Origin of the sequence: Corallococcus sp. AS-1-12, from assembly GCF_020036995.1 — a bacterium.
Lineage (GTDB): Bacteria > Myxococcota > Myxococcia > Myxococcales > Myxococcaceae > Corallococcus.
In genome coordinates this window covers 1-46,390 of record NZ_JAIQDD010000045.1, presented here as the reverse complement: position 1 = coordinate 46,390, position 46,390 = coordinate 1, and the positions used below count along the sequence as shown (strand labels likewise).

Below are 46,390 nucleotides of genomic sequence, written 5' to 3'. Positions count from 1 at the left end.
CTTCTTGCGATGTCACCCCACCTCTATGCGGCTCGTAGGACTGCTTATTCCGCGCAGACCTCCTGTCGGACAGGTTTCTCCAGCGCGCCTCCGGCAGGGCGGCCCGTCCGGGTTCTCGCCTTCTCAAGCCGTGGACAGGCTTCGGGCCTAGAGGAGGCGGCGCACCACCCAGGCGCCCAGGCTCAGCAGCACGGAGATGACGAACATGGACGCCAGCGGCGCGTAGATGCGCGTGTTGCCGCTCTCCACGCGGATGTCCCCGGGCAGCCGGCCGAACCAGGAGAAGGCGCCGGCCCACACCAGCAGGCCCACGACGGCGAGCCCCAGGCCCGCCACCACCAGCATCAACCCCACGGGCTTCATCCGGGACTCCCCTCCTCCAGCTCCGCGGCCTCGCCTCTCGCGCGGCGGAAGGCGTTCACCAGCCGGTGCGCGTGGCGCGTCGTCTCCGGCTCACGGTAGCGGGGGCTGGCCTTCAACACCCACTCCACGGCGGTGTCCAGGTCCATGCGGTGACCGGGGGAGACATACACGGGGCTGACGCCCGCGCGGGTGCGGACCGCCATGCCCACCACCTCGCCCTTGTGGGTGATGGGGGACGTGGCGCCCCGCCGCTCCGCGAGCTTTCCGGGCGTGCCGACCAGCAGCGACTTGGCGCAGCCGATGGAGGGGATGTCGAACAGCAGCCCCCCGTGACAGGCGATGCCCAGCCGCCGCGGGTGCGCGGTGCCCTGGCCGTCGAAGACGAGCACGTCCGGGCGGACGGTGAGCCGCTCCCAGACGGCGGCCAGCACCGGCAGCTCGCGGAAGGACAGCAGGCCGGGGACGTAGGGGAACGTCAGCGGCGCCGTGGCCACGGCGTGGGCCACCGGCTGGAGCGTCTGTGCGTCGAGCACCACCATGCCGCCATAGCCCGTGTCGTTGCCCTTCTCCGTGGAGATGTCCGCGCCCGCCAGGCGGGTGATGCGCAGGCCCGGAGGCGGCTCGAGGATGAGCTGCTCGCGCAGGCGCTTCTGCAGCGCCACGGCCTCCGTGGGCGTGACGTTCCAGGGGTGCGGTGCTCGCGGTGACTCCATGCGTCTCCTCCCGTGAGCCCAACACTGTGCATCCTCCGGTTGGAAGGTGACCCGCCGGGCCCGCCTGACTGGCCGGGTTGTCAGGAAGCACCTGGGGGCGTCGTCCCGGGCCAGGGTTCCCTTCCCTGGAGGCACGCGACCATGGCGACGCTCAACATCACCTATGACGGACACTCGGCGGACGTGCCGGTGGAGCTGGAGCGGCACATCAGCGACGCGGACGTGCGCCGCATCGCGGTGGAGCTGGTGCGCTCGGGCGGAGTGCCGGGCCTGCACCGCTTCCATTTGGGGGACGAGGCCTTCCAGCACTACGTCGTGGACCGCTTCCGGGGCGCGCACGGCGAGGAGCGCATCTACCTGCGTCCGAAGGTGCCCTTCGGGGCGTGCTGAGGGCGGCCACCATGCGCATCGTCTTCTGTGGCGTGGGGGCCATCGGGTCCACGGCGGCGCTGCTGTGCCGCAACCTGGACGCGACGCTGGTGTTCATCGACTTCGACCGCGTGGAGTCGAAGAACCTGCTGTCGCAGGCCTACGTGAAGCCGTCCGTCGGAAGAAACAAGGCGGAGGCGCTGAAGCTCCAGTTGCACAACCTGCACGGCGTGAAGGCGGAGTCCTTCGGCGTGCGCCTCACGCGCGACAACGTGGAGGCGCTCTGCAAGGGCGCGGACCTGCTGGTGGACGCCTTCGACAACCAGGACAGCCGCCAGTTGCTCAGCGACCACACCCGGAAGACGGGCACGCCGCTGGTGCACGGCGCGGTGTCCGCGGACGGCACGTTCGGGCTGGTGCGCTGGGATGAACGCTTCACGCCCGACGCCGAGGACACGCAGGGCCAGGCCACCTGCGAGGGCGGCGAGCACCTGCCCCTGCTGGGCCTGCTGGCCGCGACGCTCGCGCGGGCGGTGCAGGACTTCCTCGAGCACGGCGTGAAGCGGGACGCGTTCGTGAACCTGAACGCCGTCACCCCGGTCGCGGGTCAGGGCTGAGCCGTCGCGGTCAGCCCGCCCGCGCCAGGGCCTCGCGCTCATCGTCGAAGCGCACGAGCGCCTGGACGATGTCCTCCTGTGAGTCCGTGAGGAGCAGGTGGCGCGAGTACTCCTGCCCCCGGGCCAGGTGCTCCAGCAGCGGGTACACGGGCCGCGTCTTCGTCCAGAACTCGCGCCCCAGGAAGAGCATGGGGCTGATGACGCCCACGGTGTTGTAGTGGTTCTGGCAGGCGTCCTGGAAGATCTCCTGCACGGTGCCCGCGCTGCCGGGTGAGTAGACGACACCACCCCGCGCGATGGTGAGCAGACCCTCCTCGCGCACGCTGTTGGCGAAGTACTTCGCGATGCGCGTGGCGAAGGGGTTGGGCGGCTCGTGGCCGTAGAGCCAGGTGGGGATGCCCAGGCTGTCGCCCATCGCCGCCGCGTCGCGCAGGGGCCACGTGGCGCGCACCTCGAAGGCGCGCGAGAGCCAGTCGCGGTCCTTGTAGGACGGAGCCCGCGCCAGCACCGCGAGCGCCGCGTCCAGCTCTTCATCCGGCCGCGCGGCGAACCACGCGCCCAGGTGCGTGGCCTCCATGGCGCCCGGGCCGCCGCCGCTCACCAGGAAGAAGCCCAGGCGCGAAAGCGAGCGGGCCAGCTCCGCCACCGAGCGGTAGTCCTCCTGGCCCCGCAGCATGGAGTGGCCCCCCATGATGGCCACCACCCGGCGGGGCCTGCCCTGGTTCAGCAGCGCCTCCTCCAGCGCGTCGCTGATGGCGTGGTCGTGAAGCCGCTGCGCCAGGGTCTCCAGGATGGAGGGCGGGTGCGCCCCGCCGCGCGAGTTCCAGTGCGCGTAGATGCGCGCGTCCAGCGTGTCCGCGTAGGTGTCCGGGCGGGTCGGGTCGAAGCCCGCGTACAGCTCCTCCGGCGTGTAGAGGCTGCCGCGGTACGGGCAGTACGGCAGCCCGGAGAACGGCGGGAACACCATGGCGCCCCGCGCGAGGACCTGTTGCAGGGTCGCGGGCTCCAGGAGACAGCCCAGGAAGACGGTGCCGGTGAGGTCCGCCTTCAGCAGCGCGTCGCCCCACGCGCGCAGGTCCAGCCCCTGGAGGATGACGTTGGAGAGGCTGCGGCCTTCGCGAAGGTGCTGCTCGAAGGCAGCCAGGGTCTCGAGTTCCGTCATGGGCGTCTCCGCAGGGTGCGTGTCAGGAGCGGCATCATCGCCCCGTCATTCCTCCCCAGAAAGGAGGGATGCCCCATGCAGAGCCTGAATGAGCTGGACCCGCAGCGCCCCGCCACGAAGGTGACCGCTCTGGAGAACCTGGAGCTGGCCACCGCATCCTTCCGTGGCAGTGCGCCCGGGACCTGACGCTCGCACCCGCCCCCGGTGACCCGGGATGGCGTGACGAGGGCCGGGTTCCCGAGAGGGGACCCGGCCCTTGTCGTGTCCGGGTCGTCCCTCGAAGGTTTCCCCAGACATCGGGATGTAGCTCAGCCTGGTTGAGAGCGTGCGCCTCGGGCGCGCAAGGTCGCTGGTTCGAATCCAGTCATCCCGACTTCTAAGCCAATCCAAGACACACCCCGCCGGGGTAGCCCAATGGGTAGAGGCGCCGCGCTCAGAACGCGGAGGTTGCGGGTTCGAATCCCGCCTTCGGCACTTCAAGAAGGCTCGTAATCCTCAGGGGTTACGGGCCTTCTGCTTTTTTAGCTTCCGGTCATTGCCCCCCTATTGCCCCTCTCCAGCACGGGGCCGTCCAGGAGCTTCACCGCGTCCTGTTTCACCTCGGGGCTGAGATGCGCGTACCGCATCGTCATCTCGATGGTGGCGTGTCCCATCAACTCCTGGATGACCTTCAGCGGCACGCCCCTCATGGCAAGGTGGCTGCCATAGGTGTGGCGCAGATCGTGCCAACCAATTTGCCCCACCTCGCGGGTGATGCCGGCCGCCCGAAGGGCACGCCGAAGCGGCGCATTCATCTTGCCCGGGGTGAGGCGCTCACCGTTCTCCAGGCAGAAGACATAGGGGCCTCGGAGGTGCCGGTGGGCCTTGAGGGCGTCCACGACGGATTGTGGAAGGTCTACCGTCCGGGCACTACCGCCCTTGGGGGGGCCTTCGACGCCACGCCAGACGGTCCGCTTGACGTGGAGCTTGGCGCGGACGACGTCGATGTCCGGCCACTGGAGCCCGATGAGTTCACCCTGCCGAAGGCCGGTCTTTGGGGCCGTCGTCAGCAGGGCTACATCCTGGGGTGTGGCGGATTCGATGAACCGTTCCACTTCTTCGAAGGAGAGGAAGTCGAAGTCCGGCTTCTTCACCTTGAAGAGCTTCATGTCGGGAGCGTGTGCCAGGACGCCTTGCTCCTTCGCGAGATTGAGCAGCTTGCCGAGGACGGCCAGGGCGTTGTTGATGGTCTTCAGGCTGACGGTCTTCTGTTTTGAACCCGTGCGTCTGCGGAGTGCTCTCTTGGACGGATTGTCCGAGAGCCTTCCCCGCCCCGGGGACTTCTTCTTCATGGCGGCCTTGAAATCCTCGATCTTGGCGGGACCAATGGCATCCAATGCCATCTCCCCGAAGAACGGGAGGACATGGTCCCGGAGGATTTGCCGCTTACTGACGACAGTGGAGTGCTTGTTGTTGTTGTCCGAGTAGGTGAGGAAGCTCTGCGTGAAATCGTTCAGCGTCAGAGACTTTGCATCCTCCTTCGTCGCGACGGACTGCCGCTCCTTCCCGAAAGTTCCCATCAAGAGGGCCGCGCGGACGTCGCGTTCGTACTGCTCGGCACCACGGCGGGTGTTGAGCGGGCTGTCCTTGCGGACGCGCTCGACCTTCCCGTTCGCGTGCTTGAACTTGATGTCTACGAACCACACCTGCTGAGGCTTTCCATTCTTGTCGTTGTACTTCCTGAGTCTCACGCTCATGACTGCTTCTCCTTGAGCGCAGGACCGCCTTGACCCACGGACGACCCTACCAGGACGTCACGGCGGATGCGGAGGGCCTTTCCGAGGCGAACGACTCCGGGCACCTGCCCGAGGCGGATGGCCTCGTAGAGCGTCTTCCGGTTAACGCGCAGCAGCGTTGCGGCCTCGTCCACCGTGAGGAAGACGGGGATGGTTTCCGGGGCACAAGAAGTGGGCTCGGACATGATTACCTCGGGAGGACTCGACGGGGGGCGAGCCGGCCGAGGGCGTGCAGCCCGATGCCGATGGCGTCCCAGACGTTGTGGTGGAGATCGCGCGTGGCGGGCAGCTCCACGCGCAGGTGCTCGCCCGCGTCGAGGCGCTGCTTGATGCGCTCGATGAAGGCGTCCGCGTCGAGGGTGCCCTTCCAGTCGCGCGGGTAGACGCTGCGGCGGTCCGCGACTGGCGCCAGGGCCCCGCCCAGCGTGCCGACGACGCCGGCAAGCTGGATGAGGTCGTTCTGATCGCCCTTCTGGTGGGCGGCGGCGTAGACGCGCGGCAGCTCGATGACGAGGTGGAATGCCACGTCGCCGACGCGTGGCCGGAGCCACTCCTGGACTGCGCTGGCCATGGACGCCCAGGAGGCCAGGGACAGCTCGCCGGGGGCCGGCGCGGGGTTCCTCGGCAGCCCGGCGCAGAGAAGCGCGCCAGAGGGGACGTCGAAGAGGGCCACACCGCAATGGCGTAGCCCCGGGTCGATGGCAACGAGCTTCACGGCGTCACCTCGCGCCGTGCTTGCTCCAGGGCGTGCTCAATTCGTGCGCGCGCGAGCGCCAGGTACTCGGGCTCACGCTCGATGCCGATGAACTCGAAGCCGTCAGCGAGAGCAGCGATGCCGGTGGAGCCGCTGCCTGCGAAGAGATCGAGCACGACGCCGCCAGGAGGAGTCACCAGCCGACACAGCCAGCGCATGAGCGCGATGGACTTCACGGTGGGATGGAAGTTGTGGCCACCTCCGGAGTTCGCTCCCGCACGAGGTGACTTCAGGCCGGCACTGTCTTCCGTCCTGCCGCATGCCTCGGCGCCGGTTCGGCGGGGAAGATGCTGGCAACCGGCGTCCCTTTCAGCGCGCGAGGGCTTGGCGACATAGCAGACACGGGATGCGCTTCCAGGAAGCAGCGCCGCTGCATCCTCGTCGAGCGTGACGTTCGAGGGCCAACGGCCGAGGCCTCCGTCCGTGGTGCGGCTTGACGACGGGCGCTCCAACGTCCGGCAGCCATCGATGTTGAGGGCGCCCGTCCCGTGGTGAAGGACGTTCTTCGCGACGGTTCCTGCGAGAGGCTTGCGCGCGAGGATCCAGTGCTCGGCGGCCGGCTTCAACGCTGTACCCCAGCCTTGCCACTTCCGCGCGGCGTCCGTCGCAGGAACGTCACGGCGGCTGGAGGGTGTGGGGTTTGATTTGAATCCGTTGTTCGCGCGCCAGCGCGTGCCGGCGGCAGCAGCCGTGTGAGTTCCCGTTACGGGCCGACGAAACCAATCAGGGCCGGGCTTGCCCTTGTCGGAGATGAGCCTCTCCGCGAGGCTGCGAATCTCCTCGGGCACCTCGTTGACGCCGAGCAACTCCAGCAACGTTGGCCAGTAGTCCTCATGCGGCACATACGGCTGGGCGCCCTGGGTCGTCCAGTGCCCTGCCATGCCGTTGAGTCCGAAGACCGCATCAATTTGCGCGTTGGTGAGGCCCGCCCGGTCGCGTGCCTCCGCAATCCATCGGGTGACGGCGAGGATAGCCTGCCGGTCGTCCCGCTGCTTATCGATGGCCTGCGCGACGTCGAGGGACTTCGGGAAGCCCGTGCCGAAGAGGTGCATGATGATGTCGCGCACCTCGAAGCCGGCATCCTCCAGCGCCGTTGCCGTCCAGTGCGAAGTGCGCGGCAATGCCCAAACCAGGGCATGGCCCCCTGGCTTGAGGACGTAGAGCGCCTCGCGCATGACTCCCGCGAGCCATCCAATCCACTGTTCACGGCCTCCACGGTCGCTGTCCCACTCCCGTCCCATGAAGCCGATGCCGGCGGGCGGGTCAGTGACGATGGAGTCGATGCTGTCAGGCGCGAGCACCTGGGCGACATGCGCGGCGTCCCCAAGGAAGAGGGCGGCTCGTTCGGCGAGAAGTTCGTTCTTCACGCCATTTCAATGGGGGTACTTTCTGGGCGTGGCTTACGCGGCGGCCTTCTCCGCTGGCTCCCACACCCGCAACCGCCCCGAGGCGTCGCGCAGCGTTGCTGCTTCCTTCGACAGCACGCGCGAGAGGGCGGGCTCGGCCTCGATGGCGCCCGCGAGGTCCGGTGTCGTCTCCCTCATGGCTTGCCGCATGAGGTGCGCCATGCGCTCGGCCGCGTCGTGGAGGCGATTGGGGCAGTCCGCGCGCAGCTCCGCCACCAACTCGTCATGCACCATGAGGACAAGTCGCGAGCCCCAGAGGGGGGAGCGCCGGTCCGTATACATCTCCCGGGACACACGCCACGTCGCCAGCTTCGCGCCCACGGCGCCCAGGCCCTGGAAAGGGGTGTTGAGCCACTGCGTGTAGCCGCACCCGCCCCGGAGGATGTTGGCCCCGGGAATCATTACGTCCACCAGCCGCCCGCCGTAGGTGAGGCGGCTGGCGCGGTGGAACAGCTCCCGTTGCTCGGGCCATGCCTGCATCCACCTGTCTCCGTAGTACCGGGAGACGTCCACGCAAGCGGCGCACACCATCTTCACCTTGCCCTGGACGCGCACCGGCACGCGCTCCACTCCGCATGCCTCCGCAGCCTTCGCCAACTGGCAGAAGCGGACGCCGTCCTTCGCCCGCGCGTGGTAGGCCATGCCGCCCGCGCCCAGCCCGCCGCCCTTGCCGAAGTTGAAGATTTTCGCGAGGGAGCGGAAGGACGTGGCCGTGGCCTCCTTCGCCTTCACGCGAGGCAGCAGGGCCGCGTAGCTCTCGCCGAGGAAGGTGGCGGCGGCAGAGGTGTGGACGTCCTCCTTCGCCAGCAGGGCCTCGGCCATGCGAGACCAACCCACCTCCCAGAGGGCGCGCTGGGCCATGGTGCGCAGCTCCAGGCCGGCGTAGTCCACGGAGCAGAAGACGAAGCCAGGGCGGGCCTCGTGGCACTCGCGGACGCCGCCGCGCTGGGGCAGCTGCTGGTAGTCGCTGGAGACGCGCGTCGTGGACACGAGCACGTTGAAGCGCGGGTTGAGGGGGCGCGTGACGCCAGCCTCCAGCTTGCCCAGGTAGGTGGAGCGGTACTTGTCCACCTTGCCGGCCTTGCCCAGTTCCTCCAGCAGTGGGTCCCCTGAGTCGAGGAGCGTGTCCCTGTCGGTGGCCACCTGCCCGTCCGGGAAGCGCTCCGTGGGCGACGTGACGGGCGGCAGGCCGTTGTAGGCGGCGGACACGAGGGCGGAGAGGCGCTTCGAGTCCTTGGTGCCATCGGGCCGGAAGATGCCCGCCGCGAGGAAGCGGGCGCGGTTGGCACTCCACTCCGCCTCCACGCGCTGGCGCAGCTCGGCGACGCGCCCACCGTGGGTGCGCAGGCCCCAGAGGGAGGCGAAGTGCAGCGCCAGGGCTGCGCGGACCTGGTGCCCCTCGGCATGGAGGTTGCCGCCGTTGGGGATGTCGGTGGCGTCGCGCTCCTGGGCGTGGTGGACGTCGAGCGTGAAGCGGGCGTCGCGCTTCGGGTAGTCCACGGCGGCGGTGGGCCACTCCTCCAGGGGGACGCCGTCGAGCTGCGCGTACCGCAAGCGCCATGCGTCCGGGGCGTGCTTCTCCGCGCTGATGTCGAGGCCCAGGTGGCGCTTCACCAGGAGGGCCAGCTGGTAGCGGGCTCCCTCGTCGTCGTCCAGGGGGCGGCCCGTCTCCGGGTCCACGCCGTGGAGGCCTCGGGCAATGTCCATGAGGGCCTCGCGGATCGCGACGTCATGCAGGCGCCCGGCGTCGGCCGCGTCGAAGACGGAGTCCACGAGCCGCGCGTCGTCCGCGCACATGACGCCCAGGTCGTAGGCGAGGTTCGCGCCCGTGAGGTGGACGCCCGGGGATGCGATGGCCTCGCGGAACCACTCGCGTGCCTGGGCGGCGGAGAGGAGGCGCTCGCTCCCCGGGGCCGCGTCCGCGACGGAGGCGCAGACAAGTGGCGGGGCGAGGAGGCCGGGTTGAATCAGGTGCGTCTCGGTGTCGAAGCTGAAGAGGGTGGGCACAACACCGAAAGGCCCGTGACGTGGGCCAGCCGTGGCGCGTGGGGAGCGCGCCAAACATGTCAGCGATGGAGGGAAAGCGGCGGGCTACGCCAAGGCGTTCGCGAGGGGAGGCAGCTTCGCGGCGGCGCGCTTGTCGTCGAGCGCGGCCAGCTCCGCGTCGGTGGGCGTGACGGTGCTCCAGCGGTAGCCCTCGATGACCTTCCCGGGCTTGCCGTCCTTCTCGGGCAGCACCTTGGGGAAGACTTCGCAGTCGATGGGCAGGAAGGCGCCGGCCTGCAAGTCGCCCGTGAACTTGGCGAGCTGCTCCAGGGACAGCTCCGCCTCCTCGGCGCCGGCCAGGGCCATGACGAAGGCCTTGAAGCGCCCGCCGCCGTTCTTCTTCACGTCGGAGAGGTTCTCCACGTAGGAGACGACGGCCCCGATGCGGTTGGGCTCGGTGGCAGTCTGCGTCCGCTCGGCGGACACCACCTTCAGCTCGGCGATGGCCGACAGGCCCTTGAAGCCGTCCTTGGTGCGGATGGACTGCACCTCCAGGCGGTAGCGGCCAGCCTTGAGGTACTGCGCGCCGAGCTGCGCCTGGGCGCTGACGATGCGTGCGAGGGCTGCGTTGTTCATGTCCCTTTGCTCCCGTTGGGTGTGGGACGCCGGAAGGACGTCCTCACCTGCTTCAATGGGGGCAACTTCCGGGAGTGGCTTGGGATAGTCTTGGGAGAGCCGTTTGGCGCTGTGACGGTGTCTCGCACGACCTAGCCGCAAAGCAGCCTCCATTCTCATGGCAGTATCCGGGCATGACGTTGTTCTAAACGAGGAAAAAGAATGCAGGACTTGGTTGATGTGGGGCAGAACGTTTCGATCTTGCCGTACGTCTGGACCGACTCTCGATTCTTGTTTGGCGAGTATGAGATTTGGCCAAATACAGCTGAAATGTGGCTGGAGATTGTTGGCGCGGATCGCAGTGCATTTACCAACTCGTACAGAAATAGCGGCGGAAGCCCAGTGGGTGCGCGTGCGAGTTTGCTCAGCAGAAGAGATCGTGGCCATGCTTCATTTTCGCAGTTTAGAGATGTCGTAAATGCGCTTTCGACGATGCTCTGGCTGTCTGGCAGTCGTGCGTCGGATTCGTGGGCGTTCGAAACATGGCCTCTTCCTCAGAACAATGATTTGGATGAGCCGTTTGTGCGGGAGGGGAAGTTTAGCCGCAATCACACGTCGCCGCGCAGGGATAAATTCTATCCAACAGTATATATGCGCACTATCCGTCTCAATCAGAGGCAGATTGAGAGATACGTGCCCTGGTTCACCGAGGAACTCAAAAAGCCCAGGCGTGAATCAATTGTCGTGGCGATGTCCCACTTTCATCGTGCCAGATATGAAACCCATTACTTCTCATCTCCATTTGACGACGTTGAGACGATTTGGTCTGGCTTTGAGTCGATGTTTCACTTTCCATATCCATGGGGCTCGAGTCTACGTGGTCGTGATGACTATCTTTTGGCTTGCCTTAAGGGTGAGCTTGGTTCCCTTGATTTGAGTGGTGATTTTTGGGAGGGATTGGAGTGCTGGGTTCGTCGGGCATATGAGGTGCGATGCCTTCATACTCATGGCGACGATGTTCGCATGGAGTTACTGCGGCTTGAGCGCTATGGGATTGGATTAGTTGACTTCGGATTGTCTCTTGCCGAGGTGATTATTCGAGCGAGGTCGGTCCCATCTGAGCAGTCGAGGATTGTTAGGCTCGGGGTGGGGTTGGAGCTTGAGCAGTATTTTAGTTGGCGGATAGTGGTTGATGGAGTGGTTCGAATTTTGAGGGGGATGGATAGAAAGGAGATTTATCCGGGAGGAGGACAGTCGGAAGTTGAGGAAGTTGGTGAGCTTATTGGGCTTTTGAAACGTTTGGTTTCATTTCGTGAAGTCTATAATGATTATGAAGAAAATAGATCGGTTGCTAGCGCCAGGCAGAAGCTTGGACTGGCGCTGTCCGCCTGGGCGAACGACCTAGTGCGGTCTTCGCCGACAGGAGTGGACATTGGAGCTGTCGCCTACATGCGGGAAGTTATCAGCAGCGGCGTGAGAGACCAGCTTGGCGCAAACGAGATTGACTCGAATCTTGCTGGATATCTTTGTGATGGAATGATGTATAGTGAGACTGCGTATTGGACTGAGGAGGCGACTGGGGGTGACGTGGAGTGTCTGTGCGTTGGCGAGCTCTCGTTCTGGATGTTGGTGGATTCGTTTGTTCGACTTCATGAGATTTATGTCGGATACCGAATGCGCTAGCAGGCCGCTGGAGAGTCTTTCGGGGCCCCAGCGCTCCATTGTTGGGCGGGCATGCCTTTGGAGGCTCGCCCCACAGCTCGTAGGTCCAAAGATGCTTGGGTCCCTTTTCGCTCCTCTGGAATTGGCGGCTCATCGTGAGTTGAGGAGAGCAATTTCTGCGACTGCCCGTCCGTCTGCTGGATGAACAGCGCGCGCTCCCGGGCGGTTACGAAGGCCGCCGCGTAATCCTCGGTATGGAGGCACACCTCCACTTCGACGCACGCCGCCCGCTGTCCTGGGCGGTGCGTGCGTGCGAGGAGCTGCTCCCAGAGGGCCCCATCCGAGGGCGGCGTCACCACGAGGTTTCGGGAGAACTGCTGGAGGTTCTTCCCCGTCGCGTGGGCCTTGATGCTTGCGACGATGGAGCGCCGGCCGCTCTCCATGAGGATGGCCTCGGACGCGGCCAAGCCTCCGCCGTAGTACGGCACTCCAGCCGCGCGGGCAATGCGCTCCCCCAGCTCCGGGAACTCCACCCAGACGATGCCTACCCGCGAGCGCGCCCACTCCGCCGCATCCTGAATCAGGAAGTCCGACACCCAGACGGCCTCGGGCTCGGGCTGGACCTCATCGTGAATCTCCGCCCAGTCCCGCCACGTCTCCGCTTCCCAGACGGGCTTGTCGCCCTCGTAGGGCGGGGATAGGTGTGCGCGGATGGCGGCCTTCGTGAGCAACCCCGGTGAGTCCAGGTGCTCGCGTCGCTTGCCCTTCAGCTCCTCCCAAACTTCCTTGTTCCACGCCTTCCGCCGCGCGAACCACTTCTCCACCAGCTCCGGTGGCTCGCCCCTCGGGTAGCGCCAGCGGTGGAAGAAGCCGGCCGACAGCTGCCGCGCGCAGGCCATGGCCTGGAGCTGCTCCTGGAACTGCTCCCCGTCCGGACGCTCTCCCGCGTGCGCCAACTCGATGAAGGCCAGCACCTCGGCCGGCACCGGGCCCAGGTGGCGCGGGCGGATGACGAGGGGCTTGTCCAGGGCACTCTCCTCCGTCGCCACCACGCCGCGCGTGTCGTTGCGGCGGCGCCCGAAGCCTTCGCGGACGTGCTCCCCTGGCTCACACAGACGCTCCAGTGCGCCGGGTGGAGCCACCACCTTGCCCGGGTCCAGCGCCGTGCCCCACTCCTCCACGACGTGGTGCGCGAGCGGTAGGGGTGAGCCCTCGCGCAGCGCCAGCCGCGACAGGTGCGCGTAGTCCTTGATGCTCTTGGACGCGAAGGTGCCGGACAGCGCCACGAGCCTCGTCTCCGGACGCTTCTCGAAGTAGCGGAGGAAGCGCCCGGTGCGCGAAGCCTTGGGGTCCTTGAGGTTGTGCGCCTCGTTGAGAATGACGAGGTCCGGGCGGATGCGCTCCAGGAGGTTCGTGGCCTCCTGGCTGGAGAGCTTGTTGTAGGTGATGACGTGCAGCACCGGCCGGCCGGGCCAGAACCACCGTCCGCCCGCGAGGTTGGGAAGGCGCCAGTGCGCGCCGTAGTAGTCCCACTCCGCGTTGAACTGGGGCAGGAGGCTCGCGGGGATGAAGAGGCAGGCCACGCGGCAGCTCGGCATGACCATGGGCATGAGGAAGGTAGTCAGCTCCTTTCCGTGGCCAGTGCCGATGGGCCCCAGCAGTCCGCCCACGCGCGAGGCCTCCAGCAGTGCCAGGGCCTGGATGCGCCGGAGCCGCGAGGGGCATGGACGCGGCGCGCAACTGCACGGCCCCGGAGGCGCGCGCAGCTGGGACTCCAGTGCTTCGAGGTCCGCCGCCGCGTAGGACGTGGCGAGGTCGCGGCGCGGCAGCGCGAGAATGCGCGAGAGGTCCGACGACCAACCCACGGGCGAGCGGCCAGTGCGCGAGAAGTCCACCGCGACGGATGCACCGTCCTGGGGCGTGGACGGCCGTGGCGTGACGCCGAAGCGCTGGAGGAGGCCCACGGTTACCGCACGCCCCGGACGAAGTGTCCCGCGCCGCAGAGAGGCTCCAGGGCTTCCACGGCCACCTGCATCAACTCGCTGCCCGCCACGCCCAGCGCGGCGTAGGTGCCGGGCTCGGGAGGCTCGGCGCGGATGGTGGCGGCCAGGACGCCCTTCCACTTCCCGTAGGCAAGGGGCGAGTCATTGGGGGCGACGCGGATGTCCACGACGCCGCACTCCTGCTCAATCTTCGCCACCTTGCGGCCGACGTAGCTGGCGAGCGGCTCGGCGGGGCAGTTGGGCACGCAGTCCACGAACAGGGACAGGCCGTGCGCGGCCTCCATCTCCGCCTTCGTTCGGCGCTTGCGGCGCGGAGCCTCGTCGCTGGCCGGCGCGGACGCGAGCGCCGGATCGCTCTTGGGCGCATCGGGAGGCAGCACGGCGGCCAGCTCTTGCTCGGGGGCAGTCGGGGTCGGCGCGGTGGACGTGGCGGACTTCGTAAGGCGGTTGACGAGGGACATGGGCGGCTTTCCTTGGGACTGCGTGTTGAGACACTGCGTCTGGAAGGGGCACCCGCCGTACTTCTGGCAGGCACCCCAGTTGGGCTTCACCTGGTTGGGGGACGTGGCCCGAGCGACGTCGCGCATGTGGCGCGCCATCGGGTCGATTCGGGCGCGCCACTCCTCGCGGACGTGCTCGGCGCTGACGGTGGCGACGACGGAGCGGGACTCCCGCGCACCGCGCGTCTGGAAGTAGAGGTGCTCCAACTCCAGCCGCTTCAGCCCCGGGAAGCGCTCGGCGGCGAGGACAGCCCAGTAGCCGTAGCCCACCATCTGGATGCCGGCGTCATGGGCGGCGGAGGCGAGCTGCTCGGGCGTCGCGGCGTAGCGGGCGATGGATGACGTGGTCTTGTGGTCCGTGATGCGCAGCACGCCCTGGGCGAGGTGTCGCGGGTTGACGAGGTCGATGAATCCGGTGAGCGGAACGCCATCCGCGAAGAGGGGCGAGGGTTCGCCGAAGTGCTCCTCCACCAGCAAGTCCGGCCCCGGCTCGGGGAGCAGGTGCTTGCCGGCCGCAGCGACAGGCCCCAGCACATCCGCGCCCGTGCGCAGGTAGTGCTCCAACTGCGCGTGCGTCGCGGTGCCGACGTCCCGAGCCTTGGAGGGCCGCTCGGGAAGTCGGAGCACCTTGGCGAAGAACCACGCGCGCTCGCAGAGGGCGAACCTTCGCAGTTGCGAGGCGGACAGGTAGCGGAGGATGCCGTCTTCAACGGCGTGGGACTTCGGTGCTTCGCGGGCGAGACTCACCCCCATTCAATGGGGGCAACTTCCAGCCGTGGCTTCAATCGCGCTCGAATTGCGCTCCCGTGTTGACGAGCGCGGGCGCTCGCTCCTCGGGCGCGGTGCGCAGCGCCTCGGGCACCACCCAGACGCGCCGCCGCACGGTGGCCACACTCTGGATGCGCTTGCGGAAGCCGAGGTCCCGCAGGACGCTGGCGATCTCCCGGTCTGTCACCGCGTTGAGGTTGCCCTTGAGGACGCTCAGGGCCTCTTCCGCCACCGTCAGCAGGGGCACCTCCACCGGCCGGCGCGCGGGCGGCATGCGCAGCAGCCACTGGACGATGGCGTCGCGCTTCCCGTCATTCGGCGTCTCGCTGCGCTCCCTCGCCTGGGACTCGGCGCGGGCGGCCTCCTCCTCGGTGAGCCACCACTTCTCGCCCTTCTGGAAGCGCGCCACGGCCTCCGCCCATAGCTGCGCCCGGTCTGCCCTCAGTGCCTCGATGTCGATGGACGTGCACCGCACCGGCCACCAGCGCCGATAGCCGCTGGGGTCGTTACGCAGGTACTCCTCGCTGTTGGTGGTGCCGACGAAGACGCACCGCCGCGCCGTGCGCACCGTGACGCGCCCGTAGGGTGGCCGGTAGGTGTCCTCGCTGCGCGACACGTAGGCCTTGAGGGCTTGCACGTCCGACGCGCGCCGGACGGCGTCCAGCTCCGCCAGCTCAATCACCCAGAACTGCGACGCGAGCGCAGCGGAGTCCTTGTGGCCGATGTCCAGCGTCGCGTCGCTGTACCACGCGCCCGCCAGCACCCGGAACGCGGTGGACTTCCGCAGGCCTTGGGCGCCCTCCAAAATCAGCACCGTGTCCACCTTGCAGCCCGGCTTGAGGGCCCGCGCCACGGCGCTGATGAGCCACTTGGGGCCGATGGTGCGCAGGTGCTCCGTGTCGCCGCTGGCGCCCAGGTAACGCTCCAGGAAGGCGTCGATGCGCGGCGTCCCGTCCCAGACGAGACCCTCCAGGTAGTCCCGCAGCGGGTCGTAGGCATTGGCATGGGCGACTTGCCGGAGCACGTCTCGCACCTGGGCCGGGCGCGGCATGAGGCCGAGGCGTCCGTAGCTGCTTCCCTGGAGCCAGACGGCAATCTCCGCGTCGAGGCCGTCCTGGTGCACGTCCGCGCGCAAGGGGCTGCCCGCGTGCTCGATTTCCTTCGTCACCTCGTTGAAGCGCAGCGTGCCGCGCCACTCCGGGGAGTGGAGAAGGATGGCGTAGATGTTCGCCTCGCAGTTGCGAAGCCGCGTTTCCCCGTCGCGAGTCTCGTAGGTGAGCAGCGCCTTCCCCCAGGCCTCGGGGGCTGGCTGTCCCTCGTCCACGGGAAGCAGCGGCTGGGCGGGCGTTTCCAGCAGCGCGGCGAGGGCATGGTTCTCCGCGAGCCGCTTCTCGTCGCGCTCCACCTTCCGGGCGCGAGCGCGGTGCAGCTTCTTCAGCGCCTCGGCGACCAGGTGCTCGGTGCCCTCGCCCCAGTCCGTGGCCGCGAAGCAGGGGCGCAGCAACTCCACGATGGCGGCGTCCGCCGTGTTGTTGGGCAGGCAGAAGGCCACGGTGCTCATGAGCTGCTGGAGGGTGGTGTCCTGGCTGCCGATGGGCGCCAGGGCTTCGCCGCGAAGCACCCGGGCGATGAGGGCCTTGTTCTCCGGACGCGCGTGGCGGCGAAGCAACGTGGAGAGGTGCTGCATGTCCAGCGCGCCGGACTCCGAGTCCACGGGACTGGATGGCGCCACGGGCGGAGGGACGGCCAGCAACGGGCGCGTGCGCGCCGATGCCAGGAGGGCGTCGACGTCCAGCGGCTTGCCTTCCGCGCTCTCCGCGAAGCACTCGGCGCCCTCGGGGGCGTCGGGCAGGAAGTAGATGCGCGACAAGTCCTTCGTGGCGGGGTCCACCGGGACACGCAGCATGGCCTCGGCGGCGGCGCGCACCGTGGGCCACTCGCGCGGGAGCACGGGCCGACTCAACGGCATGATGAGCCGCAGCGAGAAAAGGGGTGGCCGGTAGCTGTGCGTGGTGTGCAGGGCGTAGGCGTAGCCGCTGCTCTCCAAGTCGTTGAGGGGGGCGAGCTGTTCGGCCTTCAGGTGGTCCAGGTCGAAGACGGCCAGCGTCACGGCGTTGACGAAGTCCTTGTTGCGGTGCTCGCCGATGTCCACGGGACTCCAGGCGAGGCCGTCCTTCGCGGGGCACTTCTTGTCGCAGGGCGTCTTGGGGCACTGGCTCCTGCGGTGGGTGGTGAGAAGGGCGCGCAGCTGCGTCCAGTCCAACTCCGCGTGACGGGGCTTGTTGTCCTTGGTGGACGTGTAGAAGGCGATTTTCATGCGGAAGGGGTGCTCCAGCCTCTCGGCAGCGGGCCGCGTCCGGCATGGACGGGGGCTCACCTGCTTCAATGGGGGCACTTTTCGCGGGTGGCTGACGAAAGCTGCCCGGCAGGGGCGGGGCGCGGAGGGCTGCACCTCAAGCACCACACACAAGGGTGTGTTTCCTCTCTCCTATAGACGCGCGTGTATGCGTATATGTATTTCTCTTTTTCTTTCTCTTCTCTACGGAAGATAGAGAACGAGAGTGGTGTGTGTGCAGGGGCTGCGCCTGGGCCGCCTCCCTGCCGCACTCTCCAGCGCCGACGCCGATTTTCTGAGCCACGCCGGAGAGTTGCCCCCATTGAAGGGGGGAATGGCGAAGACTGCTCAAGTCCCCGAGCCCGTGAAACATCCTGTCAGTGCGGTGGCCCGCGCTGCGCCCGGTGGCGCCCGCCCGCACCCGATGCGGAGGGGGACGAACCCCCAGACGCGAGCCGCGCGCCGCCTCGGCATGTCTCACGAAGCGGATGTTTCACTCTCTGCGGGCGGCATTCCTCCGAGGGTGACATGGCAGGCGGCTTGCTTTGGCGCCGCCCGCGCTGTCGCTGGGGCGACGGCGGCTTTCTCAACGCATGGGAGGCATGGGGGATGATGCGACGGCGGGTGTCGAAGGGTGAGTCGTATGTTTCACGGAGTGTATCGCCACGGCCCGCGACGCCCGATGAACTCGTTCGCGAGATTCACGCACGCCGTGCGGCGGGCGAGTCGGCGCGGGAGCGGAAGTTGACGGACGCACTGTTGCTCCTGCTGGAGCCCCGGCTGCGCCGACAGGCGCGTGGCTTCGCACCGCTGCGTGGCTCGCTGCTGGAGGATGACCTCGTCCAGGTCGCGCTTCTCGAAGCGCTGAAGGCCGTGGGGACATACCGCCCCGAGATGCGTGGCGGGCAGACCTTCGCGACGTGGGTGGCGTGGCGGGCTCGGCGAGCCATCCTGGAGCTGATCCGCTTGCATGGCTCGGACGTCCATCCCTCGGACAGGGCGCAACGTGGGCGCAAGGTGAAGGGGAAGAAGACGGCGAAGGCGCGGAGAACGGCGCTGCTCATGAGCCGCGATGAGCCCTCCGAAGCGCTGCCCGGCTCACTGACGGAGCAGCACGACGCGGCCCTGGCGCTGGAGGTGGGCACCATCGAGGAGCTGTGCACCCTGCGCCTGGAATGCGCCCGTCTCCGGCGCGAGGTGTTGGCGCTGGACCCGAAGCTGCGGGAGCTGCTGGCCCACGTCCACGGACTGGGACAGGAAGCGCGCAGCGTGCGTCAGCTGGCGCGCGAGTGGAACGAACCACGGAGCCGCCTCGACGCCATGCTGGCGCGGGCGCATGCGCAGCTCCGCGAGCGGCTGGCGGAGAAGGCGCGCTGATGCCCGTCGTCGTCGCCCATGGTGGCGGGCCTTGTGCCGCGTGCGGCGCGCTCGTGCTGAAGGGCGAGCGCATCGACTACACGCTTGGGACGGGGCCGCGTCACCTCGCGTGCGCGGACAAGTTACCCGAGCTGCGCCGCAACCAGCACGCCGCGCCTTGCGTCCTGTGCGGCGTCAGACTGTCGCGGGGCCAGGGAGCCCTGTCCGTGACGGAAACGTGCAGCGGTGAGGCGTATACGCGGCGCTGGGCGGTGTCCTGCGTGGACTTCCTGGCCTGCCACGAGCGCATCGCGGCGGGCCTGCCCGGATTGCAGTCACGTTGAACATGGCTTGAGGCCCCCCGGGTCCAGATTTGGGACGGTCGTCCCTTTCCTGCCTTGCTCGGCGGGCCCCCACGCCTGAAAAACTCCGAGAAAATCGCGCCGGGGCCTGGGTTTTGACGGGCGTGATGCATGAGTTGGAGAAAAACACCGCCAGAAATTGCCCCCATTGAAGAGGGGAATGGCACGTCCAACCAAGCTGACACCCGAGATTCAGGCCGCCATCTGCGCCCACCTGGAGCGCGGCCTCTTCCGTCGCGCAGTGGCCGCTCTCGTTGGCGTTGACGACCAGACCCTCTCCCGTTGGTTCCACCGGGGCGCGGGAGAGGAGCGCGGCCTTTACCGGGACTTCTTCCTGGCGGTGAGCGCGGCGGAAGCGCGCTTCATGCAGTCCTCCACGGAGATGTTGCTGGCGACAGCGGCCAACAACCCGCGACATGTCCAATGGCTGCTGTCGCGGCGCTTCCCGGAGCTGTACGGCCGGCGCGACAACGTCGAGGAGAAGGCGCCCGAGGATAGGGCCGCTGACGAAGTGGCCCTGCGTGAGCTGCTGATGGAGCGGCTGGGCCGCTTCCTGCCGGACGCCCCCGAGGCCATGCCGGATGCTAGCAGCGCTGGAGGCGACGATGCGTCGTGACGCCTTCGGCTTCTCGGGGATGCTGGAGAAGCTCTCTCCGGACGAGTCCCCCGCCGAGTACCTGGTGAGGCACGCGGGCACGCGCGAGGGCCTCGCGCGCCTCTTCGGGAAGCTCACCCATCCCGAGGTGGAGACCCTTGTCCATGACCTGGACTTCTGGGCGCGGCGCGAGCAGGTGCCGCCCACGTCGTTCTCTACCTGCTTCATCATGGCGGGACGGGGCTTCGGGAAGACGTGGAGCGGGGCCCGGTGGGTAATTCAGAAGGCCCGCGAGGCGAAGACGATCGGGGCGCTCATCGGCCCCACGGCGGCCGACGTGCGCGACACCATGATTCGAGGCTCCAGCGGCATCCTGGCCCTGTCCCCGCCCTGGTTCATGCCGGTGTACGAGCCCAGCAAGCGCCGGGTGACGTGGCCCAACGGCGTCTATGCCATCTGCTACTCGGCGGATAAGCCAGACCGGCTGCGCGGCCCCAACTGCGGTTGGGCCTGGGGCGATGAGCCGGCCTCCTGGAAGCACGAGATGGCGGCCCTCGACCAACTCCCCATGGTGCTGCGCATCGGCAGCGCCACTCACCCGCCCCAGCTGCTGCTCACTGGGACGCCCCGGCCGCTGAAGAAGCTGGAGGAGTTGCTGTTCTCCGACGCCGAGGCGAAGACGCTGCGGCCGGGCGTGGTGCTGCGGACGGGCTCCTCGCTGGCCAACCGCGCCAACCTCGCGCCCAGCGCCGTCGCCACGATGCGCGCCCTCATGAATACGCGTTGGGGCCAGCAGGAGGTGCTGGGCCGACTGCTGATGGACGTGCCCGGCGCCATCTTCGGCTCGGCGAAGTGGGGCCGCGTGGATGCGGATGTCCACGAGTACGCGCGCGGCCTGGACCGGCGGATTGTCTCTGTGGATCCAGCGCCCACCAGCGAGACGGGCTCGGACGAGACGGGCATCGTCGTCCAGGGCGTGAGATGCAGTCCGCTTGTTGGGACGGATGGAGCGCCCCTCAAGCGCGTGTCGGTGCTCAAGGACGCGAGCCTCCGGGGCTCGCCGCGTGAGTGGGCCGCCGCCGCGATTCGGGAGTACCTGGCCTTCGGCTGCGATGCCCTGGTGGCGGAGGTGAACTCGGGCGGGGAGATGGTGGAGACGACCATCCAGACCGTGGCCTCGGAGATGGGCGTCCAGGTCAACGTGAAGCCGGTGCGCGCCCGAGAAGCGAAGTCGAAGCGTGCCGAGCCGGTGAGCGCCCTGGCCGAGACGGGCCGCATCGAACTGGTGGGCACCTTCCCGAAGCTGGAGGCGCAGCTCGCCAAATTCAGCGGTGTCAACGGACGCCGCGATGACCGCGTCGATGCACTTCTCTGGGGGACCCACGAATTGGTCTTCGCGGATTCCTTCTTCTGCTTGTGAGGCCTGCGATGGGTTTGTGGGAGCGGATGAAGTCGGCGGTGGTGCGTCCACCGCGACAGGGGACGGGGCTGGAGCTGGCGCGCTGGCAGCAGGCGCCACCGCGCCGGGGCACCGCGCAACTGTTGGCGGCGTACCGCGAGATGCCCTGGCTCCGGGCCGTCGTTGACGTGGTCGCGGATTCAGTGGCCGGGGTGAACTGGCGCGTGTACCGCCGCGTCTCGCTGAAGGGCGAGCCGGTGAAGGACTACGCCCTGCGCAGCGCGACGCGCGAGGTCCGCGCCATGCGGTTGAAGTCCATGCTGGATGCGGGCGAGGTCCAGGAGGTGCCGGACCATCCGATTCTGCGGATGCTCGCGGACCCGAACGACTACCTGACGGGCCGCTCCGTGACGAAGCTGGTGCAGGTGTACCTGGACCTCGTCGGCGAGGCCTTCCTGGTGCTGGAGCGCGTGGCGGGCTTCCCCGTGGGCTTCTGGCCGGTGCCTCCGAACCTCGTCATCCGCCTACCCGCGATGGACGTGCCGCGCGAGCAGCGGACGTTCACCGTCTCCGTGGGCGGCGTCACGCGGGAGATTCCGGCGGCGGACGTGCTCCACTTGCGCAACCTCGACCCGGAGGATCCACTCGGTCGCGGTGTCGGCCCGGCCTTCGCGCTCGGAGACGAACTGGACACGGACGAGTTCGTGGCGCGGTTTCTCCGCGCGAGCTTCTGGAACAACATGCTGCCGCCCGCCATCGCGTCGATTGAGGGACTGACGGATGCAAACAGTGCGGGGGCGAAGGCCTTCAAGGAATCCCTGGCGCGCGAGCACCAGGGGCCGGACAAGGCGGGGAAGCTGCTCCTCACCAGCGGACGGGTGACGTTCGCGCGCCTCGACACCAGCTTTCGCGACATGCAGTTGGTGGAGTTGCGGAAGTTCCTGATGAACTTCGTGCGGATGACCTACCGGGTACCACCCGAAATCGTGGGCGACATCTCCAGCTCGAACAAGGCGACGGCCTTCGCCGCGCGGGAGAACCTCGCCGAGCAGGCGACCTTTCCGCGCATGGAGTTCCTCCGGACGGAGTACCAAATGCGGCTGATGCCCCTGTTCGGCGATGGGGAGGCCATCCTCGACTATGACAGCCCCGTGCCGGCGGACCGCGAGCACCAGCTGCGCGTCATGAGCACCATGCCGGAGGCCTTCAGCTACACGGAGTGGAGAGAGTTGGCGGGCTTCAAGCCGGACCCGAACCGTCAGGGCTATCCACTTCCAATGCCGGGGCAGGTGACAGAGGGGCATGCGCCTCTGTCACCTAATGACTGAAATCCAGTGCCCCTGTGGTGGGGAATGAATCTGAGCCTCTTCGCTTGCCTGGAGACGCTAGCTGCATGGCGTGCCTCACGACTTCTTCACTGGTTCTCGCCGAGGTAGTCTCCTCGGAATGGTCAAGAACTCAAGAGATGATTTTCCTCCTAGCGTGAAGGATAAGCTCGCCAAGCGAGTTGGCTATCTTTGCTCAATCTGCGAGGTATCAACTTCCGGGCCGAGCGACGAGACGAGTGGCTCAGTCAACAATATTGGTGTGGCCGCTCATATTGCTGCTGCGGCTGGAGGGCCTGGTGCTCGGCGCTACGATGCGTCAATGACGCCGGCAGAGCGAAGCTCAATTGAGAATGGAATCTGGCTGTGTCAGTCGTGTTCGAAAAAAATCGATGGCGACGCGGCAACATACACCGTCGCTGCTCTTCTTGAACTCAAAAAGAAGGCCGAATCCACTGCAAAGAAGCGACATGGCAGAAAGATGGCTAGTTCGGAGGGAAATGACTCCGAGATAAAGCCAGTCCTGCATGGTGCCTCGTTTGACGAAACGCATCGCGCCGTGATTGTTTGTGCGGATATTGAGAATGTCGGCAGGCGTTCGACAACCGTCGGACGGGTCAGTCTTGAGATTGCTGGTCGGATTCATCAGGCAAGCAGTCCTCCGCAAGGAATTGTCTTGCATGGGAGAGATTGGTTTAAGTTGCCTGTGCATCGACTAAGGGGAAACGATTTCTTTCTTGGGGCATGGCACTTCGGATTCAGTTTCCCCTCGGGCGGTGAGCGTATTGAGCTGCCTATTGGAACGACTGAGGCGGTTCTACGGTTGTCCGCAGCGGGCGGTAACGATCAGTCTATTCATCTGAGAATTGAACGAGCATACGTCCAGCAGCAGGATTCCGTGGTTGCGTGGCGCAGGGTTTTCGGCTTTCCCGATTCTGGCGACGAATAGGCCCCATGTTCGAAGGAAGAAGCGTCACTCGGCTTCTACCTGTGGCGCCACTCTCAGAAATTGCCCCCATTGAAGAGGTGAATGCACAAGCCTCTTCAGAGAACCCGCCGCCTCGTCGCCCAGAAGGACGCCCCGTCCCCTGTTGAGGGGCGGCCGAAGGTCTTTACCTTCCGCGCGAATGACGGGGACTACGACAGGTATTCCGACCGCCTGTCCGTCCAGGGCTGGCGGTTGGACTCCTACGCGGCGAACCCTGTCGTCCTCTACATGCACGACGACGGCTCTGGCGGCCTGTTCGGCGCGGGCCGCACCGACGTCCTCCCCATTGGCAAGGGCCGCGCCTACGTCCAGGGCGACGCCCTCCTGGTGGATATCGAGTTCGACCAGGACGACGAGTTTGCCCGGCGCGTCGAGCGCAAGGTGGAGAAGGGCATCCTCAACGCGGTGAGCGTGCGCTACCGCATGCTGCGCTACCACGAGAACGAGCGCGGCGGCTTCGACTGCGACGAGCAGGAGCTACTCGAAATCTCCGTCGTCACGATTCCGGGCAACCAGCGCGCGGTGCGGCTGAAGAAGCATGCCGACGAGCGCGCCGCTCTCATCCGCGACATTGCCCAGGCGGTGGTGAAGGCCCTGGGCCGCAAGGCCCGAAAGAAGCGCAAGGCCGCGCCGCCCGCTGCACCTCCCTCCCTGTCCGAGTCCGACACCCACGCCCTCGCCGCGCACACGGCGCGGGCCCTCTTGCAGCACCTCCAGGAGAAAGCATGACCCCCGAAGAGATGAAGGAGATGGCGAAGACGCTGGGCCCGCTGGTGGCCTCGCAGCTGGTGGAGCAGTCAAAGGGACACCGGGACGGCTACGCCGGCCTGCTGGGGCCCAAGGCGGCCGACACCGTGCCCGAGGAGCCCCGCCGCGCGCCGATCACCGGCAAGCACATGACGGAAGGCACGGGCCTGAACCTCATCCGCTTCGTGAAGGCGAAGGCCGTGGCGCGCATGGAGGGGCGCAACGTGGTGGACGTGCTGAAGGGCTGGGGCGACGAGGTGGTGAGCAAGGCCCTCTCCCAGGGCAACTACTCGGGGATGGGCTCCCTGGTGCATCCCCAGTTCGCCTCCGAGTTCATCGAGCTTTTGCGCAACAAGGCGGTGGTGCGGCAGGCCGGCGCCCGCGTCATCCCCATCGGCGCGTCGCTCACCTTCGACAGGCAGTCCAGCACGGGCACCGCCTTCTACGGCGGGGAGACGTCCGCGATTCAGGAGTCGGAGCCGGGCACGGACTCCGTCTCCCTCTCGGAGAAGAAGCTCACGGCGCTGACGGCCGTCCCCAACGACCTCATCCGCAACGCCTCCATCAACGCGGAGGAGTTCATTCGCAACGACTTGCTCAACGTCATGGCGCTGCGGGAGGACGCGGCCTTCCTCCGGGGTAGCGGCACGCAGCTGGAGCCCCGAGGCATCCGCAACCAACTGGACGCGGCCCACGTCTACGCGGAGACGGTGGCCGCGGCGGGCGCGCCCACACTGCTGGAGATGAAGAAGGAGCTGAACAAGGCGAAGCGGAAGCTGAAGAAGGCCAACGTGCCCATGGTGCAGCCCGTATGGCTGATGGCCCCGGGCGCGGAGACGGCCATCCTGGATGCGGTGGGCCCTGGCGGTGAGGGCTACAACGCCCTGGAGCGGGAGATGGTGGAGCGCGGGACGCTGCGCGGCCTGCCCTTCTTCGTCTCCAACCAGATTCCCGAGACGCTCGGCGCGGGCAATGCCCGCTCGGAGCTCTACCTCGTGGACATGTCCGAGGTGCTCATCGGCGAGTCCATGGCGCTGGAAATCGAAGTCTTCCCCAACGGGGCCTTCACGCGTGGCGGCCAGCTGGTGTCCGGCATTTCCACGGACCAGACGGTTCTGCGCGCGATTACCAAGCACGACCTGGCCATGCGGCACCGACAGGCCGGCGTGGTGGTGAAGGACTTGAGCTGGGGCAGCAACTGACCGGGGCCGCGCCCCACGAAAGGAAGGACACCATGAGCGCTCCACACATCAGCCAGATTGGCGCCTACGTCGCCGCGCGCCTGGGGACGGCCCCCGCCGCGCTGCCTGCCGGGACGCGGCAGGGGCCGGGCCACGACAGGCTTCTCCTTGGCGAGAGCTGCGTCCTCGTCGCCGCGACGGGCGCGGTGACGGGCGGCCCCACCGCGCAGGGCTACGAGGTGCGGCTTCAGCACTCCAGCGACAACGGGGCCTCCGACGCATGGGCGGACTACGTGCCGGCCGGGCCGGGCTCGGCCTCCGTGCAGCTGACGGCGGCCAACGCCTTCGCCGAGAAGGACGTGGACCTGGGCGCGGCGAAGCAATTCGTGCGCGTGGCGGAAGCCACGACGCTGACGGGCGGGACGTCGCCCAGTCTCCAGGCGTGCGCCTTCGTCGTCTTCGGCGGCGCCCTGACGCTGCCGGTGTGAGGCCATGGCGAACCCTGCGGACCTCTGCATTGCCGCCGCCGTGGCGGAGGACTTGGGCGTAGCGGTGACACCGCGCCTGGAGTCCCTCGTCACGGCGGCGAGCCGGGCCGTTGCTGGCTACTGCGGCCGAGTCTTCGAGTACGGCCAGGGCCTCGTGGAGTACCCGGCCGGCTACGGGCGCCCGCTGCTTCTCCTGGAGCGCCCGCCTGTCGTCCTGGTGGTGGGTGTCTGGGAGGCCGGCGCCTTCGTGCCGGCCGAGGAGTACGAGAGCCACGGGAAGCTGGCGGACGCCGGCATGCTGTACCGCAAGCGCGGCGTGTGGCGGATGACGGCGCGCATGGGCGGGCTGGTGGTGGAGACGGTGGACAGCTTCCAGGGCAGCGCGGACGGCCTCCGCGTCGTCTACGACGGAGGCTTCGTGACGCCCGGACAGCGGGCCTTGGACGCCGCGCGAGTGGTGACGCTGCCGGAGGACGTGCAGGAGGCCGCCATCCTCACGGCGGTGCAGCTGTACCGCTCGCGCGGCGTGGACGCGATGGTGGCCAGTGAGTCCATCGGCGATTGGTCCGTCAGCTACTTCGCCGCGAAGGCCGAGGGGAAGAGTCCCATCCCTGGCGCGGCGCAGGCGTTGCTCGCGCCCTACGTGATTCACCGGGTGAGCTGATGGCCACGCCTTCGGACACCTTCCGGCAGTCCGTTGCCTTCGCGGTGCTGACGGGCCGCGACGCGCACGGCAAGCCAGCGCTCGGGCCCGTGGCAACGGCGCGGGCGCGCGTGCAGCCCTCGCGGCGCCTCATCCGCGACGCCAACGGCAACGAGCAGCTGGCCACGCACGTCGTCTACACGGACGCGCCCCTGACGTTGCAACACCGCGTCTGGCTGCCGGGCGAAGACGTGGCGGACTTCAACCGCGCGCGGCGTCCTGTGGCGGTGGACGAGTTTGTGGACGGCTCCGGGGCCGTGCGCTTCCGGAAGGTGTGGTTTTGATGCGGGACATCGCTTCGGAGTTGGCGGTGCTGCTGGAGGGCGCGGGCCTTGGACTGGTGCGCCCGCCCTCTCCAGGAGCCAACCTTTTCACGGCCCCCATGCCCGAGGAGGACGGCGACGTGCCGGACCAGGCCGTGGCGCTGGTGGCAACTGGCGGCGCCGGGCCCCAGCCGTACGTGGGCCAGGGGCGCGCGGCATACCTCACGCCGGGCTGTCAGCTGAGAGTCCGCTCGGCGCGCGAGGACTTCGAGGGCGGGCAGCGGCTCGCCCATGCCGTCTTCGCGGCCCTCAACCAGTCGGCCCTCGTCCCTTACTCCGTGGTGCGCGCGGAGGAAAGCGCACCGGCATACCTGGGGACGGACGGGGCGGACAGACACCGCTGGGCGCTCAATCTCGTGGTCGGACTGTTGAGCGTGCCAGTTGGCATACTCCGCTGAACCGCATCTCGTACGCATGGAGAGGGTAAGCCAATGGAGCCGAAAGGAAGCTACCGCTTCATGAACCAAACGGAACTTGATGAGTTGGTCGAGATGCTGGAGGAAAAGGCGGTCCCCAGGGCTCTTGCCGCTCTTGAGTCGGATGAACTCTTTTGGACGGACGAGTTCATTCGGCCGGCCTACGACGTCCTGCATGATCTGCTGGAATCGCGTGGGGTTTCCGTCCTCTGCCTCAACCCGCTGCCAGCCGAGGGGGTGTTCGTCTACCTCACGGCGGCCACGTATCAAGCCGTTGGCAAGCATCTAGAGATGATGGCGGTCACGTTGTACGGCCAGCCCGAAAGCTGAGCCACACGCGGAAGTTGCCCCCATTGAAGAGGTGAATGCCTCTTCGCGTCCGAATCGATGTCTTGAAGCTGGAGCGCCTGCGCCGCTCACCCAGCGAGGTGCTGCGCGCACTGGACGGCCCGTGCCGGGACATCGCCCGCCTCGCCCTGGACTACTCCCTCTTCCTCGTGCCGGTGGAGGAAGGCGGACTGCGCGACTCCGCCTTCCTGAGCGGCCCCCTCCACAACCTGGAGCGCCTCTCCACGACGTGGACGGCGGGCTATGCGCACCCGGCCGCTGGCCCCATTCATGAGGGCTGGCACTGGGGCTCGCAAGTCTTCCAGTCGCCCCCGCATTTCCTCCGCAAGTCCTTCCGCCGCGCCCGAGGCACGGGCCGCCGCCGCGTGGCCTCCGTGCTGAAGGACTTCCTGGCGCAGCGCTTCCCCTCCCAATGACAGGAGTCGCACCCATGCCGGAACCCCGAGAGGCCTTCTTCGACAAGCTCTACATCCACGCCACAGACACCGCGCCCGTGGAGGCGGACGCGCTGGACGGCGTGCTGGAGGCGCCCGTCAACCGCGCGAAGGACACCGTGGATGCCAACTACTTCGGCGGTGACGGCTACAAGCGCACCAAGGGCACCTGGAAGTCCTTCTCCATTCCCCTGTCGGGACACGTCTTCAAGGGGAGCGCTCCCCAGCAGGTGCTGCGCGCCGCCTTCGAGAGCGACGCCACGGTGTTCTTCACCATCATCGAGGACGAGACGGCGCCCACTGGTGAGCAGGGCTTCCGCTACCCGGTGAAGGTGACGTCCTACGAGGAGGGCCGCAGCGCCTCCGACGTCGTCACCTTCTCCGCCACCCTCTCCGGCCAGGGCGCGCCCGTCCCTGTGTAGCCGGGCCCCTTCTTTCCCTTCACACCCGAGGCACCACCATGTCTGCACCCACTTCGCACCGAAAGCCCCTGGGCACCCGCCGCACCCTCCAGCAGCGCGTCACCCTGGACGGCGCGGACTTCGACGTCTGCCGTCCCACCCTGGGCGAGAAGCTGGACGTCCTCTCTGCCGCGCGCGCCGCTGGCGAACTGGGCCCGGACAGGCAGCCCGTCAACGAGTCCGCCGGGATGATGATGATTGCCCGCATCGCCGTGGCCTGCCTCTACCACCCGGGCACGGCCACGCGCGTCTTCTCCGAGGGCGACGTGGCCGAGGTGAAGAACGAGCCCTGGCTGGAGGAGATTCAGGGGGCGCTCGCCCAGGCCTTCGCGGGCCCGACGCTGGAGGACGCGAAGGGAAACTCCGAGGCCACCCCGAGCTGAGGGCGTTGCACGGGGTGGTGAAGCTGACGGGTCAGTCGCCCGAGGCGGTGCGCGGCTGGGACTGGGAGGACGTCGTCCACCTCCTGGCCCACTGCGCGCTGGAGGCCGAGGAGGTGCGCGCCGCGCGCGCTCCCGGCCCTGCCTCCCATGCCGGCCCAACGACGACGACAACCATTTTCAGGAAGCGGAAGAGGTGACGCATGTCCGGAGGACTCCGCGTTGGCGACTTGTACGTGGCGGTGACGGCCACCGTGGGGCCCGCGCTGGCGAACCTCGGCAAGCTGGTGGAGGGCGTGGAGAAGGCTGCCAAGCAGGTGAAGGCCGCCGCGAAGGACATGGGCGAAATCGGCATGGTGGTGGCTGCGGGGATTGCCGGCGCCGTCGCGGCGGCGGCCACCTCCAACGCGGCCATGGCGAAAGAGACGGAGCGAATCAAGGCCCTCCTCTACACGCTGGCGGCGGACATTGGAGACGCCTTCCTCCCCGTGGTGAAGCAGGTGGCGGATGGGGTGGAGCGCGTGGTGGCCCACTTCCAGTCCCTCGCCCCGGACGTGAAGGCCTCCGCCGCCAACATGCTGGTGTGGGCGGCGAGTGCGGGCGTGGCGGGCATGGCGTTGAGCAAGGCCGCTGGCATCGTCGCCTCCTTCTCGGGGGGCGTGGGGCTGGTGCTGAAGGTGCTGGGCGCCCTCGACAAGTCCGTGGCCCTCACCTCCCTGGCGGCCTCCGTGGACAAGGTGACGGCCTCGCTTGGCGGGCTGACGGCGAAGGCCCCCGCCACCATGGGCAGCCTGGGGCGCCTGGCCCTCTCCTTCGGCGGCCTCCTGGTGCCGCTCTCTGCGGTGGCCGCCGCCGTGGCCGCCCTGGTGCTGCTGGCGGGCAGCGTCTACGCGGCCTGGGAGGACAGCAGCACGGGCGTGGCAGACCTCTTCCGGGGCATGGGTGAGCAGCTGAGCAAATGGGCCGGCAAGGTGGCGGACGGCTTCACCCGCGCTTTCGTGGCCCTGGGGGACTTCGTGAAGCGGGCGTCCCTCGCGGTGCTGGACGTCGTCGCGGCCCACGTTCGCGCCGTCTCCCGACTGCTGGAGCCGGTGGTGCGGCATGCGGGCTTCCCGGAGTTGGCCGCTACCTTCCGCGAGGTGTCCACCGTCACGGGCCGCGAGCTGCTGGACACGTTGGGCCAGTCCGCCCAGGTGCTTTGGGACGGCGCGAAGCAGACGGCGGAGGCCGTGGGCGAGTCCGTGGCCGACGCGGGGGCCGCGCTGAAGGAGAGCGTGGCCTACGGCCTGCGCACGAGCACGGCGGGGGCGAAGAAGCTCGGCACTGACATGGCCCGCGCCCTCAACCTGGAAGGCCTTACCGGGCAGATTCAAGCCCTGCTGACGAAGCTCGCGGGCGGCAGCGGCGACGCCTCGGGCAAGGCGCGCATCCGCAAGCCCACGGACAAGGCCGCTCTGGAGGCAGCCCGGAAGAAGGAGGCGGCGGAGCAGGCCGCCATGGCGAAGCTCCAGGCCCAGGCCAACGAGGAGTCCCGGAAGGAGTATCTGGCCAGCGTGCGCGCGGACGAATCCGCCGGGGCTGCCGCCTTCCATGAGATGCGCCTGGAGGCGGAGCGCCTCGCCGCTGAAGCGGAAGCCGCCATGGAAGCTGCCAGGGAGTCGCTGGTGGATCGCTTCATTGGCGGGCTGGGCCAGCTGGGCGACCTCATCAACGCGGGCGTCCAGGGCATGGAAGCGGGCGGGGCTTATGGCGCCATCATCGCCGTGGTGGGCGAGCTGCTCATGCAGTCCGAGGGCTTCAAGGGCGTCATCGAGTCCGTCAACACGCTCATCCAGAAGGTGGCTGACTCGCTGGGCACGTTGCTGGAGCCGCTCCAGCCTCTCCTCAACGCCGTGACGATGGTGGTGGATGGCTTCCTCTCCGCGCTGACGCCCGTCTTCGAGATGCTGGGGGAGGCCATCGAGCCACTGGTTCCGCCGCTGGTGGTGCTGGGCGACATCGTGAAGGGCCTGGCGCCCCTCTTCGCGGTGTTGGGACGCACCTTCCTACTGATTCAGCAGCCGCTCAGCATCCTGGGCGGGCCCGTCATGAAGGCCCTTTTCACGGCGCTGAAGTTCGTCGGCAGCATCGTCCTCACCATCGCGAAGGCCATCAGCGAAGTCTGGAATGCCGTCATCGGCGCAGTGCAGAACGTCATCCGCGCCATCTCCAGCCTCATCGACTGGACGGGCTTCGACGGGTTGAAGAAGTTCGCGCGCTCGCTCAACAGGCTGAAGGTGGACACCGACAGCATGGATGACTCCCTCCGCGTGCTGGAGGACACGACGTGGGACTCGGCGAAGGCGCGTGCCGAGGAAACCGCCCAGGTGGAGGAGCACACGAAAGCGGTGGCCCGCGCGACGGCGGCACTCACCAACGTGCCGGCTGCGTGGAGGGTGGCGCTGCGCCGCTTCGAGTCCGAGGACACGCAGGACGGCCCCACGGTGCTGCCCAAGCCGAAGCCCTCGCCCACGCCAAATGGCGAGGCGGAAGTGCCTGACGGCCCAGCTTCGTCCAGCGGGCAGGTGCCGGGATGGCTCCTCGGCATGTTGCCGCCCGCCATTCAGCAAATCCTCTTGGGGCAGGTGCCCGCTACGCCTGCGGTGCCGGGATGGCTCGGCAGCTACCTGCCCCCTGGCTTCAGCGGGGGAGGTCAGGTGCGCGCGCCGGAGACGGGCAACGTCTCCGCCATGGCCGCGCCCGTCACCTACAACATCACCGGCTACGACATCGACGCCGCCATGGAAGCCACGCGGCGGGATGAGTCTCTGCGCCAGCAGCGCGCGAGCATCCGCGTTGCTGGCAGCCGCGTGCGCCTCACGTCGCGATTCTCTGTCTCTTGAGGAACCCCACCATGCCGGCTGCCCTGGCCCTTTCTGGAATCCCCTTGCCCGTTTCAGCGGAGCGGGGACTCACGTACACGCCGACGCTGCTGGGCGAGCACCGCCGCACCTTCTCCGGGTGGCTGCGCAGCAGTGAGCGGCGCGAAGTCTTCACCCTGGCGGGCAACACGGGCCCGCTGACTCAGGAGGAGGCTCGCGCGTACCGGGGACTCCTCAAAGGCGAGGGCCAGGTGTGGAGCTTCGAGGACGGGCTGCGAAGCCATGCCTTCCTCTCGCCGAGCGCCATGGTGGGCAACGTGTGGGCGGTCGAGTCCTCGGGCCGTTTCGGTGGGTGCATGCTCATGGAGGCAGGAGCGAGCGTCACCTTTCCCACGGGCCTTGGAACGAAATGGACGGTGGCCTACTGGTGGAAGCGCCAGGGGACAAAGGACAGGTGGCGCCACCATGTCCACCGCGCGGGCGTGGGCCTCCACGTCAACGGCGCCGCAGTCGCAGTTCCCCACGCGGATGGCTTCCTCGTCGTGGACGGCACGGGCCAGTTGCCCCTGGGCGCGGTGACGCTCAGCAACGCAGCGGCTGGGGGCGAGCTGCTGGTGGACGAGCTGGTGGTGCTGCCGTGGGTGGCGCCCGCGTCATGGGTGGCCCCCTGGTTCGCTGCCGGTGAGTCCTTCGGCGCGCCGTACCCGTACCACCGGGCCTCGGGCGCTGCCCTCTACGAGCCGCTGCCGGTGCTGGGCCGAGTGGGCACGGGACGCGCGGTGCAGTGGTGGGAGGGCGGTGTCCTCGTCCTCGGGCAGGAGTTCGACTTCGAGTTGCAGGAGCGCTGACGCATGCGGCCCCTCTCTTCCTTCCAGGCGGCCCTCCTGGGCAGCCCTTCCGGCTACTCCACCCACCCGCGCGTCTGGGTACGCGACGCGGGCGGCGAGTGGCGCGGCCTGCATACCCTTCTGGGCTTCGACTGGGTGCTGGGCGTGCGCGTCAACGACAAGGTGGACGCACCCGTGGCCGAAGCGGAGGTGTCGCTGTTGCGCAGCGGCGCCGCTGGTGCGCGCCTCTCCCTCTCACCTCTCGTGGTGCAGTCCCTCGCGAACACGACCAATGCGGGAGCCTTCGCGCCGCTGCTCGTGGAGGGCGCCTACTTCCGCGTGGAGTTGGGCATTGCGCCTCTCTCCACCGCGCCGAAAGAGGAGGACTACTTCGAGGTCTTCCGAGGACGCATCGATGAGGTGGACGCCGGGCCCGATGAACTGCGCATCGTGGGCCGGGACTTGGGAGGCTTGCTCCAGGACACCTTCATCGAGGTGGAGCGCGAATACGGCAATGACACGGTGGGTGTGGCGGTGCAGTCCATCATCCAGGCGCTACTCGACGACAACGGCCTTGCCACCTTCGCACTCTTCACGCCCGTGGACCCCATGTCCCAGCGCGGCCGGTACGTGCAGCAGGTGGAGCCGGTGCTGGACGCGGCGCGCACCCTCGCGCAGCGGATTGGCTGGGACTGTCGAATGCGCTGGCAGCCTGCCGCGAGCGCCTACGCGCTGACGCTCTCCGCTCCGGACCGCCTCCAGGTGGAGGAGGACTGGGCCTATGGCCCGGACGAGTACGGCAACCTCGACGCGGTGACGCGGCAGTTGGCGGACATCCGCACGGACGTGGAGGTCGTCTACCGCGACAAGTTTGACTTGGACGCCTCGGGCACGCCGAAGCGCAAGACAGTGACGGCCAGCAACCCCACGGCTCGTGCCCAGGTGGGCCGCCGCTGGATGCAGGTGGCGAACGACGACCTCGACAACATCGACACGAAGGCCGAAGCGCAACGGCTGGCGGACGCGGCCATCGCGGACCTCTCCGTCTCACCCCTCACCGTCACCATGACGGTGGACCCTCACCCGGGCCTGGAGCTGGCGGACCTGGTTCTGGTGCTGCCGGACGGCATACGACTGGACACGGCGCAGCGGCTTGCCGTGCAGGAGTTGGAGCACCAGTGCGCCACGGACGGCACGGCGCGCATGAAGCTGGTGCTGCGCGGCCAGCCCTCCACGTCGCTGCGTGAGTGGCTGGAGCGCGACAGCCGGCCGGGCATTGCCCCCAGCGCTGCCTTCACTGGCCCGGCCGCGCCGCAAGAAGTGAGGGCGACGCCGACCGTCAACGGGTGCGTGGTGACGTGGACCCCCGCCACTACCGGCCCGGCCTGGGACGAGTACGAGGTGCACGCGTCGCGCACGCCGGGCTTCCAGCCCTCGGAGGCCACCTTCCAGGGGCGGGCGTCGGCGACGCGCTTCCCGCTCCCCGACTTGCGTCCTGGCGCCACCTACTACTGCCGGGTGGTAGGCCGCGACGTCTCGGGCAACCTGGGCGCGCCCTCTGCCGAGGTGTCCGTCACCACGGCCTACGTGACGCCAGCCACGTTGCAGCCCAGCGTGGCCTTCGGCGAGTCACCGCCCAACCCGGACTTCGAGGCGCACTCCTTCGAGGAGCTGCCACCGGACGCGTGGACGATGGGCGTCGGCCTCTGGGGGGCGCATGCCCAGGTGACGACGGACGCGTACACAGGGGCGCGTGCTGTCCGGCTGGTGGCGAACGGCACGCGGCTCGACTCCCAGGCGATGATTGCCCGGCCGGGCGACAGGTACAGCGTGGATGCCCTCGCGAGGGCGTCACAGACAGGGACGGCCTTCTCCATCCAACTTGTCTGGTACGGCGGCGCCTTCAACGTGCTGGGGACGGTGAGCACGACGAAGGTGCTGCCGACGAGTGGATGGGAGCGGATGACGGGCTTCCACAACGCGCCCGCCGGGACGCGCTACGTCCAGGTGCGCCTGCTGACCCAGGCGACGCAAGGCGCGCCGTGGGTGTACGTCGATTCGGTGCGCCTGGAGCGCATCGGCAGCCTTGTCGAGCCGTGGGCGGCCATCCGCACCGGGCAGATTAGCGACCTGGAGAATGGCTGGCTGGCGTGGGATGCCACCAACTGGCCCCTGGGCTACTACCGCAACAGCGACAACGAGGTGTCCGCACGCGGCCTCATCCGCCCTGGGACGGTGGGCTACGTGAACGCGTACCGCTTCCCGGTGGGCTACCGGGCCAGTTCCAACCGCATCCTGGCACTGCCGACGAGCCACGGCTTCGCCATGGGGCAGCTCAACGTGGACGGTGGCCTCCAAGTCTTCAGCCTGCCCACGGGCGCGGCATGGGTGAGCCTGGACGCGGTGCGCTTCCGGGCGGAGGGGTAGCGCGCGCCACGGCGGGAAGGTGCCCCCATTGAAAGGGGGAATGACGACTCCCTGCCCTGAACTCTTCTCCCGCGTCGCCCTGGCGTCCCTCTACCCGCCCTTCCGCGAGGTGATGGCCGAAGTCATCTCCCGCTGCCGGGAGCGCGGCGCGGACTACGTGGCCACGCGCGGCTTCGCCACCTTCGCCGAGCAGGAGGCGCTCCACGCCCGGCACCTTCGAGGCGAGGGCGGACGCGCGGCCCCAGCAGGCCTCTCTGCGCACAACTACGGCCTCGCCGTGGACTTCTGCCGCGACGCGGACGTGAGTCGTCCGGGCCTTCAGCCGCGCTGGGACGCGCCCGCGTATGCCGTCCTGGGCGAGGAGACACGCAAGGCGGGCTTCGTGTGGGGCGGCTCCTTCGGCGATGCGCCGCACTGCCAGTGGCCCGGCCTCATGAGCGGTACGCAGCTTCAGCCCGTGCGCGGCCTCTTCCTCTCGGAGCCGGCGGGCGCCACGGACGCGCAGCGGCTCGCCTCTGTCTGGCGCTTCCTCGACACGACGCGAGCGCGGCCTGACTGGCGCGCTGGAAACCCCACCCTGGCCGCGTCCCTGGCGCGGCTCGGCTTCTAACTCTCCCTCGCCCAACGAAAGGCCATGCCCATGCTGCGACGTCTCGCTGTCCTCCTCTCGCTGTCCCTCGTCCTCCCCGCCGTCGCTTTCGCCCAGGAGGCCGGCGCCCCGGACCCCTCCAACGTGGAGTCCTTCGCGCGCCTCGTCCTCGACGCGGTGACGGCTCGTAACTGGGCCCTCGTCGCCTCCCTCGGCGTCGTGGCCCTCGTCTACGTGCTGCGCCGGTACATGGGGGCCTGGTGGCCGGTGTTGCGCACGGCGCGGGCGGGCGCGGCGCTGGCGGTGCTGCTGTCCGTGGCGGGCGCGGTCGCCAATGCGTTGCTCGCGGGCGAGTCCTTCACCGTGGCGCTGCTGCTGAAGGCGGTGGCCATCGGCCTCGGTGCGGCCGGTGGCTTCTCCGTGGTGAAGGCGCTCCTCTTCGGCGACGCGGACGCGGAGGCGGTGCAGAAGGCCGGAGAGGTAGCGGCCGGGGAGATTGCCGGCAAGGCGGCGGCGGTGGCCGCGCTGGAGTCCCTCAAGCCGGGCGACAAGGCGTGAAAGCCTGGGTGCTCGCGCTGGCCCTCGTCCTCGCGGGGCCGGCGCACGCCGAGGGCGAGGTGTTGGACGTGGCGCGCGCCACCGTGACGCTTCAGGACGGGCGCACGGTGGCGGTATCCGAGGGCTGCTGGCTGTCCACGGAGCGCTGCGTCCTCACGGCCCGCGAGCTGCGGCGCCTGGAGGCGGAGAACGCGGAGCTGCGTCGGCAGTCCTCCAGGGTGCCCGTGGCGGCGGTGCTGCTGGCTGTGGCCGTGGGCCTGGGGGCTGGTTTCGCGGCGGCCCGACTCGCGAGGTGAAGTGGCAACGCCCCACCTGCAATGGAGGCCTCCACGGCCATTCCTGACGATGGAGGTTTCCGCGTCTGGTAGGGTTTCGCGTCGGAGAGCCTCCGTTGCCGCGACTTGCTGCCCTTCTCGTCCTGCTGCTGGGGACCGCCGTCCCTGCCCAACCTGCCCCCGCTTCCCGCGAGCGCCAGGAGCGCCGCATCTCCCTTCCGGATAGTGCCTCGGAGCCCGTGCCGGAGCTGCACGTCGCGACCGGCGCCGTCACCTTGCTTCTCTTCGACGCGCCGTTGGATCGGGCCTCGGTGGAACTGGAGGGCCGCGAGCGGTTCCGGCTCGTGGACATCGGCGAGCGCATCCTCGCGCTGGAGCCTGCGGCGGACCTGGGCCCTGGTGAGCGCCTAGGGCTGCGAGTGCGGTACTCAGATGGCGCGCGGCCCGAGCAGGCTGTCTTTGTGCTGGTAACGCATCAGTCCGAGGTTGATGTGCGGATCCAGGTCTTCCGTCGCGCGCAGTCGATTCCCGCGCTTCAGGCGGAGCTGGCGGCGGTACGTGCCGAGCTTGCCGCACTTCGTGCGCACACCGAGGCGAGCAGCCCGGCGGTTATCACCCTGTTGGGAGTCCTGGATGAAAACGGGGTAGCTGCCAGGAAAGTTGAGCTTCAACCCATGAAGGAGATGCAGTTCTCACTGCACGTCGTGGACGGCTTCAGTCTCCGTGCACCCACTTGGGGAGTGGTGTCCGTGGAGGTGAAGAACCACGGCAAGACACCGTGGACGCCCACGGAAGCGCGCCTCACCCGTTCAACGGGGGGGGCGCGAGTGCCGGTGCGCGGCGTGCGCATGAAGCAACCCCAGATTGGTCCCGGAGAGGTTGGCACCGTTGTGGTGGAGACGGAGATGCCTGTCGAGGATGCAGTTACGCTGTTCCGCTTGGAAGTGGTGGATGCCACGGGCGCGCGTCCTCTTCTCGTTCCGCGTGTTGCGCTGTAGAGGTCGGCCATGTTGACGGTCATTCACCACCCCGCGCAGCTCCCGCCCGGGTACATGATTCACGGCTGGCGCGTGGTGAAGCTGCTGGGTGCGGGCACCTACGGTGCTGTCTATCGTGTCGAGATGAACGGCCACCACTTTGCGATGAAGATCGCGATGCACCGGCCAGGGAGCGGCGACGCGGAGCAGGCGGACGCACGGTTGAAGCGTGAGCTGGGCTGCCTCGTTCACCTGACTCACCCGAACATCGTTGGGGTCCATGGTCATGGCCGCTTCCCCGACTTCCGCACCGGGTGGCTCTACGTCGTCTTGGACTTCATAGAGGGCCACACCTTGGCCGAGTGGGTGGAGCGGATGCACCCCACGGCGCAGGAGGTGGTCCGCGTCTTCGAGAAGCTCGCGGGCGCCATGGACTACATGCACGGGCGCGGCGTCTTCCACCGCGACCTGAAGCTCGCCAACATCATGGTGCGCGCCAAGGACGGCGAGCCCGCCATCCTCGACTTCAGCGCAGGCGACTACACGCACGCCGAGGACTTGACGGATGCGCCCCTGCCGCCCGGCACCCGCCGCTATCGCTCGCCCGAGGCATCACGCTTCCTGAAGGAGCATGGAGACGAGCGGGGCGCGCGGTACGAGTTCAAGGTGACGGATGACGTCTACGCGCTGGGCGTCTGCCTCTATGACGTGCTGACGACAGCGGAGCCCGCGAGCGGGTCCCCGAAGGCGACCGTCGAAGGACGTTGGGTGCCCAAGTCCGCCCGGGAGTTGAACGCGCGGGTGCCAGCGGGGCTCAGTGACGTGGCGATGCGCTTCATTGCGCGGAAGCCGGAGGAGCGGCCCCCCACGGCCGAGGTGATGCGCCGCGAGTTGGCGGCCCTCGCGGGCGAAGCGGGACCGGAGTGGACCGTTCCCGTCCACGTCCCCTCGTTGAAGCCCCCGACCGCTCCCGCTTCCAACACGGATGAGGAAACGCCCCCTGCCCGCCGCGTGAGGAGGGCCCGCGCCGTGGACGCCGGAGTGGCGCTCCTGGTCGTGGCGGCCGTGGCGGGGGCCTTCATGTGGCTGCGTCCCGCGTTGCATCCTGTCTCCAGTGAGGACGTTGAGCGTCCGCCCGCGCCCACTTCGCCTGGGGATGCGGGAGTCGCCTCCCTCGTTCCTCCCCCCGTGCCCACCCCTTCGGGAGATGCGGGCCCCTCACCTGACGCGGGCGACGTGCTGGCCGGGTCGTCCCCTGGGGTAGCTTTGCCCCCTCTTGATCCTGTTCGGAAGGAAAGCTCCGCCGTGAAGCGTGCTCCCATCGTCGCAAGCCCGTCCAACGCCCCGGCCAAGACGGCCTCCACTACTAGCGCCAGGACGGAGTTCCTCGCGAAGTGTGCTGCGGCGAGCGCCGCCGTAGCCTTGCAACTCGGCTGCCCCAGCAGCTCCCAGGTGCGTCCTGAATCAGGGGCGTGCCCAGAGGAAGCGCGCAACGCCATGTTCGGAAGACTAAGCAACGGAGGGCTCGGTTGGTCGACGCGCACTTCCGTGATGCTCACCATCGATAGGAGCCAACCGGGCGATCCTGGTGAGGAAGGGGTGTTCAGGGATGGCCCCGTGACAGGGGTTGTCTACAAGGGCACGGCCTACATCCCCAAGGGAACGGTGTTCTACGGCCGGTTGTGGACGGGAGATGGGACGTTCCTTCTGGCCCGCTACACCGAAGCACACCTCCCGGACGGCCGCACGTTGCCGGTGTGCGTTGCCATTGGGCAGAACGGCCCCCAGAAGGCGTGGGAGGGCTCCAAGCCGGGGGCAGTTGTCTACTCTGTTGGAGACTACGCTTATGTCGTGGACCGCTGGCCCTGAGTCAGGAACGTAAAGACTCGTTGCATTTCTGCCGCTGCGGGGGACATTCCGGGGATAGCAGGAAAATTTGAAGTAGATGACCCGTGGCGTCGTTCACGCGTGGAGGCAGCCGGAGGTAGCTTTCCGTCTGCCTTTGCGCGGCTCCCTCGCGCGGGCATTCAGGAGCCCCCTTCATGTCCAGTGGTGCTGACTCCCGGCTCGCCGGGGGCACGGTCCTCTTTTGCCAGGGTGATACCACCTACGAGTTCTTCCAGGAGCTAGGCATTGGTCGCAATGGAGAGCGCGTCCTGTTCGCCCGGCCCCGGACGCCCTCAGGCTACAAGGGGAAGGTCATCGTGAAGTGCGTGCCTCTGCCGGAAGGGGCCGTGCCGGAGAAGTTCCAGCGGGCGCGTGCACGGCTGGAAGAGGAGGTGCGGCTGGCCCAATTCCTCCAGCACCCCAACATCGCCCGCGTCCATGGCCTCTTCGAGATGAAGTTCGGAGAGGCACTGGGCTTGGGCGCCGTGATGGAGTGCGTGGAAGGCTTCAGTCTGAACACCCTCCTCACCATCGCCCAGATGCGTGGGCGCTACTTCTCCGAGGCCTTCGTCCTCTATGTGGGCGCGGAGGTGGCGGCGGCCCTGGCGCATGCGCACACTCGCACGGACGACGCGGGCAACTCGCTGGGCATCGTCAACCGTGACATCAACCCCGGCTGCATCCGCCTGCGCCCCAACGGGGGCGTGGTGCTGACGGACTTCGGCGTCGCTTGCTCCCAGCTGCAAGGGCGCCTTGCCACGACGCTGCCGCGCCCTCCAGGGGAAGTCATCTACGCCTCACCGGAGGCACTGGCAGGAGAGGTGGCGGACGCGAGAAGCGACCTCTTCTCCCTGGGGCTGGTGCTGCTGGAGTTCGCCACGGGGCGACACCTCTACTATCCGGGGAATCTCAAGGAGGAGGACGAGGCTCCACACCTCTCGCGGGAGCAGAGTCACCGCGTGCTCGCGGCGCTGGCCACGACGATGGACATGCACTTGCCGCCCTTCGTGGAGGACGCCGTCCAGCATGCCATGACGTACCGGGTGAAGGACGTGAAGGAAGCCGCGTTCGGGCTGTCCACCCCGCTGCGCTCCGTCTTCCTCCGGCTGCTGTGCCGGGAGCCCGCGTCTCGCTACCCGACAGCGGGGGCGCTGGAGCTGGAGTTGCGCGGGCAGCTCGCGCGGCTGGGGCCGTACAGCGCGGCGTATGCAGTGAAGGAAGTAGAGACAGCCCTCTTTGAAGGCGGCGAGGCCCTGGAGGAGCTGAATCTGCTGGAAGACGAGGGTGGCATCGTCCCGGCCTTTCCGTCGCGGAGTCAGGACGCCATCCGCACGGAGCCGCACCCGCTGCGCAGCGCGGACGAGACGACGACAGAGCCGGGACCGGGCGCCTTGCGTCTGTCACGGCATTAACAGTCGCCGGCGCGACGCAGCCGACCTTCACCCCTGGGTAGCAGCGCGGGGCCTGCGGGTGCCGGGCTGAATGTCAGACGTGTGTCCTTTGCTCTCCTGGGAGGTGTCACTCCCAGGGGGCGTGGATGCGAATGACGCGAAGCGGGGCTGTCTGGCTGTGGCTGCTGTTGCCGGTGGCCGCATGGGCCGACGACGTCCCGGAGGTGCCGCCCGTAGAGGAGGAACGGCGCCCCCTGGACGAGGCCTGGCGCAACCTGCTGCGCGTGGAGGCGACGACGTTGTCCTTCCTTCCGCGCGCTGGCGCCGGCATGGACGAGGGCTTCCTCCAGGTGGAGCCCACCCTTGTCTTCGAGCGAGGCGAGGACTTCGGCCTCAACCTGGGCACGCCCGTGAGGCTGCGCCTCTGGGGCGGTGGAGGGGACGCGGGCTTCGTGCGGAAGGAGGACTGGGACAGCGTCTCGGACTTCGGGCAGGTGGTGCGCGCCCTCAAGCTGGGCTCGGACAACGCGCCCGTGGGCGTCTGGTTTGGCGCGCTGGAGGGCTACAGCCTGCTGTCCGCGCACCTCGTGCGGCGCTACGGCGGGCGACTCAACCCCGACTACCACCCGGCGGGCGGCTTCCTCACTGGCACCCTGGGGCCCCTCTACACGGAGGCCTTCGTCTCGGATGTGCTGGGCGCGCGCCTCATGGGGGCGGAGTTCTCCCTCGACGTGGAGCACGTCCTCTTCGGCCCGCCCCGAGAGAAGGCGCGCTACACGCTGGCGCTGTCGGCGGTGCACGACTGGGGCCGGGCCGGGGGCCGGACGCCCTCGGTGACGCTGGCGCACCTGGACGCCATGGCCGTGGTGGTGGTGCGGCCCACCTACGAAGTGCACGTCCAGGCGGGCTGGGGTGGACGGACTGGTGAAGGCGGTGCCTGGGGCGCGGTGGTGGGCGCGGGCGTGGACGCGAGGACGCCCACGCTGCGATTGCTGCTGCGCTTGGAAGGGCGTCGGCAGCACGGCGGCTTCCGTCAGGGTTTCTTCGGCCCGGACTACGAGCTGGCGCGATTCAAGGCAGCGGGGCCGGAAGGCGTGCCGCTGGCGGAGGCGTCCTTCCCGGATGGGTATTCAGCCTATGGCGAGGCGGAGGTGGGCTGGGACGCGGTCCGCTACTGGGGCGTCCACAAACACCTGAAGCTGTCGCTGGGGGTGGAGGCCTTCAACTGGGGGCGCTTCGATGTGGACGGGCGCGTGGCGGTGCAGTTCTTCGAGCGCTCCGTGGAAGTCGCCTTGAAGGGGCTCGCGGTGGGGGCGGGACAGCCTGGGGCGCGCTACCTGGGCGGGGCGGAGCTGCGCTGGCGTTTGCTGGGCGGGAAGCTCTACGCCATGGGCACGGCGGGCACACTGATGTTCCCCGAGGGCGTGGGCACGCTGCGGCCGGGCGCCTTCGCCTCGCTGGGCCTGGGGGTGGACAATGCGCGCTGACGCCCTGCTGCTGGCCCTCGCCATGCTGGCGACGGGTTGCGTTTCGGTGTCGCCCACGCCTCGCCAAAACCTGAGCCTGAGCTACACGCAGCGCCCAGCTCCCGCGCCAGAGGGGGCACAGTCGCCGCGCGAGGAGGTGCCTGCCTCTCGGGCCTCGTCGCGGCCGACCATCGCGACTTCTGGGGAGCAGGGGCGGATGACGCGCCACCGGAAGCTCCGGGAGGACACGGCGGGCATGGCTGGGGCCGTGGGCGGCGGCCTCGCTCACCGTGACGCGAGGGAAGACGCCTGGGAGAAGCTCCTCACGGACGCGGGGTTGGAGACTCAGGACGCGCGCCCCCTGGCGGGCGGCTCGCTGACTCCCACGCAGGCGGCGCGGCTGCTGGAGCAGCTCATGCAAAAGCCTGTGACGCTGGGCACCTTCCCGCCCCGCATGGCGGCGGGCTTCCTGCTGCGCGAGGTGCTGGAGGGCGGCGAAGTCTCGCGCGAGGAGTTGCTGCGCAAGGTGGAGCGCTTCTCCCGGGAGCGGGTGGCCGTCCTCCGGCCGGATGGATACCTCGCGTGGGCCCTCAACGGGAACACGCAGCAGAAGGTGGCGCCCGTCGAGTGGAAGGACGGCGCCTTCCGCGCGGGCAACTTCGAGTTGGGCCGCTTCTACAGCGGCAAGGGCGGCGTCTTCCGTGCCGTGGACGCGCAGCTCCAGGCTTCGGACTGGCGGCCCCTGGCCGAGGTGTACAGCGACGCGGACGTCATCAGCCGCTCGTTGGACGGGGCGCAGGATGCCTTCGTGGAGCTGTACCACGCGCTGGGGCAGACCCTCTCTCGCCCCATGGACAGCATCGCGGCGCTGGGCAACCTGCCGGCGGGAGTCGCGGCCCTCATCGAGTCGTCGCCCGCGTACTGGGAGCGCTTCAAGTTCATGACGGAGGGCGAGCAGATCCGTGAGGTGGCGCGGCTGACGACGAGCGTGTTCGCCACCTGGGGCGCTGCCTCGGCGACGACGCGGTCCCTGAAGGGACTGGCGGTGGGAGCGGAGGCCACGGTGCCGGTGCTCTCACTGTCGGCGGAGGGCGTGCTGGCGCTGGAGCGCGTCGCGGTGCCGGCAGAGCGCGCGGCGGTGGTGTTGAGCGGAGGGCCCGGGGCGGCCATCATCCTTCAGCGCGCCAGCACCGCCTCGAAGGGAGGCGCGCCTTCCCAGGGGCCTGGGCAGTGGGGGCCCGCGAAGGAGTCGATGTCCGCGCGTGCCCGGCGCTACCAGGAGCAGATCACGGGGCATTCCGCCGACGAGGCATACTGGGTCGGCGGCGTGGGCCAGAACAGCGGAGGCGTGAAGTTCGATGGGTTCAAGGATGAGGTGCTGCTGGAGGCCAAGGGGCCAGGCTATGCGAACAAGTTCCTCGACAATCTTGCCCCCAGAGTGTGGTTCGAGAAGTCAGGGGCCCAAGCGCTCGTTGATCAAGCCCAGCGCCAGTTGGCCAAAGCCCCTCACAGCACGCACATCCGGTGGCATATCGCCGAGCAAAAGACTGCCGAGGCCATAAGGGAGCTATTTCGAGCCAACCAGATTGAAGGAATCGAAATTGTCTTCACGCCTCCACTTCCGTGAACAACCCATGAATATGAACGAGAAATATTATGCCGGGGCCTATTGGGGCCCAAGGAAGGAGTCTCCAGAGGAATGTGCAACGAGGCTAGAGGCTCTACTTAGGGGCCTGTACGAGGTAGAGCCTTCATTCACTCGCTGGTTTCAGACGGGCAAGTCTCGCAAGGATGCCAAGTTGCGTCCCATGGAGCCCATTCGCTCTGAGCTTGAGTCACTCGTTCGTCGAGGCAAGGATCGCATCGTCGAAGAGATTGGCTATCGCGTCGGCGGTTGGAATGGCGTGGACGATGACTATGACGCAACTGGTTTCCTCGTCACTTGCGGCAGTTACGCCACAAGGGTGAGCAACGCCTGTGCGTTCACGCTCCCCAGCCGAGGGCCGCATGCCGAGCAGATCCTGACCGCCCCAGTACAGGCAGGCCTCCTGCGCGCAGCAGTTGTAGCGTGGGAGCCTAACTGGGGCGTTGCCACCTCACACGCGCTAAGCAGCCTGATGGATTCGCGCACGGGAAGGGGCGCACCTCGTATCGGGTGGGTGATGTACCTTGCTCACCACTTGGGCGCGATGCCACCCTTGCCTACTCCGGTCCGCATCGAGCCCGTGGAGGACAAGGGCACCCTCATCGTCCTGACCCCCGAACGCTTCACGGTCAGCAACCCGGAGCATGTGGCGCTAGCCGAACGAGTGGGAGAGTTGTTGGACCGAGCGGGGTTGTTGAAACCTCTCCAGCCCCAAAAGTAGGCGCATGGGGGGCCGAGCAGTGAACGACTCGGCCCTCCGTCGCACGGCTTCGAGCCTCGCCGAGGGGCGGCGCCCATTGCCCCCATATAGCCCCTCCCCAGGGGAATCTGGCGGGAGGGGACGGGACAGGGCGGGATGACGGAGGGCCAACCTCCAGAGGGAAATCGCGGGTCAAGGCGATCCTGCCTCGGGAATGGGTTGTCTCGTGCTGCGGGTTCGAATCCCGCCTTCGGCACTGTTTCGCCCTGTATTTACGAGTGGTTGGCGGCGTCCTCCCCGCGTGTCGCACGTATGTCGCACGCTGGAGCGAGCGGACGGTCCAGGACGTTGACCGCCGTCCTGCGGCTGTCTGGGCTTGGCCCGGTTCGGTGGCTCTCCCGCAGTTTGTGTGACGCGCAAGCTCAGGCGGCAAGCAGCGCGCGACGGCGCAGCAGGTCGAAGCTGGCTCGCCCATACATCTGTCGCTTCAGAAGTTTGAGCTTCGTGATTTGGCCTTCGGACTGCGCGTTGCTCCAGGGGGTCGTCAGCGCGGCCCGGACGGCATCGCCGTCCTGTTCAAGCCCCTGTGCGAAGGATTCCACCGCGCGCACGCCGCACGTGCGTGCCTCGCCCAGCCACTGCTCGAATGCGGCGCAGGACGAGACAGGCTCAGCACCGTGTGAGACACCCCGCTCGCGCACCAGGTCACCGAAGCGACGTGTCAGTGCAGCGACGCGTGCAGCCTCTTCATCCTGCTCGATGCGGGTCAGCGTGGCTGCCTCCGTGGAGGTGAGCGCGGAGCGCGACTGGACGCAGAGCCATGCCAGTTGCTTGGGCGAGGGGAGGCTTTCAACGCGGCGCGGGGCCTTCGGGATTGAGTCGTGGCCGCGACGTGTGCGGGGCGTCGAGCGCGCCGGTGCCGTACGCCGCGTCTGGAGCCAGCGATGGACCTGCCGCGAGGTGCCGCCAAAGCCCTTGACGCGAATCTCACGCCAGAGGGCGAGCGCATTCTCGCAGCCAGCGGACTGCCTCTGTGCGAGGTACGCCACGAAGGGGTCGAGGATACTTGGACCGGGGAGTCGAACCGCACGTTCTGGAAAGGTTTCCGCGTGGGCGTACTTGCGCACCGTTGCTCGCGCAAGCCCGAGGGTGCGGCTGATTTTCAGCAGGGGCTCTCCAGCCAGGTGCAGGCGCCGCACCGCCTCGTAGGCGGCAGTTCGGCGGGCCCTGCTTTCCTCCCCGGCGCGCGATTCAGCACGCGTGCGCGGGAAACTGACGTGACGACGCACGGGAGAGTCCTCCGCGCTCGTCACTTCGGGCAGAGCCCGCAGGCGCGCATGGTTGCCAGTCAGCCAGCGCTCCACCATCTGCCGACCATTGAGTAGCAGGTGCCAGCGGTCCGCGACCTGCTGGGCGCCGGGCGCTCCGAGACTCGCCGCACGTGCGTACTCGGTGGAGCGGTCCCTGGCGATGAGTTCGACGCCTGGGTGCTCGCGCAGCCATGCAGCAACAGTCGGTGCCGAGCGGTCAGACAATAGGTCGACGACGCGGTGTGCTTCCAAGTCGACAAGGATGGTGCCGTAGGTGCGGCCTTTTCGCAGGGCCCAGTCATCCACTCCGAGGACCCGAGGCTGTATCCGCGGAGGGAGGGGAGCGCTGTGCATCAACCGAAGCAGCGTGTCGGGACTCGTCGACATGGCGAGTGGCGCGAGAAGCCTGGCCCCGGCTTCTGCTCCCGCCGTCATGCCCACCGCGCGCTGCGCCGTGGCGAGCCGATGCGTGCGCCGGGCACGGGGGGCGAGCAGACGAGGCAGGTGCTCCGCGAAGGTGCGGCGCGTGCACGTCTTGTTTCGACAGGAGAAACGGCGCACATGCAGATGAAGCTGAACAGCGTGCCCAGCAGAAGGCAGAGCAGCCGGGCGCCGGACGTAGGTGCTGTGCGGCGTTTCGCTACGCACCTTGCAGGAAGGGCATCGCGCGCTTTTGCTCTCCGGTCGTACCACGAGGACAGCTCCCGCTGAACTGCTACGTGTCACGCGCTCCACCCGACAGCCGGGAGTCGAGTACAACTCTTTCATTCCCAGAAGTAATCGCCGCCATGGCCTCCCGCCAGCACCGCCTGCCTCCTTGCTCGAGGATCACACAAACTGCGGGAGAGCCCGAACCGGGCCAAGCCCACTCCCGCCGGCAGCGGTGCGCAGCGCCAGGTGTTGCAGCCGGCGCACCAGCCCGCGTGCAACTCGTACTGCTTCA

At 68.1% G+C, this 46,390-nt stretch carries 44 protein-coding genes and 2 tRNA genes; 33 read left to right on the top strand and 13 right to left on the bottom strand.

Going from position 1 to position 46,390, the window contains the following annotated elements; all coding sequences use genetic code 11:
- Nucleotides 1-147: 147 nt before the first annotated feature.
- Nucleotides 148-363 (bottom strand): DUF2905 domain-containing protein, encoded by a 216-nt coding sequence (locus K8556_RS37290; protein WP_223744898.1) that lies wholly within the window; start codon nucleotides 361-363, stop codon nucleotides 148-150.
- A complete protein-coding gene (nfi, locus tag K8556_RS37285) occupies nucleotides 360-1,076 on the bottom strand; it encodes a deoxyribonuclease V (protein ID WP_223744897.1) in 717 nt (238 codons plus the stop codon). Before nfi ends, K8556_RS37290 begins: the two co-directional genes overlap by 4 nt.
- 141 nt (nucleotides 1,077-1,217) lie before the next feature.
- On the opposite strand from nfi, the gene K8556_RS37280 reads away from it, so the two are divergent.
- Together K8556_RS37280 and K8556_RS37275 are read left to right on the top strand one after the other, a co-directional pair.
- A complete protein-coding gene (locus K8556_RS37280) occupies nucleotides 1,218-1,466 on the top strand; it encodes a hypothetical protein (protein ID WP_206798963.1) in 249 nt (82 codons plus the stop codon).
- Nucleotides 1,467-1,477: 11 nt separating this feature from the next.
- On the top strand, nucleotides 1,478-2,062 hold the full coding sequence (locus K8556_RS37275) for a ThiF family adenylyltransferase (protein ID WP_223744896.1): 585 nt from the start codon (nucleotides 1,478-1,480) through the stop codon (nucleotides 2,060-2,062).
- A gap of 10 nt (nucleotides 2,063-2,072) precedes the next feature.
- On the opposite strand, the gene K8556_RS37270 is transcribed toward K8556_RS37275, so the two are convergent.
- Nucleotides 2,073-3,224 (bottom strand): LOG family protein, encoded by a 1,152-nt coding sequence (locus K8556_RS37270; protein ID WP_223744895.1) that lies wholly within the window; start codon nucleotides 3,222-3,224, stop codon nucleotides 2,073-2,075.
- 297 nt (nucleotides 3,225-3,521) lie between these two features.
- On the opposite strand from K8556_RS37270, the gene K8556_RS37265 reads away from it, so the two are divergent.
- Nucleotides 3,522-3,597, top strand: a tRNA-Pro gene (locus K8556_RS37265).
- Between the two features lie 27 nt (nucleotides 3,598-3,624).
- A tRNA-Leu gene (locus K8556_RS37260) sits at nucleotides 3,625-3,698 on the top strand.
- A 47-nt stretch (nucleotides 3,699-3,745) separates the two neighbouring features.
- Here K8556_RS37260 and K8556_RS37255 read toward each other — a convergent pair.
- The 6 genes from K8556_RS37255 to K8556_RS37230 all read right to left on the bottom strand — a co-directional run bounded on the left by K8556_RS37255 (nucleotide 3,746) and on the right by K8556_RS37230 (nucleotide 9,781).
- Nucleotides 3,746-4,960: a site-specific integrase gene (locus K8556_RS37255; protein ID WP_223744894.1), complete on the bottom strand. Its 1,215-nt coding sequence runs from the start codon at nucleotides 4,958-4,960 to the stop codon at nucleotides 3,746-3,748.
- A complete protein-coding gene (locus K8556_RS37250; protein ID WP_223744893.1) occupies nucleotides 4,957-5,184 on the bottom strand; it encodes a helix-turn-helix domain-containing protein in 228 nt (75 codons plus the stop codon). The genes K8556_RS37255 and K8556_RS37250 overlap by 4 nt, the downstream gene beginning before the upstream one ends.
- A 2-nt stretch (nucleotides 5,185-5,186) precedes the next feature.
- Nucleotides 5,187-5,714, bottom strand: coding sequence for a hypothetical protein (locus K8556_RS37245; RefSeq protein ID WP_223744892.1), 528 nt, complete (start codon nucleotides 5,712-5,714; stop codon nucleotides 5,187-5,189).
- Nucleotides 5,711-7,120, bottom strand: coding sequence for a DNA methyltransferase (locus tag K8556_RS37240; protein WP_370640030.1), 1,410 nt, complete (start codon nucleotides 7,118-7,120; stop codon nucleotides 5,711-5,713). Before K8556_RS37240 ends, K8556_RS37245 begins: the two co-directional genes overlap by 4 nt.
- Before the next feature lie 33 nt (nucleotides 7,121-7,153).
- Nucleotides 7,154-9,166 (bottom strand): DNA polymerase, encoded by a 2,013-nt coding sequence (locus K8556_RS37235; protein WP_223744891.1) that lies wholly within the window; start codon nucleotides 9,164-9,166, stop codon nucleotides 7,154-7,156.
- Between the two features lie 84 nt (nucleotides 9,167-9,250).
- Nucleotides 9,251-9,781, bottom strand: a complete 531-nt coding sequence (locus tag K8556_RS37230) for a hypothetical protein (RefSeq protein WP_223744890.1) — start codon at nucleotides 9,779-9,781, stop codon at nucleotides 9,251-9,253.
- A gap of 201 nt (nucleotides 9,782-9,982) precedes the next feature.
- On the opposite strand from K8556_RS37230, the gene K8556_RS37225 reads away from it, so the two are divergent.
- The gene (locus tag K8556_RS37225) at nucleotides 9,983-11,443 is read left to right on the top strand and encodes a hypothetical protein (protein WP_223744889.1); all 1,461 of its coding nucleotides are present in this window, start codon (nucleotides 9,983-9,985) and stop codon (nucleotides 11,441-11,443) included.
- Here K8556_RS37225 and K8556_RS37220 read toward each other — a convergent pair.
- Genes K8556_RS37220 through K8556_RS37210 form a run of 3 tightly spaced genes read right to left on the bottom strand, consistent with a single transcriptional unit; the run spans nucleotide 11,440 to nucleotide 17,010 of the window.
- Entirely contained in the window at nucleotides 11,440-13,386 is a 1,947-nt protein-coding gene (locus K8556_RS37220; RefSeq protein WP_223744888.1) for a helicase, read from the bottom strand. The genes K8556_RS37225 and K8556_RS37220 overlap by 4 nt on opposite strands.
- Nucleotides 13,387-13,388: 2 nt before the next feature.
- A complete protein-coding gene (locus K8556_RS37215; RefSeq protein ID WP_370640029.1) occupies nucleotides 13,389-14,678 on the bottom strand; it encodes a RecB family exonuclease in 1,290 nt (429 codons plus the stop codon).
- Nucleotides 14,679-14,706: 28 nt separating this feature from the next.
- Nucleotides 14,707-17,010, bottom strand: a complete 2,304-nt coding sequence (locus K8556_RS37210; RefSeq protein ID WP_223744886.1) for a VapE domain-containing protein — start codon at nucleotides 17,008-17,010, stop codon at nucleotides 14,707-14,709.
- A gap of 762 nt (nucleotides 17,011-17,772) precedes the next feature.
- Between K8556_RS37210 and K8556_RS37205 the strand changes: the two genes are divergently transcribed.
- The 28 genes from K8556_RS37205 to K8556_RS37070 all read left to right on the top strand — a co-directional run bounded on the left by K8556_RS37205 (nucleotide 17,773) and on the right by K8556_RS37070 (nucleotide 44,158).
- Nucleotides 17,773-18,405 (top strand): sigma-70 family RNA polymerase sigma factor, encoded by a 633-nt coding sequence (locus tag K8556_RS37205; protein WP_223744885.1) that lies wholly within the window; start codon nucleotides 17,773-17,775, stop codon nucleotides 18,403-18,405.
- The gene (locus K8556_RS37200) at nucleotides 18,405-18,728 is read left to right on the top strand and encodes a hypothetical protein (RefSeq protein WP_223744884.1); all 324 of its coding nucleotides are present in this window, start codon (nucleotides 18,405-18,407) and stop codon (nucleotides 18,726-18,728) included. The genes K8556_RS37205 and K8556_RS37200 overlap by 1 nt, the downstream gene beginning before the upstream one ends.
- Before the next feature lie 178 nt (nucleotides 18,729-18,906).
- A complete protein-coding gene (locus tag K8556_RS37195; protein ID WP_223744883.1) occupies nucleotides 18,907-19,362 on the top strand; it encodes a hypothetical protein in 456 nt (151 codons plus the stop codon).
- Nucleotides 19,352-20,761 carry a terminase large subunit domain-containing protein gene (locus K8556_RS37190; RefSeq protein ID WP_223744882.1) on the top strand — a complete coding sequence of 470 codons (1,410 nt, stop codon included), beginning with the start codon at nucleotides 19,352-19,354 and terminating at the stop codon, nucleotides 20,759-20,761. Before K8556_RS37195 ends, K8556_RS37190 begins: the two co-directional genes overlap by 11 nt.
- Nucleotides 20,762-20,769: 8 nt before the next feature.
- Nucleotides 20,770-22,068, top strand: a complete 1,299-nt coding sequence (locus K8556_RS37185; protein ID WP_223744881.1) for a phage portal protein — start codon at nucleotides 20,770-20,772, stop codon at nucleotides 22,066-22,068.
- Nucleotides 22,069-22,222: 154 nt separating this feature from the next.
- The gene (locus K8556_RS37180) at nucleotides 22,223-23,014 is read left to right on the top strand and encodes a hypothetical protein (protein ID WP_223744880.1); all 792 of its coding nucleotides are present in this window, start codon (nucleotides 22,223-22,225) and stop codon (nucleotides 23,012-23,014) included.
- A gap of 81 nt (nucleotides 23,015-23,095) precedes the next feature.
- Nucleotides 23,096-23,782, top strand: a complete 687-nt coding sequence (locus tag K8556_RS37175; protein ID WP_223744879.1) for an HK97 family phage prohead protease — start codon at nucleotides 23,096-23,098, stop codon at nucleotides 23,780-23,782.
- Nucleotides 23,779-25,002, top strand: coding sequence for a phage major capsid protein (locus K8556_RS37170; RefSeq protein ID WP_223744878.1), 1,224 nt, complete (start codon nucleotides 23,779-23,781; stop codon nucleotides 25,000-25,002). Before K8556_RS37175 ends, K8556_RS37170 begins: the two co-directional genes overlap by 4 nt.
- 32 nt (nucleotides 25,003-25,034) lie before the next feature.
- Nucleotides 25,035-25,469 carry a hypothetical protein gene (locus tag K8556_RS37165; protein ID WP_223744877.1) on the top strand — a complete coding sequence of 145 codons (435 nt, stop codon included), beginning with the start codon at nucleotides 25,035-25,037 and terminating at the stop codon, nucleotides 25,467-25,469.
- A 4-nt stretch (nucleotides 25,470-25,473) separates the two neighbouring features.
- The gene (locus tag K8556_RS37160) at nucleotides 25,474-26,133 is read left to right on the top strand and encodes a hypothetical protein (protein WP_223744876.1); all 660 of its coding nucleotides are present in this window, start codon (nucleotides 25,474-25,476) and stop codon (nucleotides 26,131-26,133) included.
- Nucleotides 26,133-26,456 carry a hypothetical protein gene (locus K8556_RS37155; protein WP_223744875.1) on the top strand — a complete coding sequence of 108 codons (324 nt, stop codon included), beginning with the start codon at nucleotides 26,133-26,135 and terminating at the stop codon, nucleotides 26,454-26,456. Before K8556_RS37160 ends, K8556_RS37155 begins: the two co-directional genes overlap by 1 nt.
- Complete coding sequence (locus K8556_RS37150) at nucleotides 26,456-26,893, top strand: minor capsid protein (protein ID WP_223744874.1); 438 nt, start codon at nucleotides 26,456-26,458, stop codon at nucleotides 26,891-26,893. The genes K8556_RS37155 and K8556_RS37150 overlap by 1 nt, the downstream gene beginning before the upstream one ends.
- A gap of 60 nt (nucleotides 26,894-26,953) precedes the next feature.
- Nucleotides 26,954-27,241, top strand: a complete 288-nt coding sequence (locus K8556_RS37145; RefSeq protein ID WP_223744873.1) for a hypothetical protein — start codon at nucleotides 26,954-26,956, stop codon at nucleotides 27,239-27,241.
- Nucleotides 27,242-27,276: 35 nt separating this feature from the next.
- Complete coding sequence (locus tag K8556_RS37140) at nucleotides 27,277-27,675, top strand: hypothetical protein (protein WP_223744872.1); 399 nt, start codon at nucleotides 27,277-27,279, stop codon at nucleotides 27,673-27,675.
- A 14-nt stretch (nucleotides 27,676-27,689) separates the two neighbouring features.
- Complete coding sequence (locus K8556_RS37135) at nucleotides 27,690-28,115, top strand: phage tail tube protein (protein WP_223744871.1); 426 nt, start codon at nucleotides 27,690-27,692, stop codon at nucleotides 28,113-28,115.
- A 38-nt stretch (nucleotides 28,116-28,153) separates the two neighbouring features.
- A complete protein-coding gene (locus K8556_RS37130; RefSeq protein WP_223744870.1) occupies nucleotides 28,154-28,537 on the top strand; it encodes a phage tail protein in 384 nt (127 codons plus the stop codon).
- A 200-nt stretch (nucleotides 28,538-28,737) separates the two neighbouring features.
- The gene (locus K8556_RS37125; protein WP_223744869.1) at nucleotides 28,738-31,416 is read left to right on the top strand and encodes a hypothetical protein; all 2,679 of its coding nucleotides are present in this window, start codon (nucleotides 28,738-28,740) and stop codon (nucleotides 31,414-31,416) included.
- Between the two features lie 44 nt (nucleotides 31,417-31,460).
- Nucleotides 31,461-32,243, top strand: a complete 783-nt coding sequence (locus K8556_RS37120; protein WP_223744868.1) for a hypothetical protein — start codon at nucleotides 31,461-31,463, stop codon at nucleotides 32,241-32,243.
- Nucleotides 32,244-32,246: 3 nt separating this feature from the next.
- Complete coding sequence (locus K8556_RS37115) at nucleotides 32,247-34,649, top strand: fibronectin type III domain-containing protein (RefSeq protein WP_223744867.1); 2,403 nt, start codon at nucleotides 32,247-32,249, stop codon at nucleotides 34,647-34,649.
- A 40-nt stretch (nucleotides 34,650-34,689) separates the two neighbouring features.
- Nucleotides 34,690-35,259, top strand: coding sequence for a M15 family metallopeptidase (locus tag K8556_RS37110; protein ID WP_223744866.1), 570 nt, complete (start codon nucleotides 34,690-34,692; stop codon nucleotides 35,257-35,259).
- 30 nt (nucleotides 35,260-35,289) lie between these two features.
- Nucleotides 35,290-35,796 (top strand): hypothetical protein, encoded by a 507-nt coding sequence (locus tag K8556_RS37105; protein ID WP_223744865.1) that lies wholly within the window; start codon nucleotides 35,290-35,292, stop codon nucleotides 35,794-35,796.
- Complete coding sequence (locus K8556_RS37100) at nucleotides 35,793-36,092, top strand: hypothetical protein (RefSeq protein ID WP_199724156.1); 300 nt, start codon at nucleotides 35,793-35,795, stop codon at nucleotides 36,090-36,092. The genes K8556_RS37105 and K8556_RS37100 overlap by 4 nt, the downstream gene beginning before the upstream one ends.
- Nucleotides 36,093-36,187: 95 nt before the next feature.
- Nucleotides 36,188-37,069, top strand: coding sequence for a DUF2381 family protein (locus tag K8556_RS37095; protein ID WP_223744864.1), 882 nt, complete (start codon nucleotides 36,188-36,190; stop codon nucleotides 37,067-37,069).
- Nucleotides 37,070-37,078: 9 nt separating this feature from the next.
- Nucleotides 37,079-38,917, top strand: coding sequence for a serine/threonine-protein kinase (locus K8556_RS37090; RefSeq protein ID WP_223744863.1), 1,839 nt, complete (start codon nucleotides 37,079-37,081; stop codon nucleotides 38,915-38,917).
- 173 nt (nucleotides 38,918-39,090) lie between these two features.
- On the top strand, nucleotides 39,091-40,347 hold the full coding sequence (locus K8556_RS37085; RefSeq protein WP_223744862.1) for a protein kinase: 1,257 nt from the start codon (nucleotides 39,091-39,093) through the stop codon (nucleotides 40,345-40,347).
- 125 nt (nucleotides 40,348-40,472) lie between these two features.
- Nucleotides 40,473-41,813: a hypothetical protein gene (locus tag K8556_RS37080; protein ID WP_223744861.1), complete on the top strand. Its 1,341-nt coding sequence runs from the start codon at nucleotides 40,473-40,475 to the stop codon at nucleotides 41,811-41,813.
- 196 nt (nucleotides 41,814-42,009) lie between these two features.
- Entirely contained in the window at nucleotides 42,010-43,419 is a 1,410-nt protein-coding gene (locus tag K8556_RS39610) for a Tox-REase-5 domain-containing protein (protein WP_223744860.1), read from the top strand.
- Between the two features lie 7 nt (nucleotides 43,420-43,426).
- Entirely contained in the window at nucleotides 43,427-44,158 is a 732-nt protein-coding gene (locus K8556_RS37070; RefSeq protein ID WP_370640028.1) for an immunity 52 family protein, read from the top strand.
- Nucleotides 44,159-44,559: 401 nt separating this feature from the next.
- On the opposite strand, the gene K8556_RS37065 is transcribed toward K8556_RS37070, so the two are convergent.
- Nucleotides 44,560-46,215, bottom strand: a complete 1,656-nt coding sequence (locus K8556_RS37065; protein WP_223744858.1) for an ISL3 family transposase — start codon at nucleotides 46,213-46,215, stop codon at nucleotides 44,560-44,562.
- Between the last annotated feature and the right edge of the window lie 175 nt (nucleotides 46,216-46,390).

Excerpts from the sequence above, each read along its gene's own strand:
- K8556_RS37290 (WP_223744898.1), bottom strand. The coding sequence starts at position 363 with ATGAAGCCCGTGGGGTTGATGCTGGTGGTGGCGGGCCTGGGGCTCGCC.
- nfi (WP_223744897.1), bottom strand. The coding sequence starts at position 1,076 with ATGGAGTCACCGCGAGCACCGCACCCCTGGAACGTCACGCCCACGGAG.
- K8556_RS37280 (WP_206798963.1), top strand. The coding sequence starts at position 1,218 with ATGGCGACGCTCAACATCACCTATGACGGACACTCGGCGGACGTGCCG.
- K8556_RS37275 (WP_223744896.1), top strand. The coding sequence starts at position 1,478 with ATGCGCATCGTCTTCTGTGGCGTGGGGGCCATCGGGTCCACGGCGGCG.
- K8556_RS37270 (WP_223744895.1), bottom strand. The coding sequence starts at position 3,224 with ATGACGGAACTCGAGACCCTGGCTGCCTTCGAGCAGCACCTTCGCGAA.
- K8556_RS37255 (WP_223744894.1), bottom strand. The coding sequence starts at position 4,960 with ATGAGCGTGAGACTCAGGAAGTACAACGACAAGAATGGAAAGCCTCAG.
- K8556_RS37250 (WP_223744893.1), bottom strand. The coding sequence starts at position 5,184 with ATGTCCGAGCCCACTTCTTGTGCCCCGGAAACCATCCCCGTCTTCCTC.
- K8556_RS37230 (WP_223744890.1), bottom strand. The coding sequence starts at position 9,781 with ATGAACAACGCAGCCCTCGCACGCATCGTCAGCGCCCAGGCGCAGCTC.
- K8556_RS37225 (WP_223744889.1), top strand. The coding sequence starts at position 9,983 with ATGCAGGACTTGGTTGATGTGGGGCAGAACGTTTCGATCTTGCCGTAC.
- K8556_RS37215 (WP_370640029.1), bottom strand. The coding sequence starts at position 14,678 with ATGGGGGTGAGTCTCGCCCGCGAAGCACCGAAGTCCCACGCCGTTGAA.
- K8556_RS37210 (WP_223744886.1), bottom strand. The coding sequence starts at position 17,010 with ATGAAAATCGCCTTCTACACGTCCACCAAGGACAACAAGCCCCGTCAC.
- K8556_RS37200 (WP_223744884.1), top strand. The coding sequence starts at position 18,405 with ATGCCCGTCGTCGTCGCCCATGGTGGCGGGCCTTGTGCCGCGTGCGGC.
- K8556_RS37195 (WP_223744883.1), top strand. The coding sequence starts at position 18,907 with ATGGCACGTCCAACCAAGCTGACACCCGAGATTCAGGCCGCCATCTGC.
- K8556_RS37190 (WP_223744882.1), top strand. The coding sequence starts at position 19,352 with ATGCGTCGTGACGCCTTCGGCTTCTCGGGGATGCTGGAGAAGCTCTCT.
- K8556_RS37185 (WP_223744881.1), top strand. The coding sequence starts at position 20,770 with ATGGGTTTGTGGGAGCGGATGAAGTCGGCGGTGGTGCGTCCACCGCGA.
- K8556_RS37175 (WP_223744879.1), top strand. The coding sequence starts at position 23,096 with ATGCACAAGCCTCTTCAGAGAACCCGCCGCCTCGTCGCCCAGAAGGAC.
- K8556_RS37170 (WP_223744878.1), top strand. The coding sequence starts at position 23,779 with ATGACCCCCGAAGAGATGAAGGAGATGGCGAAGACGCTGGGCCCGCTG.
- K8556_RS37165 (WP_223744877.1), top strand. The coding sequence starts at position 25,035 with ATGAGCGCTCCACACATCAGCCAGATTGGCGCCTACGTCGCCGCGCGC.
- K8556_RS37160 (WP_223744876.1), top strand. The coding sequence starts at position 25,474 with ATGGCGAACCCTGCGGACCTCTGCATTGCCGCCGCCGTGGCGGAGGAC.
- K8556_RS37155 (WP_223744875.1), top strand. The coding sequence starts at position 26,133 with ATGGCCACGCCTTCGGACACCTTCCGGCAGTCCGTTGCCTTCGCGGTG.
- K8556_RS37150 (WP_223744874.1), top strand. The coding sequence starts at position 26,456 with ATGCGGGACATCGCTTCGGAGTTGGCGGTGCTGCTGGAGGGCGCGGGC.
- K8556_RS37145 (WP_223744873.1), top strand. The coding sequence starts at position 26,954 with ATGAACCAAACGGAACTTGATGAGTTGGTCGAGATGCTGGAGGAAAAG.
- K8556_RS37140 (WP_223744872.1), top strand. The coding sequence starts at position 27,277 with ATGCCTCTTCGCGTCCGAATCGATGTCTTGAAGCTGGAGCGCCTGCGC.
- K8556_RS37135 (WP_223744871.1), top strand. The coding sequence starts at position 27,690 with ATGCCGGAACCCCGAGAGGCCTTCTTCGACAAGCTCTACATCCACGCC.
- K8556_RS37130 (WP_223744870.1), top strand. The coding sequence starts at position 28,154 with ATGTCTGCACCCACTTCGCACCGAAAGCCCCTGGGCACCCGCCGCACC.
- K8556_RS37125 (WP_223744869.1), top strand. The coding sequence starts at position 28,738 with ATGTCCGGAGGACTCCGCGTTGGCGACTTGTACGTGGCGGTGACGGCC.
- K8556_RS37115 (WP_223744867.1), top strand. The coding sequence starts at position 32,247 with ATGCGGCCCCTCTCTTCCTTCCAGGCGGCCCTCCTGGGCAGCCCTTCC.
- K8556_RS37110 (WP_223744866.1), top strand. The coding sequence starts at position 34,690 with ATGACGACTCCCTGCCCTGAACTCTTCTCCCGCGTCGCCCTGGCGTCC.
- K8556_RS37105 (WP_223744865.1), top strand. The coding sequence starts at position 35,290 with ATGCTGCGACGTCTCGCTGTCCTCCTCTCGCTGTCCCTCGTCCTCCCC.
- K8556_RS37090 (WP_223744863.1), top strand. The coding sequence starts at position 37,079 with ATGTTGACGGTCATTCACCACCCCGCGCAGCTCCCGCCCGGGTACATG.
- K8556_RS37085 (WP_223744862.1), top strand. The coding sequence starts at position 39,091 with ATGTCCAGTGGTGCTGACTCCCGGCTCGCCGGGGGCACGGTCCTCTTT.
- K8556_RS37080 (WP_223744861.1), top strand. The coding sequence starts at position 40,473 with ATGCGAATGACGCGAAGCGGGGCTGTCTGGCTGTGGCTGCTGTTGCCG.
- K8556_RS39610 (WP_223744860.1), top strand. The coding sequence starts at position 42,010 with ATGACGCGCCACCGGAAGCTCCGGGAGGACACGGCGGGCATGGCTGGG.
- K8556_RS37070 (WP_370640028.1), top strand. The coding sequence starts at position 43,427 with ATGAATATGAACGAGAAATATTATGCCGGGGCCTATTGGGGCCCAAGG.
- K8556_RS37065 (WP_223744858.1), bottom strand. The coding sequence starts at position 46,215 with ATGAAAGAGTTGTACTCGACTCCCGGCTGTCGGGTGGAGCGCGTGACA.